Origin of the sequence: Mucilaginibacter gossypiicola, from assembly GCF_900110105.1 — a bacterium.
In the GTDB taxonomy this organism is placed as follows: Bacteria; Bacteroidota; Bacteroidia; order Sphingobacteriales; family Sphingobacteriaceae; genus Mucilaginibacter; species Mucilaginibacter gossypiicola.
Genome location: NZ_FOCL01000003.1, coordinates 748,472 through 806,142, shown reverse-complemented (window position 1 = coordinate 806,142; position 57,671 = coordinate 748,472). Strand labels below are relative to the sequence as shown.

The window sequence follows — 57,671 nt, the reverse complement described above, 5'->3', positions numbered from 1 at the left end:
GGGTAGTTGGTATCCTTTGAGTCGGCTGGTTCATACTGATCTTTTATGGCGGCAAACATTCTCACATTTTTTAACGAAGCGCTTACTTTGCTGGTGCTGGCAATGGTTGGAGCCGGTTTTGGGCGCACTGCCGAAGCTTCATATGGAATCCAAACGGTCATTTCGCTTGGCCCGCGGTTGGCCCATGCATAGTAGGGGATAGCTTTCACAATTTGGTCGGTTTGTAAAAGGCTGTCGGTTTTTAGCTGGCGTTTAGCGCTTTTGCCTTCAGTACTGATCACATCAACACCATTAAGCAGGTCGGCATGGTAGTTAGCATCGGCAATAGCATTTTTATTGATCAGGATGTTTTGCACCAGGCTATCTTTATTATCAGGCCCTTCAAGGCAATAAACAATAGGGCCGCGTTCAAAGGCAAACCTGCCACGATCGTCTTTAACCTGCTGATTGGCCAATACCTTTTCGGTTTCCATTGGTAATAAAAGCGAAACTTTGTCGCCTTTTTTCCAGGTGCGTTTTAATACAGCATAGCCTTTTTCAGTTTCAAAAGATTTTGCCTGCCCGTTGATCATCAACGTAAGCGGGAAAGACTTTTTATCCATGAAGGTATACAGATCGCCCGGTACAGGTTGTTGCTTTGCCCAGCCCGGGATACGTACCCTTAAAGTAAATTCACCGGCTTTATCCGGGTTAACCGTAATATCAACCCTGCCTTTCCATGGGTAATCGGTTTGTTGTACAATGTTCACGTTACCCTCGGTAAGTTTGATATTACTTGAGTTACTCATGAACAGGTTGATGTATAGGTCATTTTTATTTTTAGCATAAACATAACCCGGTAATGAAGGCAAAAAGCGGGTCATGTTACTGATACAGCATGCACAGCTGATCCAGGCGCTGCGCTGATGCTGAAACATAGATGCAAGCGGGTTAGGGTAAAAGAACCTGTTACCACTTAGCGATACGCCCGATAACAGGCCGTTATACAGCGTACGTTCCAGTACATCGATGTATTTTGAATCGCCATGCAGCAAAAACATCCTGTTGTTCCAGTAAACGTTGCCAATGGCCGCACAGGTTTCGGCATAGGCCGACATGTTAGGCAACTGGTAAGCATCGCCAAAAGCTTCACCGGCACCTGTTGCACCGATACCGCCTGTTATATACAGCTTTTTGGTAACAACATCGCTCCAGATATCATCAATAGCTGTTAAATATTTGGTATCTCCGGTGAGTGCCGCAATATCGGCCATGCCGGTATACATATATGCAGCACGTACAGCGTGGCCTTCGGCTTCGTGCTGATCAACTACTTTTTTATCGGCCTGGTTGTAGGCATCGCCTTTTGGCCCGCGCACATCTAAAAAGAATTTAGCCAGGTCAAGGTATTGCTTGTTGCCGGTTACACGGTACATTTTTGAAAGGCCAATTTCCACTATCTGATGGCCCGGGTATTCTTCAATTTTACCCGGCCCGAAGGTTTTAACCAGTAAGTCGGCATTTTTTATAGCGATATTTAGCAGCGTGCGCTTGCCGGTTGCCTGGAAGTGGGCAACTGCAGCTTCATATAAGTGACCGCAATTGTACAGTTCATGGCTCAATATTTCTTCATTCACCCAACGTTTGTCGCCTATCCATTCGTGCGGTTTTTTGGCGTTAACCGTTCTGAAAGTATACAGGTAACCATCCGGCTCCTGGGCTGCGCCTATAATGGTGATGAGGCTATCAATTGATTTATCAAGTTCCGGATTTTTCTTGTTCTGCATAGAATAAGAGGCCCCTTCAATGGCCTTGTATACGTCAGTATCATCAAACGGGAACTCGCTTAGTTTATCGCCATCCAGTTTCTTTGCAGCACGTAAAAAGTTATCCATACGGCCGTTTGCCTTGCATTGCGCCAGCACATACGGGATGGTAACTCTGGCGTTTACCTCCATTTTAGGCTGCCAGAAGTTGTCATTTACATGCACACTGGTAAAGGCAACCGGCTGGATAGGATAATCCTTTTGCTGCGCCAACAGAGGACTTGTAAGTGCCGCCAATGACATGGAGAGCAAACAAGCCGTTTTTCTTTTATTGATCATGATTTTAAATTTCTTTTATTGTTTAGTTTTTTACCATGCGGCTGCCGTAAACCGGGCCTGCGCTGTTCTCTTTTTGTGGCAATAGTTTTACAGTAACCTTTTGTTTGCCTTTTGTTAGTTCGATAGGCAGGGTGTAGCTGATATCGTAAAAACGGCTCTCTTTATATTGGTTCAGATCTTCAGAAGCCAGCTTAACGCCATCAATCAAAATATCAAAGCGTCTGCCGCGGTTATCCATGCCCCAGTAGCTGTTGATCAGCGTGTTTTGTGCATTGGCATCAACTTTCATTTCATATTGCAAAAAGCCTCCGTTCTCTGTCGACCGCCATTTCTTTTGGTGATCTTCGCCGGTGGTAGCGTTTTCACTTGTGAAGTTGTGATCGCGCTCGGGCTGCATTTCGCCTATACGTAAAATGTCCATGGTGCGGGCTTCAAGTTCCTGTTGTTTTTTTCTTTGCTCATCATAAGCTTTTTGCTGTACAACCCAGGCCTGTGGTGTAAATACGTCCCAATAAACAGAATAGTATTGATTTTGAGTTTGATTGAAAGGGATAAGCGTAACTTCCTCCGGTTTTGAAACATTCACCGTACGGAAACTTAGCTGTTTTTTATCAACCAATTGAAGCCATTGGTTAGGATCGGTTTCGCTGGTTACAAATACCGGTACACCTTTTAACGGATCGGGTTCTGTATTACCCAAATCGCCGGCAAGTAACACCGGGCCATAAAATACAGCGCGCCTGTTGGCATTATCTGGCATAGCCTCGGTATAAAGCTTTTCAGGAGCAGTAAACTCAATTTTATCGTTATTGCTCCATTTACGGTTTAAAACTATGTACCCCTGGTCATCAGTTGTTGCATTTTGAGTTTTTCCGTTGATGCTGATGGTAGCGTTTGCAGTCCATTTTGGTTTACGGATGCGGATAGCCATCATAAGCGGCTTCTTAGTGTTTACCGTAAACGAGATATGATCGTCATTAGGGAAGCTGCTTTGCTGTTTTACAGACAGGCCTTTTGATGCCCAGTTAAGCACCGATGGTATAAACAGGTTTACGTATAAACTGCCATCGGCACCTTTAAAATAAATGCTTTCGTTGTATTTAACATGGTTTTCCATGCCCGAACCAACACAGCAGGTAAAATCATCAAACGGAGTACTGTAGTGCTTGGTACCGCCCATACGCAACGGTACAAAGTAGCACATCATCCCATCCGCATGATTTTGGGAGGCGAGGATATGGTTATACAGCGCTTTCTCATAATAATCCATCAGTATAGCCGAAGGCGCTACCGTAAACAAATGCCGGGTTAATTTCAGCATGTTGTAGGTGTTGCAGGTTTCGGTGGTATTTTCAGTAAGCTTATCGTTTAGCTTGTCAGCATCGCTCAGGTATTCATAATTGCTGTTACCGCCAGTAGCGTAAGAATGGTGGTTAACAATGGTTTCCCAAAAGAAATCGGCTATGGCCTTGTCTTTTTTATCACCGGTAATTTCATACCTGCGTGCACTGGCTATTATCTTAGGGATTTGGGTGTTTGAATGCTTGCCCGGCAGTATATCCTGTTTTTGAGATAGTGGATCAAGGATCTTTTTATCGTAGAATTTATACGATAGGTCCAGGTATTTTTTATCACCATTGATAGCGTAAAGGTTCGCTAATGTTTCGGCCATGCCGCCGTATTCGCATAGCAGCATTTTTTGAAGCTTTTCGTCATCAAGGTTTTTGATGGTTTCGCCTGTCCAGTCGGCCATGCCTTTGCATACTTTTAAGGCTTCGGCATTATTGCAATATAAATAGGCGTCAAGCAAGCCTGCCATGATTTTATGTACAGTATACCAGGGCGACCAGCCGCCGTTAAGGTCAAAGCCGCGCGAACGGATATCGCCTTTGGCAACTTCAGCCCAAACGGTATCTTCTTTAGGGATAGCGCCAACGTATCCGGTTTTACGGGCTACCTGGCATTCATCAAGTTCTTTAACTATATAGTTTACGCGCTTTAAAAATTCAGGATCGCGAGTTGATGCGTAGTGCATTGAAATAGCCGACAGGTAATGCCCCAGCGTGTGGCCTGCCAATCCTGATGATTCCCAGCCTTCGTACATTTTACCTTTAGGCGTAAGGCCCGAGTGCGAGCGGAAGGCCGAAAGCAGCCTGTTGGGCTCTATAGATAATAAATAGGCAACATCGGCATCCATTGCTTTTTTAAAAGGGCTCTCCAGCAATTGAACATCCTTTAAATTAAATGAATAAGCTTTAACCGGAATTACCGGCTTTATCTTCACCCGGGCATCGTTCAACTCGGGTACGTAGGATTGTGCCTGGATAGTTTGTGCCCCTGCTAAGCAGGCTACGAGGCATAAGTTCAATTTAAACCACTTTTTTATTAGCATGATATGTTTGTGTAACGGTAAGAATAACTTTCAACTAAATTAGTGTGCTTTGAACAATTATTTTGAATAATATTTTGCAGTTGATAGCAGGATTTTATCCGTTTTTTTAACGCGCAGGGCATTTACAGTAAGTTTCTTAGTGATGCCAGGAATTAACCATCAATATATTAACGCTTTAACAGCTTTATACATAAATATAATATCAAATTAATGCTATTGTAACAGGAATGTTAAGATACGGGTAGTATTGGCAAATTTCATAAAAAAACAAGGGGCGGCTCGCGGATAGTTTTACGTGTCTGAAATACAGCGTGTAATATATAGTTTTTAACCCCAAAATTTAATTTATGAAGTTTAAACAATTACTAAAGAGGTTCATTTTGCCTTTACTAAGTGTGTTTGTGTTTTGTTACAGCACATACGCGCAAACAGTAACACTAAAAGGAAAGGTAACCGACGAGAAGGGCGAGCCAATAGCTGGCGCTTCCGTTAAAATAAAAAATACAAACGTCGGTTCTGTTACTAATGCCGGCGGTTTGTACAACCTTAATTATACCGGGCAAGGAACGCTGATTGTAACAGCTATAGGTTTTACCGCACAGGAAGTAAAACTTACCGGCCAGGCGCAAGTCAACATTGCATTAGTTGAGGATAACAAAGTTCTTAACGAAGTTGTTGTAACTGCACTGGGCATAAAGCGCGATAAAAGGATCCTGACTTATAGTTCTCAGGAAATAAAGAGCGAGTCGCTTGCTCAATCAAAAGAGCCTAATCTTGTAAACGCAATAGCCGGTAAAGTTGCTGGTGTGCAGGTAACAAGTTCATCAGGTACTCCGGGTAGTTCGGCCAGGATCGTGATCAGGGGAGGGTCTTCATTTTTTGGTACTAACGAACCTTTAATGGTTATTGATGGTGTGCCTGTTGACAACTCAGAAACCGGTAACCTTAATACGGGGCCCGGTACAAACAGGATAGCCGATATCGATCCATCTATTATTGCCAGTATGAACGTGTTAAAAGGTGCGGCAGCTACCGCATTATACGGTTCAAAAGGCGCTAATGGTGTTGTTATCATTACTACCAAAAACGGCGCTTTAAATAAAAAGCCGCTCATCACATTCTCTTCCGACTTTTCATTTGAAAATCCGTTATTACCTCAAATTCAAAGCAAGTATTCATTGGGTACAAATGGTATTTATTATGATGGTGTAACAAATAAAACAAGCACATCTTGGGGCGCCGAGATGGATACATTGAAAATAAACGGGCAGCCTGCAAAAGTTTATAACCAGTCCGATCTATTCTTTAAAACCGGTCATACTTACAACAATACTGTAAACATAGGCGGTGGCGGTAACAATTCTACTTACCTGGTTTCATACTCTAATTTTAACCAGCAGGGTACTGTGCCAACAACAAAATTTTTGCGCAATACATTTTTCGCAAAATATAGTGCACAGGTACTAAAAAACCTGAACACTACTTTTCAGTTAAATTATTCAAATTCGCAAAACGACAGGTTGCCGGAGGGTTACGCACTTGAAAGCCCGGTTTGGACAGTTTTTACCGCACCGGTTTCGTACAATCTGCAGCCTTATTTAAATGCCGATGGTACACAGCGTTTATATCGTTTCTCGCGTAATAACCCATATTGGGTATTGGACAATATCAAAAACCACTCAAGCGTTAACAGGTTTTTACCAACTTTTACTGCCGATTATAAACCCCTGCCATGGTTAACCATTACTGAAAGGTTTGGTGCCGATGTTTATACAGAAATGGACAGGTATCATGAATCAACTCAGTCGGTATCAAATCCTAATGGTCGTTTGGTTGATAACAACACTACCTACCGCCAGTACAATAACGATTTATTGCTGAGTGCCAATAAGCAGTTTGGCGACTTTAACGTTGACGTTATATTAGGTAATAACCTTATCTCCACATATAGCGAAAATACTTACGCCAATGGTGTTGGCTTAACTGTACCCGGTTTGTATAATATGGCTTCTGCTTCAACAGTTAACTACAGTGAGAGTTCAACATTACAACGGAAAATTGGTTTCTACCTGCAATCAAATATCGAATATAAGCGATTCCTGTTATTATCATTAACCGGCAGGTATGATGGTAATTCGGTACTATCAACCGACCATAATTTTTACCCTTATGGTTCCGCCGCGGGTAGTTTTATATTTTCAGAGTTTTTTAGTCCGGAGCTTTCAAAGGTGATGAACCTGGGTAAAGTTAGGGTTTCCTACGGTACAGTAGGTAACGACGGCAGTATCGGCGCATACAGTTTATTAACGCCTTACAATAAAGCAACCATTCGTAACCTTGCTTTCCCTTATAACCAGCAGGCTGGTTTTTTAATCAGCGATGTACTGGGCAATCCAAATCTTAAAAACGAGCGTATCAACGAGTTTGAAGCGGGCTTTGAAGCGGGTTTTTTTAATAACCGTATCAGCCTTGAAGCATCTTTCTACAGTAAAAAAACAATTGATGGTATTATACCAAATGTGGCTATTGCGGCATCAACAGGTTATGCATCAACAGGTGTAAACTCAGCGGTAATGCGCAATAGGGGTATTGAAATATTGCTTAACGCCACCCCAATTAAGGGCCGTGATTTTAACTGGGACCTTACTTTAAACTTTACCCGCAACAGAAACAAAGTGTTATCTATTTATGGCGATCAACAGGTATTGGGTAACGGTTTTACCAATATTGTGGTTGGGCAGCCTTACGGAGTAATATATGGTACCCGCTATGCACGTAATGCGGCAGGTAAGTTACTAACTGATGATACAGGCCTGCCATATGCTGATGATACACAGGGCATAGTGGGTAATATTAACCCTAACTGGCTTGGCGGCATTAACAATAACTTCAGGTACAAACAATTCAATTTCAGTTTCTTCTTTGATATCAAACGTGGTGGCGATATCCAAAATAACGTTGATGGCTACGGTTACTTTTATGGTACGCCAAAAGTTACCGAAAACCGTGGTTTACGGGTGGTTGATGGTGTAAACGCTACTACTGGCCAGCCTAATACCGTAGCTGTAAACGGTCAGGCTTATTATCAGCGTATAAACAGCGTGTTGGAGTCCGTAATTCAGGATGGCAGCTACGTTAAACTGCGTAATGTTAGTTTAGGCTATACTTTAAAACCATCATGGTTAAGCAAGAGTCCTTTCAAATCGGCAACGTTCAGTGTAACCGGCCGTAACCTTTGGATCCACGCGCCACACTTTACCGGCGGCGACCCGGAAGTTAGCTCATTTGGTTCGTCAAACGGCTCACAGGGTATCTATTCATTCTCAACCCCAACTTCAAAATCAGTTGATTTTAGCCTGAGAGTTACCCTATAATTTAAAATCATTAATAAGAGAAATTGTCATGAAAAATAAATATATCACGTTAGTAACATGCGCGTTAGTAAGCTTTACGGGCTGTAAAAAATACATTGATGTAAACCACGACCCCAACAGGCCTATAGATGTTAAAGAATCACTGATCCTGGCCCCGGTTGAAGCGGCCATATCACAGAATATTACTGCTGCGGGTGGTGCTAACCTCGCTATAGTATTACAGCAATACCTTCAGGTAATAGCTTTAAACCAGGTACCACCAAACTTTGGTACCTATCTCATGTATCATCAGGACATGGATAGCGATTGGTACAACTTTTATGTACAGGTAATGAATAATCTTGTTTTGCTTAATAAAAAAGCAGAAGCTGACGGCAATGCTAACTACGCGGGAATATCAAAGATCTTGCTTGCCTATACGCTTGGTTCTGCTACTGATGCCTGGGGCGATGTGCCTTATTCAAAAAGTTTTCAGGGTACAGATAACCTTACCCCAACATATGATAGCCAGGAAGCAATTTATACGCAGATACAAACCCTGCTTGATAACGCTATCGCAGATATCGCTAAAAATACCACTACGGTACCTACAGGTGATGATTTTTACTATGGCGGCGATATGAGTAAATGGAAAAAAGCGGCTTACACATTAAAAGCACGTTATTATATGCACTTAACCAAAGCTCCAGGGCATACAGCTGCTGCTCAGGCACAACTGGCGCTTACTGCTCTTGAAAATGGTATGGTAAGCAATGATGATGATATGAAAATGCCATTCACCGGCGGTGCTGGCGCTGAAAACCCCTGGCAACAAAACTTCCTGCCAGGCTCAACACTGGTATTAGCTTCAACGTTTGTTGATGGTTTTAAAACCAGGAAAGACCCACGTTTGTCAAAAATGGTTGCTCCTGCAATTGAAACCGGTTTATATACCGGCCGTCAGATAGGTTTGGAAGATATCGGTAGCTTGGAATCATACTCGTTGGGTGGCTCTTTTTATGCAAGTACAAGCTCAAATAACTACATTGTTACTTACTCGGAAGCATTATTCTTAAAAGCCGAAGCTACATTTGTATTATCAGGTGCTACGGCGGCGCAACCGGTTTATTTGCTGGCTGTTAAATCGCACATGTCAAAATTGGGCATTGCTGATGCCGATGTGAATACTTATTTAGCTTCAAGAGGGACTTTGACCAGTGCTAATGCCATGCAGCTTATTATGGAGGAAAAGTCTGTAGCTAATTTCCTGTCGATGGAGAACTACACCGACTGGAGACGTACCGGCTTCCCGGCGTTAACCAAGGTGAAAAATGCGCTGTCGGATATTCCGCGCAGGGTGCTTTATCCGCAGTCAGAAATGACCTCAAACCCTCAGTCGCAGCAAAGTGCTAAGCTTACTGACAGGGTTTGGTGGGATGCGCAATAGGCGTTATTTAGCAGGCACGTTGCCGGTAAGCGATATTATAGGTTAAAATACGGTTAGTGTCTGCTAAATTGTTAAATAAACAATACTTATTACTATTTTAATTTTGTGAAAAATAATATACAATGATAAATTTTGATTGGAAAGGCGTACTCCCTGCAGTAACTACTAAATTTACAGATAATGACGAACTTGATTTTGAAGCTTTTGATATAAACCTGAACGCCCAGCTTGAAGCCGGTGTTGACGGATTTATATTAGGCGGCTCATTAGGCGAAGCGAGCGTATTAAGCGATGATGAAAAATTTGCTTTGCTTGCCCACACTGTTGAGTTTGTTGAAGGAAAAGTTCCTGTTATATTGAATATTGCCGAACAAACTACCAAAGCGGCTGTTGCTTATGCTCAAAAAGCACTGGATAAAGGTGCCGATGGCCTGATGTTGTTGCCGCCTATGCGTTACAATAGCGAAGCCCGCGAAACCGTCGCTTACCTTACAACTATTGCAAAAAGTACCGAACTGCCAATCATGATCTACAATAACCCTGTTGATTATAAAATTGAGGTTACTTTAGATATGTTTGCCGAACTTGCTGCTTATGATAATATCCAGGCGGTAAAAGAATCAACCCGTGATGTATCAAACGTTACCCGTATGATCAATCGTTTTGGTGACAGGTACAAGATCTTTACCGGTGTTGATCCACTGGCTATGGAAAGCCTTGTGATGGGTGCTGACGGTTGGGTTGCAGGTTTGGTTGATGCCTTCCCTAAAGAAACCGTTGCTATTTATCGTTTGGTTAAAGCAAAAAGGTATGATGAGGCATTGGCTATCTATCGTTGGTTTTTACCTGTACTTGAGCTGGATATTCATCCTAAACTGGTACAGTACATTAAACTGGCCGAGGTTGCAACCGGTATAGGTACCGAAAATGTACGTGCGCCGCGTTTACCAATAATTGGTGCTGAGCGCGAAAAAGTTCAAAAAATTATTGATGATGCACTTGCTGCAAGGCCCGAATTGCCTGTTGGAAGCTGGGGTAAATTGACAGAAGTAGCGTTATAATTGCATATGGCAAGTAAAACTTTCTTTTGTGTTGATGCACACACCTGCGGTAATCCCGTAAGGCTGGTGGCCGGCGGCGGTCCCACACTAAAAGGCGACAACATGAGCCAGAAACGTCAACACTTTTTAAAGGAGTACGACTGGATCAGGACGGGCCTGATGTTTGAACCCCGCGGGCATGATATGATGTCGGGCAGTATCCTGTATCCACCTCATGATCCGGAAAACGACGTTGCTGTTTTGTTCATTGAAACCAGCGGTTGTTTACCCATGTGTGGTCACGGAACTATCGGCACCATCACCATAGCTATTGAGGAAGGACTGATCCAGCCTAAAACCCCGGGTATAGTACGCATGGAAGCACCTGCAGGTCTGGTATTGATCGAGTATAAACAGGAGGGCAAAAAGGTAACTTCGGTGAAACTCAGAAACGTGGCCGCATATCTTGCCGCGACTGATTTAGAAGTGGAATGCCCTGACCTTGGCACGCTTACTATCGACGTTTCGTATGGTGGTAATTACTATGCCATTGTTGATCCTCAGCCTAATTTTAAAGGTATCGAGCATTATACAGCCGGTCAGTTGATAGCCTGGAGCCAGGTGCTGCGTAAACGCATCAACGAAAAATATCAGTTCGTGCATCCGCAGGATCCTACCATAAATACCTGTACCCATATTCTTTGGGCAGGTGCTACTTTATCGGCAGATTCAACTGCACGTAACGCGGTATTTTACGGCGATAAAGCTATCGACCGGTCGCCTTGCGGAACAGGCACATCTGCGCGTATGGCGCAATGGTTTGCCAAAGGTAAATTGAAAGTAGGTGAGCCTTTTATTCACGAAAGTATCATCGGCAGTAAGTTTATTGGCAAAGTTGAGGATGTGGTGAAGATCAATGATTTTGATGCCATTATACCAAGTGTAGAAGGCTGGGCCAAAGTATATGGTTACAATACCATCAAGATTGATGATGACGATCCTTATGCACATGGTTTCCAGGTGATATAAAATAGAGTAAACGAAGGACTTTCAAAATCCCCTCTTGAGAGGGGGCGCGGAGGAAAAAGCGTTGGTAGGGGTGTGTTTCTACGATTGATTTATCATAGCAGAAACACACCCCTCCACCCCTCTCAAGAGGGGAATCGCACAGCCCGCCCTTTTAACTGTTTTAATTAATAATTTTCTAAATAAAGCTTTCGGCTTTTCGCCTTAAGCTTTCAGCTTAAAATAAAAAATGGCAAAGGTGCTGATAATAGGAGGTGGGATAGTAGGACTTAGTTCGGCTTATTATTTACAAAAGGCCGGGCATGAGGTTACTGTGCTTGATAAGGGCGACATGACCGATAGCTGCTCATATGGAAATGCCGGTATGATAGTGCCAAGTCATTTTATCCCGCTGGCAACGCCGGGTATGGTTTCGCAGGGTATCAAGTGGATGTTTAACAGCAAAAGCCCGTTCTACGTAAAACCATCCCTAAACCCCGAACTGATTTCATGGGGATTGAAATTTTTAAAGAAAGCTAATGCCGCGCACGTTGAAAAATCGGCGGTTCCGTTAACGGAGCTTTCCCTGCTCAGCAAAAGGCTTTATGAAGATTTGAGCAAGGAACCTGGTTTTGATTTCGACCTGGTTGAAAAAGGCATCCTGATGTTTTATAAAACCGAAAAGGCTGGTGAGGAAGAAGCGCACATGGCCGAAAAGGGTAGGGAACTGGGTTTGGATATGGCTGTGCTTAGTGTTGATGACTGTAAAAAGCTGCAACCAAAGCTTGAGCTTGATGTGTTGGGTGCGGTACATTACCGTTGCGATGCGCACCTGTCGCCAAACAAACTAATGGCTGCTTTGATCAAACACTTGAAAACTGTTGGTGTGAAGTTGGTTGCCAATAAAGAGGTTACCAAAATTGAGACCAAAGGCGGTAAAGTGAGCAAAGTATTGGCAGGCAACGAAGAGTTTATTGCCGATGAATATATTATTGCAGGCGGCTCATGGTCGCCGGCTATTGGCAGGTTATTGGGTTTAAAGATCCTGTTGATGCCTGGCAAAGGTTACTCCTTTACTGTAAAGGATGATACCGAAACTATGCACATCCCCGCTTTATTAGCTGAAGCCCGTGTTGCAATTACCCCAATGAATGGTGGTTTACGTTATGGTGGTACTATGGAGCTTGACAAGATCAACGACCGTATCAACATGAACCGCGTAAAAGGGATTGTTGAGTCAGTACCGAAGTATTTCCCGGGTTTAAAACCTGCTGTTCCTGAGCAAAAAGATATCTGGTTCGGTTTCCGGCCTTCATCTGCCGACGGCTTGCCTTATATTGGCAGGAGTAAACAATACAGCAACCTTACTGTAGCAACCGGACATGGTATGATGGGCTTGAGCCTTGGCGCGGCAACGGGTTTACTGGCAAACGAAATTATTTCGGGCAAACCAACCTCTATTGATATTAAAGAATTTGCTCCTGAAAGATCTTAATTTAAACAATTGATTACCCTTCCGGCTTGCCGGAAAACGGAACCGCTCATTCACCCCTGATGAGCGGTTTTTTTCGTTAACAGGGGCAGGTTTTATTACCTGCATCATAAAAAACAGGTTAAAAAACGGGTTTTCTGCGTAAAATGCATGGTTAGTGTAAAATGTACAATAGTTGTATTATATACAATTAAAAATATTTTATTCGGCCAAATATTAGCTGTGGTGACTATAATTTTGATTTTAATTGTTTATATAACATTTAATTTACTTTCTATTTATTGGATAAAGATGGGTTTTTCGGTCAATTTTGGCACCTGTATCAACCATAAATTATCAAATATTGCCCGTATTTTATCCTTTTAACTTCATTTGTTAGCAAATTAAGTTAAGTAATTGTAAATTCAACAAGTGATAATCAAGTAGCAGATGAAAGTTTTACAATTTACTATCCCGGTTCCGCACGATAAAAGTGTGATAGCAGAAAAGGTTAGCTTGCCTTACCATTACCCCTACCTGCACCGTCATAAAGAAATTCAGCTCACCTGGATACAGCAGGGTGAGGGGACTTTAATTGCAGGAAATAACATGCATGATTACTCCGCAGGCGACTTGTTTTTAATAGGTGCCAACCTGCCGCATGTGTTTAAAAGTAACCCCGAATATTTTGCGCCCAATGCCAACAAACAAATAGAAGCGCTTACTATATTTTTTAACCCGGAAGGGGCTTTGGCGCCGCTGTTTAATTTGCCCGAGCTTAAACCAAGCCTGATATTTATGCAGCAGCACCAGCAAGGCTTTAAATTGCCGCATTCTGTTGTTGATAAAGTATCGCAGATCATGATCGCTTTGCAAAAGGCATCAGGACCTGATCAGCTTATCCAGTTTTTTCATTTGCTTAAAGGGCTTACGAATATCAAGGGTAAACTTGACCCTTTATCAACTTACGGCAACCTGCCGGGCATTACCGAAAACGAAGGGATCAGGATCGGTAATATTTATAACTACATCATGCAGCACTATAGCGAACCCATCACACTTGAGGATGTAGCTAAAGTTGCTTATATGACTCCCGAGTCGTTTTGCAGATATTTCAAAAAACATACCGGTCATACTTTTATTTCGTTCCTGAACGAGATCAGGATCAATGAGGCATGTAAAAAGCTTATCGCTCATAAGTTTGAAAGTATTAATACGGTAGCTTATAAGTGCGGTTTTAAAAGCATTACCAACTTTAACCGGGTGTTCAAATGCGTAATTGGTAATTCGCCACGGGGCTATCTCGATTCATACAACAATAATCTTATCAGCCTGAACAGGGCTGCCAGCTAATACAACGGCTTTAATCTTTTTACCTCAAACCCAATATATCGTGCTTATTAATACTAAAACAACCATAAAAGGTTTGGCCCTTTATGCCCTTACTTTTGGTGCCCTTACTGCAAATGCGCAAACTGCTCCGGCCAGCAATTTGTATGAGCAAAGCAGCGAAGTAGCCGGTACCATCATCAGGTACGGGCAGGATATGAATGCCATCCGCGACTTTTATTCGCCGTACAACGTTAACGAGCACGGTGAAGATCAGTACAAACAGGATGTGCTTAACTCGCCCGAACAGCGTAAAAGGTTAATTGAGGTTGATAATGATTACCTGAAGCAACTGGAGCAAACAGACTTTAATGCCCTGAGCATATACGGCAAGGTTGATTATATTTTGCTGAAAAAGCGCATTAACTTTGATCTGAAAGACCTGAAGAAGGAAGAAGGCCTGTACAGCCAGGCTGCCAAATACATTTCATTTGCCGATGAGATCTACGCGCTTGAACAAAAACGTCGTCGCGGAACATTTGTTGATGGCGAAAAAGTAGCAGGCGATCTGAACAAGATCTTGAAAGAACTTAAAGCAGATACAACAGCGTATCATAAACTTCCATCGGTGGATATGCCGGTGGCTAAAGTAACCAAAGCTGCTTTATTGGGTTTAAAAGGTCGTTTAAAGGACTTTTTTGGTTTCTATAATAAGTACGACCCTTCGTTTACCTGGTGGGTACCTGAACCTTATAAAGCCGTTGACAATGCGTTGGAAAGGTACAGCGAGCTGGCCATAAGCAAAGGAAAGCTGAACACCAGTCAAAAAAGCGATAGCAGCGGAATCAAAGGTGTGCCTATTGGCAGAGAAGAGTTGATTAGCCAGCTTCAGGCCGAGATGATCCCATACACGCCCGAAGAACTTATTAAACTGGCCAACAAGGAGTTTGCCTGGTGCGATAAGGAAATGCTGAAAGCATCGCAGGAAATGGGTTTTGGCAACGATTGGAAAAAGGCCCTCGAAAAAGTAAAGAACAGCTATGTTCCTGTTGGCCATCAGCCTGAACTAATTGTTAAATTATATAACGATGCCCTTAGCTTTATTAAAGAGCGCGATCTGATCACGATACCTCCGCTTGCCGAAGAAACCTGGGGAATGGTGATGATGTCGCCGCAGAGACAGTTAGTTAATCCATTCTTTACCGGTGGAAAGGAGATCAGTATCTCATACCCAACCAATACCATGCAGTATGACGACAGACTGATGAGCATGCGCGGCAACAACCCTTACTTTTCGAGGGGAACTGTGCAGCATGAGCTGATCCCCGGTCATAACCTGCAATATTTCATGAACAGTCGTTATAAGGCTTATCGCCAGGATTTCGGGACGCCATTTGCTATTGAAGGTTGGGCTTTATACTGGGAGCTATTGTTATACGACAAAGGTTTTGCCAAAACTCCTGAAGAACGGGTAGGCATGCTGTTCTGGCGTATGCATCGTTGTGCCAGGATCATATTCTCGCTCAACTATCATTTAGGCAACTGGACTCCACAGCAATGTATCGACTTTTTGGTTGACCGTGTAGGTCATGAACGTGCAAATGCCGAGGGTGAAGTAAGGCGCTCATTTGAAGGGGGCTATAGTCCGCTTTACCAGGTGGCTTACCTGTTAGGTGGTTTGCAGTTGACAGAATTGAGGAAAGAACTGGTTGATAGCGGCAAAATGACCTTTAAACAATTCCATGACGCTGCCATTAAAGAAAACCTGATCCCGGTTGAAATGCTGCGGGCCACGTTAACTAACCAGGCTTTAACCAAAGATTTTACAACAAGCTGGAAATTTTACGATTTCGGAAGTAAGTAACTAAATAGACCTATTATTAAATAGCATTGAAGTAAAGCTATCAGCTTTAAGCCTTATGCTTTCTGCTTTTATATAAAAACATTTTATGGAGAACAGCACTTCTTTTAAGCCTTCGTTGCGGTTGATGGATGCCACCATGCTGGTGGCGGGCAGTATGATAGGCTCCGGTATTTTTATTGTGAGCGCCGATATTACCCGCAATGTGGGTAGCGCAGGCTGGTTGTTATTTGTTTGGCTCATTACCGGTTTTATGACCCTTACCGCCGCCCTGAGTTACGGCGAACTGAGTGCCATGTTCCCGAGGGCTGGAGGTCAGTATGTTTATCTGAAGGAAGCTTATAGTCCTTTGGTTGGGTTTTTATACGGATGGAGCTTCTTTACCGTGATCCAAACAGCTACAATAGCGGCAGTGGGAGTGGCCTTCGCCAAGTTTACCGCATACCTCATCCCGCAACTAAGTGAAAGCCTTGTTGCTGTCGACCTCGGTTTCGTGACCATATCACCGGCGCAACTGCTTTCCATTCTCGTGATCGTGTTTTTAACTTATATCAATACCCGCGGCGTTAACAGCGGCAAAATTGTGCAGACTATTTTCACCATGGCCAAACTGTTGAGTTTGCTGGGTTTAATTGTGTTCGGCCTGTTTTCTTTAAAAGCTTCGGTATGGAATGAAAACTGGAAGAATGCCTGGAGCATGCATAGCCTTAGCGCTAATGGTTCCATTGCTTCGTACACTACTATTGCAGCCTTAGGTGCAATAGCATCGGCAATGGTTGGTTCTATATTCAGCAGCGATTCGTGGAACAATGTAACTTTTATCGCAGGTGAGATCAAAAACCCGAAAAGGAATATCGGTTTAAGCCTGGCCTTGGGTACGCTGATCGTAACGGTGATTTATATTTTAACCAATGTGATGTATACAGGCGTTCTTTCCCTGCATGACATAGCCTCGGCCGATAAGGACAGGGTTGGCGTAGTTGCATCACAGCACATATTTGGCAGTTCGGGTACAGTGATCATTGCCTTGCTCATCATGGTATCCACCTTTGGTTGTAACAACGGGCTCATCATGTCGGGTGCGAGGGTTTACTATTCTATGGCTAAAGACAGGCTTTTCTTTAAAAAAGTAGGCACGCTAAATAAAAATTCGGTACCGGGCTTTGGTCTGTGGCTACAGTGTGTTTTCGCCTGCTTGTGGAGCCTGAGTGGTAAATATGGCGATCTGTTGGATATGATCTCGTTTGTGGTGGTGGTTTTTTATGTGCTTACGATCATCGGGATTTTTATCCTTCGCAAAAAAATGCCCAATGCCGAGCGTCCTTACAAAGCATTCGGTTACCCGGTGTTACCTGTTATTTATATCATTATGGGGATAGCTTTTTGCCTATTGCTCATTAAATATAAACCGGCTTATACCTATCCGGGCCTCATCATCACATTAACGGGCATCCCGGTTTATTACCTGATAGGCGGCAGCAAACAACGCAAAGCTGCTGAGCTCCCTGTTGAAAGTTTATAGACTATCAATTCATGAAAAAGATCTTATCGCTGCTATGGCTTATCACAATGGGCATAGCAGCTCATGCTCAAAACGGAAATTTTGTTAAGCTGAGCACAGCTAAGTTTTCAACCGGTAACGATGCTGCCTGGAAAGAAACCGGTTTTAACGATACAAATTGGAAAAACATTAAAGTTGGCGATGTATGGCAGGAGCAGGGCTACTCCGATTATCATGGCTTTGCCTGGTACCGCATCCACGTGGTTATTCCATCTGCATTAAAAAAGCAATCGGTTTGGGGCGATAGCCTGCGGGTATTCCTTGCCCATGTTAATGATGTTGATGAAACTTATTTTAACGGCAAGCTGATTGGTAAAACCGGGGCATTTCCCGAAGATAGGGGAGGCTATGTGAGCAAATGGCCAGCAGTACGTAATTATTGCATTGCAGCAAATGATCCGGCTATTAAATGGGACCAGGAAAATATCATTGCTATTAAAGTTTACGATGGGGGCGGTTCAGGCGGTATTTTTATGGGTGCACCCTATATCGATATGCTCGAAAAATTTGACGGCATTGTTTTCACCCAAACGGAGATCAGCTTTTTACCCAATGCTCAGTCCGTACGCAAATTGACTATAGGTAATAGTTTTAAAACCAATATCACAGGCAAATTTCATTACCGGATACTTGATGAGGTTACTCAAAAAACAATTGCCGAGAAAACTCTAAACGCAAACCTGCCGCCATTGAGGAAGGAAACTTATACGCTTGCCTTTCCGCATCGTGAGGGTATCAAGCTGTATTATGAATTTACCGAAACGGCATCAGGCAAGACCAAGACCTTTGCCGAGATAGCACCTTATTTGCTTACTCCCAAAGCATCGTTAAAACCGATGATTAACAGCGCGGGAGTTTTAGGTGTGCATCCGGGCTCACCGGTACTTTACAAGATCCCGACAAGCGGGCAGAAGCCATTAAAATATATGGTTAAAAACTTGCCGCAAGGTTTAAGCTTCGATCCTAAAACAGGCATCATAACCGGTACTGCACCAAAGGCCGGAAATTACCTGGTGTTTGTTTCGGTAAGCAATACTTTAGGGAAAGATGAAAAAATATTGACCATTAAATCGGGTAAACTTTTGGCGCTTACCCCGCCCATGGGCTGGAACAGCTGGAACTGCTGGGGATTAAATGTGAGTGACGAAAAGGTAAGGCTTTCGGCCAAAGCCATGGTTGATAAAGGTCTCACAGATTACGGTTGGAACTCCATTAACGTGGATGATGGCTGGCAGGCACCGTCAAGACAATCAAACGGAGAAATAGTACCTAATGAAAAGTTTCCGGATATGAAAGCTTTGGGAACTCATCTGCATCAGCAGGGATTAAAGTTTGGTATTTATTCGTCGCCGGGAGCAAAAACCTGCGGTGGATACCTGGGTTCGTTGGGGCATGAGGGGCAGGATGCCGGCACTTATTTTAACTGGGGTGTTGATTATTTAAAGTACGACCTGTGCAGTTATTCGGATCAAACGGCTGGTGATACCACATTGTTCGCACAGCAAAAGCCCTACATAGTAATGCGTAATGAACTGGCGAAACAACAGCGTGACATTGTTTATAGCATTTGCCAGTATGGTATAAAAGATGTTTGGAAATGGGGCGCGCAAATGAACGGCAACCTGTGGCGTACTACCGAGGATATTACCGATACCTGGGAAAGCCTGTATGGCATCGGCTTTAGTCAAACCAATAATGCGGCTTATGCCGGCCCGGGAGGCTGGAACGACCCCGATATGCTCATTTTGGGCAGGGTAGGCTGGGGCGAAAACCTTCATCAAACTAATCTAACACCCTATGAGCAATACACCCACATGAGTTTGTGGAGCCTTTTATCAGCCCCGTTATTGATTGGCTGCGATATGGATAAGCTTGATGAGTTTACCCTTAACCTGTTAAAAAACCGGGAGGTTATAGCCATTGATCAGGACGTGGCAGGTAAACAGGCTGTACGGGTGATAAACGATAAACAGATCCAGGTTTGGGTGAAACAACTGGCAGATGGCAGCAAAGCTATAGGTATTTTCAATCTTGGTGAAAAATACTCGAAGTATACGCTTGATTTTAACAAGATCCATATGGGTAAGGTTAAAATAGTGCGGGATCTCTGGCAGCAAAAAGATATTGCCAAAAATGTTGCTGCTGTGTCTTGTATCATCCCGCCGCATGGGGTAAGGTTTTATAAATTGATGTAAACAAGACGATTGGCTGTGTGTTGAATACTTAACTGCTTGACCGTTTTTTAATCTGTTTTGAAGTTGTGCTGTAGAAATAAGATAAAATCCTGCTATAACTGGTTAGGAATCTTCAGTACACATCATAAAAGGTTAAATATATTTGCTTGCGCAAAATAATGGCGTAAGCCCTCGTTTTTTACTAAAATATCTGCCATGGCTAACAATTTTAAAGAAGAAAGCACCGAAGAAATAAATATCATCATGCAGCAATCGCAAAGCGCGTTTGAGGCTTACCAAAAAACAAATGCCGAACAAAAGGCCCTGTTTTTAGAAGCTATTGCTGATGAAATAGAAGCAATAGGCGATGCCCTGCTGCAGAAAGCAGCTGAAGAAACTAATCTTCCTTTACCCCGCCTAACCGGCGAGCGTGGCCGTACAACTGGCCAACTTCGCATGTTTGCAGGGATGCTGCGCGAAGGCAGCTGGGTTGAGGCCAGCATTGATACCGCACTGCCAAACAGAACACCGTTACCTCGTCCGGATCTCCGCAAGATGCTTGTTCCGCTGGGCCCGGTAGTTGTTTTTGGTGCAAGTAACTTTCCGTTCGCATATTCAACCGCAGGTGGTGATACCGCCAGTGCTTTAGGCGCAGGTTGTTCGGTAGTAGTAAAAGCTCACCCTGCCCATGCCGAAACTTCAGAAATGGTTTACCAGGCTATCAAAAAAGCTATTGTAAGTAGCAATATGCCTGAACATGTTTTCCAGCATGTACATGGTACTTCGTTTGAAAGTGGTAAAGCGCTGGTTCAGGCAGATGATACCGCCGCAGTGGGCTTCACCGGTTCAACTGTTGGTGGTTTGGCGCTGCTGCAATATTCGTCAGAGCGTAAAAAGCCTATCCCTGTATTTTCGGAAATGGGCAGTATCAACCCGGTTATATTTTTGCCGGATACTTTGAATAAAAACGCCGCCGATCTGGCTGCGCAATATGCAGGTTCCATTACTTTAGGCGTTGGTCAGTTTTGTACTAATCCCGGCTTAATGCTGGCTGTTGAGGGTGAAGGCCTGGATAATTTCTATAAACTGTTGGGTAATGGCATTGAAGATATCAAACCCGCCAAAATGCTGCATGCCGGCATCCATGCGGCTTACGAGAAAAAGAGCCACGCGGCTTTGGAGCAGGGCGGTGTTACCAGCGTTGTAAAATCAGCAACAGAAGCCATCGACATCGAAGCTCAGCCAACTATCGCCCTGGTAAGTGCCGAAACCTTCCTTGAAAATCACCTGTTGCATGAAGAAGTGTTCGGACCATATTCATTAATGGTAGTTTGTAAAGACGAGCTGGAGCTGATCAAAGTATTAAAATCAGTATCTGGTCAGCTTACAACTACAGTAATGGGTACCGATGAGGATTTTGCAGGCCATTCAAACCTGCTTCAATTGCTGCCATCAATTGCTGGCAGGGTACTGTTTAATGGCGTACCAACAGGTGTTGAGGTTTGTGCCAGTATGGTACATGGTGGCCCGTTCCCGGCAACTACCGATAGCCGTTTTACCGCTGTAGGCATCAACGCGGCTAAAAGGTGGGTACGCCCGGTTTGCTTTCAAAACTGCCCTGATGTTTTGTTGCCACTGGCTTTACAGCAAGCTAACCCGACAAAGATCTGGCGCTTGTTTGATGGCGAATGGAAAAAATAGTAAGCCGTTAAACGTCAACAGATAATCAAATTTAAATTATACTTGCACATGCCGGTTCCTCAACAGAGCCGGCATGTTTAATTTTGTGTTATGAAACTTCAACTTTTTGATCAGCAGGTTTACGTACAGCGCCGCAATGTTTTAAAACAAAGCATGGGCGCCAATGGCATCATCGTTTTGTTAGGGAACGAGGAGAGCAGCATGAACTATAAAGACAATACTTATCTGTTCAGGCAGGATAGCAGCTTTCTATATTACTTCGGGCTTGATGTAGCGGGTTTAGCGGCTATTATTGATACCGATACCGGCGAAGAAGTAATCTTCGGTAACGATCTCACCATTGATGATATCATTTGGACAGGTACACTGCCATCGGTTGGTGAAATGGCCGCACTGGTTGGCGTTGCGCAAACCAGACCGTATGCCGAAATTAAGCATTACGTCCACAAAGCAGTTACCGGTAGTCGCCCGGTTCATATCCTGCCGCCTTATCGCCCCGAAAACAAGATCAAGCTGGCCGATTGGTTAAACACCAGTCTGGAAGATGTTGCCGGTCGCGTTTCGTTGCAACTGGTAAAAGCTGTGATAGCCCAACGGGTGATCAAAACCCCGCTGGAGGTTGCTGAAATAGAAAAGGCTGTATCCATAAGCGTCGATATGGAACTTGCCGTAATGAAATATGCCCGCTCCGGTATCAGGGAATATGAACTGGTAGCTAAAGCGCATGAAGTGGCGATTGCTAATGATTCACGCTTGGGATACCCGGCTATCATCACCAAACATGGGCAAACTTTGCATACGCATTATTACGGGAATGTTTTGGAAGAGGGCGATATGGTTTTAAGCGACATCGGCGCTGAGAATGCCATGCACTATGGTGGTGATCTGACCCGTACTTTCCCGGTGGGCAAGCAGTTCAGCACCCGCCAAAGGGAGTTATATGACGTGGTGCTTAATTCTATGGATCATGCCATCAGTATGCTTAAGCCGGGCGTCCGCTATAAAGATGTGCACATCCAAGCCTGTCAAAAACTGGCCGAGGGCCTTAAACAGGTAAACCTGATGAAAGGCGACCCTGCAGAAGCCGTTGCCGCCGGTGCTCACGCCATGTTTTTTCAATGCGGCTTAGGCCACATGCTGGGCATGGATACCCATGATATGGAGGACCTGGGCGAACAATACGTTGGCTATACCGATACGCTGAAAAAGGAAACCGTATTCGGTTTAAAATCATTAAGACTGGGCCGCGAACTGGAAGCAGGATATGTGCTTACTGTTGAGCCGGGCATTTATATCATTCCGGAACTGATTGACCGCTGGCAAGCCGAAAAGAAATTCAGCGAGTTTATTAATTACGATGTGCTGAACACCTATCGTGATTTCGGCGGCATCCGTATTGAAGATAACTTTTTAATAACCGATACAGGCAGCCAGTTATTGGGTAAATACCTGCCTAAAACCCGCCAGGAAATTGAGGCGTTAAGGGGATAGAATGAATAAAAGGTGCGGGATTGTGCGATTCCCCTCTTGAGAGGGGCGGAGGGGTGTGTTTCTGCTTTGATAAGCTAATCGCCTAACACACCCCTGCTCACGCTATTTCCACTGATAGCCCATGAAAAAGCATAAGTAAAGAGATAACCGCCGTATCGACTCACCCCGACATCGCTGCGCTTGTCACCCCTCTCTACGCAAGCGTAAAGAGGGGATTTTATCCTTATTTTTTCTTTACCCTCTTTCCGCCAAAGGCGAAGAGAGGGTGGTCCAGCGTAGCGCAGACCGGGTGAGTCAACTATGCGCCATACCAATTTGCTTTGTTTTGCTAAATGCCTGCTATGATGTGTTAATTTATGGAAACATCATTTGGCCAATGTTGGGTATTTTTACACAACACTATAACTTATGGCAAGGTATCACCAATATTTACTGTTAACTGTTTTTTTAGCAGCCGCGGGCAAATCAGCCGATGCACAACAGACAAAAGCTACTCCTTATTATCCCACCCATGCGGAAGTGCTGCAAAACTATAAAGCAGCCGATGCGCTTGATTCAGCTTTAAAAAAGGTCCCCTACGTTACCAACGTGCGACCTAACTGGCAGACCGGCAGTAACCAATTCTGGTACAGTAAAAGAATTGCCAATAATCAAACCGCTTACATAGTTGTTGAACCCGAAAAAGGAACTAAGAAAATCATCTTCGAAAGCGGACAGCTAACTGCTGAAGTAAGCAAAGCGACAGGCAAACCCGTAAAAGACGGCGGCTTCCGGATTGAAGATATGTTTCTTAGTGCCGATAAAAAGCAGGCCACTTTTAAAACAGGCAATACCTGGCTTAAGTGCGACTTAGGCACGCTTCAATGCAGTAAAACTACCGATACCGTACACCAAAGTTATGATAACGATAAACCTTTGCAGGTACGCCATTACCGCTGGGAAGGTATAACTGCCGATTCGGTATCGCCGGATAAACAATGGTCGGCTTTTGTAAAAGGCGGTAATATTATTGTTAAATCGCTTAAAGGTTCAACCGAGATCAAATTAACTACGGATGGCAATTTAGATAAGCCTTACGGCGAACTTACCTGGTCGCCGGATAGTAAGCACCTGGTGGGGTACCGCATCGATCCAAAAAAAACAAAAGAGGTTTATTACCTGCTGAGCTCGGTACCGGGTACTACGCGTGCGGTGCTGAAATCGCATGAATATGATCAGCCGGGTGATGAATTTACCTCGTATCAGCAATACATATTCAATATCGCCGATAAAAGTGCCATAAAAACGGATGCCGAAAAGATCGATTTTTTTGGTGCACCGCAATTGCACTGGCGTGATGGCAACAGCCGCTATTTTACCTATGAAAAGGCAGATCGCGGGCACCAGCGTTTCAGGGTTATTGAGGTAGATGTTACAAATGGGAAAACCCGTAATATCATCGATGAAAAAACAAATACTTTTATTTACGAGCAAAGGATCTACACTTATTACAGCGCTAAAACACACGAGATAGTTTGGGTAACTGAAAAAGACGGATGGCGTCATATTTATCTTGTTGATGAGCTAACCGGTAAAGAAAAACTGGTAACCAAAGGTGATTGGGTAGTGCGCGACGTTGATAGTGTTGATGTTAAAAAAAGGCAGATCTGGTTTAAAGGCAGCGGTAACAATGAAGGGGAAGACCCTTACTTTATGCACTATTACCGCATAGGTTTCGATGGTAAAAATCTTACCGATCTTACTCCCGAGAAAGGTAACCATAGCGTAACCTTCTCGCCCGACAGGAAATACTATATCGATACTTATTCTGAGGTTAACATCGCTCCCAAAATAGTGATTAAAAACACTGCCGATCTGAAAACGGTAATGGAGCTGGAGCACACTGATTTGACTGGTCTTTTAGCTACAGGAGCAAAACTCCCAGAAGTATTTGTCGCAAAAGCGAGGGACGGTAAAACGGATATCTGGGGTGTAGTTTACCGCCCGGCCAATATGGACCCTAATAAAAGCTACCCTGTAATTGAAAATATTTATGCTGGTCCGCAGGATTCGTTTGTACCTAAAAGCTTTTCGGTTGTTAACGAGATGCAAAGTATAGCCCAGTTGGGTTTTATCGTGGTGCAAATGGATGGCATGGGCACGGCCAACCGTTCAAAAGCATTTCATGATGTATGCTGGCACAACCTTGCCGATGCCGGTTTTGCAGATCGGATCTTATGGATGCAGGCGCTTGCCGCAAAGTATCCGCAGGTTGATATCAGCAGGATTGGTGTTTACGGCACTTCGGCCGGCGGTCAAAACTCGGCGGGTGCCTTATTGTTCCATCCTGAATTTTATAAAGCGGCGGTATCTGCCTGCGGTTGTCATGATAACCGGATAGATAAACAATGGTGGAACGAGCAATGGATGGGCTACCCCGTTGGGCCGCACTATGAGCAGCAATCAAACATTACCAATGCCGGTAAATTACAGGGCGACCTGATGCTGATTGTAGGCGAGGCCGATAACAATGTTCCGCCCGAATCGACTTTCCGTTTTGCCGATGCGCTGATCAAAAACAATAAAATGTTCGATCTGTTGGTGGTTCCCGGTATGGGCCATAGCGACGGCGGTCCGTACGGCCGTAAAAAGAAACGTGACTTTTTTGTAAAGCACCTCCTTAATGCCGAGCCGCCTGCAAGAAATACAGATGAACTGGCGCATAACTAAATCATATTAGGCAGAGTAATAAAATGCGTAAATTTCAGTTAACAGTATTTTTTTCATGGTGTTTATGCATAGCAGCATTAACCGTCTATGCGCAGCAGCAGTCGGCCACAGCTCCGGGCAATGGCAATTCCATCATCCCCGGTTACTTTGCCGATCCCACCGTGAGGAAATTTGGCGATACCTATTACATTTACGCAACTACCGATGGTAATGGCGGCGGACATGGTCCGTCACAGGTATGGACATCCAAGGATTTTGTGAATTGGACCATGCATGATATGAACTGGCCTACTTCCAATTATTACTGGGCTCCCGATGTCATTAATGGTAACGACGGTAAGTATTACATGTACTATTGCCAGCCGGTTGATATTTATGGGGCGTCGTCTACAAGCCCTACCGGGCCCTGGACTCCCTTGTTACCTGATGGCAAATCAATGATCCCTAATTATTTTATTCCCGGGGTGATCACGCTGGATGGGCAAACTTTTAAAGATGACGACGGCAAGATCTATATGTTTTGGGGTACCTGGGGCATCTATCCTGATCATGGTTGCGGGGTAGGTTTGTTAAACCCGGATATGCACACTTTTGCCAAAACAGCCAAGATTCCCAATACCATAGCCAAAGATTTTTTTGAAGCACCTTTCATGTTTAAACGAAAGGGTATTTATTATTTCACCTATTCATCTGGTCTTTGCGAAGACTCCACCTACCGGGTTCAATATGCTATCAGCAAAACCGGGCCGATGGGCCCATTTGAATTTGGCAAAAACAACCCGGTGCTGAGCACTAATAGTGACGGAACCATTCACGGACCGGGGCATGAGTCGGTAGTACAGGTTGGTGATGATTTTTACATGGTATATCACCGCCATAACAACCCGCACTCCAACGGGGGCTATCACCGGCAGGTTTGTGCAGATAAGATCGTATTTGATGCCGATGGCAATATCGAAAAGATCATCCCAACACATCTTGGAGTAGGCTTGTTAGGGAAAAGTACCATTAGCGCCCCTGATGAGGCCTATCAGAAAGAAGTTACCACTTCATCTTTTTATAATGAGAATTATAAACCATCCTTTGCGGTGGATAACAATAATGGCACGCTATGGAAACCTGCAGATAACGGTACCAACCCAGCATGGCTTACCATTGATTTGGGAGCTGTAAAAACAGTACAACAGGTATTAACCCAGTTTGAATATGCCACCTGGTATTATCAGTATTTAATTGAATCATCAGCAGATGGAAAAAACTGGCAAGTATTTTCTGACAGGCGAGGAAATACACAGCACGGTTCGCCGATGGTAGATTCCGGGAACACTAAAGGCCGATTTATCCGGTTAACCATAACAGGAACAGAATACCCCGGTTTGTATAAGGCAGTTTGGAATGTAAAAGTTTATGGTGAACATGTTGTAACCGAAACTGCCGCTGATGCAAACAAAGAAGAATTATCCAAAACTATCTCCCCCCAAATTGAAAAAGCTATTAAGGAAGGTAAAGATGGCTTATTAGTAAACCTGGATGCTGCCAACTTCCAGGCTGGCGAAGCGATAACCCAATGGACTAATAACGGCGAATTGGGCGGCAATTTTACAGCAACAGGAAAACCTCCGGTTGTTGATATCATCGCAGGTAAAAAGGCATTGGTATTTAATGGTACACAAGCGCTCGAATCATCAGTTGCTGTACCCCGGTCGCTTGCAGGTAATAACAGCTATACCGTATCATATGAAGTTTATGCTGATCAGATCAAAGATGAAGATCCGGTATTAAGCTGGACGAATGGCGAATCGGATCATCGCAGTGCTACTTTTGGTTTCGGGAGTAATCGCACTGCAGGTGCTGTACAACACTTCGGTGTTTCCGATTTTCAATATAAAACAATGCCCGCTGCCGGGAAGTGGCATCAGGTAGTTGTTACTTTTGATGGCTCGTTTGAAAAACTATTTGTTGATGGCGAGCTCAACAATACCGAAAATAAGATGCTGTTTTTGCAGCCGGCAGATAAGTTCATTATCGGCGCTAAAACAAACCGCTCAGCATATTTTTCGGGCGCTATCTCCTCCCTTAAAATTTATGACGAGCCCTTAACCGATAGCGTAATAAAACAATGGGCTTTACATCCCGCAAAATCAGATATCGCTGTTTACCTCGATGCTTCGAAATTAAACTACGGGCCACTTCAGCAATGGATCAACAACGGAGATGCAGGCGGCGCATTTCAACCGATAGATACAAAGGGCGCTGAAGTAACCGATATTGCAGGCAAGATAGCCGTTAACTTTAATGGTAAAAGCCGTCTCATATTCAATAATGATCTTGCTGGGAATAGCAAGGAAGGTTACAGTATCGCTTTAAGTGTTTATCAAAATGAGGTGACGAAAAGCGGTTCGATACTGAAATCACAATCATCGAAAGAGCCTTTGATCAATGCCGGTAAATATTTAGATGCGGGGCAATGGCACTATATTATTAAAACAGTAAGCGGAAGTACAGCTAAACAATATGTGGATGGTGTGTTAATTTCAACCTCGACAAAAGCCGGTAACCTTGCAGGTAATTTGTTGCTGGGCGATGGCTTTAAGGGCGCGATAGGTAGTCTCGTTGTTTATAAGCATTGCTTATCATCGGCAGAAATTAAACAATTAAGTCTCGGCTGGAAACAGAACTATCATCCGCCTGTAGCCGGATCGTTAACGTTTAAAACCGTACCAAAAGCCGTAACGCCTAATATGGTTGATATGCAGGCACCTGAATATGCTTCAGTACAATCAAATCTTCAATATGATTTTATCAATGAGGTAGATAGCAGCAAATCAAGCGGCTGGCAGGCTGATCCGCATTATATCAGTTATGGGCTTACGGCCGATAAAAATTATACTTACTCATTTAAAGTAAAAGATAATTACGGTAACGTAAGCTTAAAAGCAAAAGCGTTGCCTGTGGGTACATCATCAGCATTGTTTCATGTCGTTAAAGATCAGTTTACGGTTAACAGAGACTTTGCCGGTGACGGTACCGCAGGTACTACATGGGATGGAATAGTTAGCAGCCCGGATAAACAAGAGTATAAAATACTTAGCGGTAATAATAGCCTCACTCTGGAGTCGAAAGGCTCAAACTGGGATGGGAACCTGCCATACGGCCCGTTTTTGTACAGCAACGTTTCGGGCGATTTTGTGGCCGAAGTGGAGGTTGCTGATGTAAGCGGCCTTAAAGAAAAAAAGGTAGCCGGTAACAGTGATATGGGCTTGATGGTACGGAAAGCCAAACAACCAGGTACTGAAGGCAGCGAAAACCTGATCCAGAACAGCATTTTTCCGGCCTGGAATTGCGGAAACATGCTTACCAATTATAAAACCGGCGACCGGATGCAAACCAATACACAAACCGGCTGGAATTATAACCGCTACTTACAGATCCAAAAATCGGGCGATTTGTTTTACATCAGGAGCAGTAACGATGCCGTACATTGGGCTGATCTGCCCGGAAGCCCGGTGTCAAGACCTGATTTAAACGTTGGTGATTTGCAAATCGGTCTTTATCACAGCACCTACGGGCCGCACCGTTCATATGTTAAATTCTCCAATTTTAAACTCATCTCAAAGAAATAAGCGACGCAAAATAAAGGTTCATCGATAACATCGAACACTTTATCGACACATAACACTTCTTAACGGCGCCTTCATTCATATTTGATCATTGTTTAACCACACAATCAATAATCATTATATGAAATCATTCTGACTTAACTAATTCTTAATTAATTGTCGAATGAGATCGTCTGTTCCAATAACAGGATTGCTGTTGCTGATGCTCAGCGCCTGCCAGCCAAGTATTTATAATACACCCAAAACACGCGCTGTTTCTGTAAAACGGCTTATCCCACCGCTGGGAATGGTTTACATTCCGTCGGGCACGTTCATGTACAAAATGTTGAACGATGACAATGCCGAACAGCGCAAGGTTAGCGTTAGCGCTTTTTTTATTGATAAAACTGAGGTAACCAACAAGCAGTACCAGGCCTTTGTAAACTGGGTTGCCGATTCAGTAGCTGTTACCGACTATCTCCATGACGACTCCTTTTTTATGCCTGCAACAGGCGCAACCGTAGGAAGCACGGGTAAAGAGCAGCGGTTGATAGACTGGAGCAAGGTTAACAAGATTTCCCCCCTCTGGAAAAAGGCCCCGCCCGAAGTTAAAGAGAAGCTGGCTCCGATGATGACGATGATTAACGGCGTGCGGGTGCCTAATCCTGATTTGATTGTTTACCGGTTTTACTACATCAGGATGGATGGGGTTAAAAACAATGAGTACATGATGGATACGGTAAGTGTTTACCCACATGAAGCGGTATGGTCGGCAGATTTTCCTAATGCCCAGATGACGGTGATGGATGCCAATTATTTCACCAATAAAATTTACGAATACAATCCTGTAGTTGGAGTTACCTGGAAACAGGCCAGGGCCTATGCCGATTGGCGTGGCACCCAGCTCAGGCTCATGATCAAAAACAATCCTAACCTGCGCAATTTCAAATTGAGTTTTAGCTTGCCTACCGAGGCGCAATGGCAATTTGCTGCCGAAGCAAAGGCAAGTCCTAATGATACCACAGACCGTACGGTGAAAACCACAATTGATGAAGCAACCGGTAAGGAGAGGCTCTCCCTCAATTTTAAACAGGGCGAGGGCAGTTATGCCAGCGACGGATCAACATTTACGCTGCCCGTTACATCATACACGCCCAATGCCTTTGGTATTTATAATATGGCCGGCAATGTATCTGAATGGACGCTTGACGCTTACAGCCCTTCTTCATCGCAGTTGGTGAATGACCTTAACCCGGCTTTGCTGTATGATGCAACCAGCAAGGATGCCATGCTGATGCGCCGCAAGGTAGTGCGCGGGGGCTCATGGAAAGATAACGGCGAAATGCTGAACACTGATACCCGTAGTTTCGATGACCAGGAGGCCGCCCATTCCTACATAGGCTTCCGCTGTGTGATGTCTGCCTTTGAGCTTACCGGCGAGCAGGTTAAAACCAGGAAATACACTAAAAAGTAACAATCATGAACATGTTAAAGAAAGTAACTGCAGTAGTCCTACTGCTTATGGGGACCTGCATTCATAAAAATTTCGCTCAGGCTCTGCCGGATAGCGCTGTTACTGACACGCTACCCTCGTTCGACGCCTATCTGCAAAAGGCCGATCTGAGCCAGGCGAGGCCATTTCCTTATCCTAAAACCAATCCGGCAAACATCAGGATGTACGCCAGGATCTGGCGGGTTATTGACTTGGCCGATAGTGCGAACGCCATCCTGACTATACCAGGCCATTCATTGATGGAAGCCATAATGAAAGGACTAACTAAGGGGAAGCTTACACCTTATGAAAAGGATGATTTTAAAAAGAAGCTGACCGCCAAACAGGGATCTATGCGCTTTACCGATTCGGTATTGGTGCCCAAGTTTGATAAAGATGGCAACCAGATCTCGTCGAAAATGGTGCTAAACGATTTCAATCCCGACAGGATAACCCGCTTCAGGATCGAGGAAGATGTTTATTTCGACAGGCAGCGGGGCAAGGTAGATACCCGCATTATAGGCCTCGCCCCGATGATGAATATTACCGGCTCCGCCGATCTGCCTGCAAATATGTCGTCGGCACCGGCATTCTGGCTCTACTTCCCGCAGTTACGCTTCGCGTTGGTGCAGGAGGATGTGAGTGAGCCGGATAAAGGAATTTTTGATGTTACGCTTGATGATGTTTTTATGCAGCAAAAGTTTTCGGCATATCTCATCAGGCAATTTTCACCCGGTAATGCCGAGAGCGGGCAGCTTGACCCTGGCAGCCCCGAAGCGCTTAAACTTCAGCAAAAAATTGCCGATCTGAAGAAGAACATCTGGAAAAATCCCCGGGGAATTAATGATAAGAACCTGGTAAATCAAACTCAAAATAATAAGGAGGAAAAGCCATGACAACGCAGGTTAAATTATTGAAAGATTTTATGTGGTGGATGCTGTTTGTAGGCTTTTTAGGCTACTGCGGCAGGGCAAGCGCACAGGTATTGCCCGAGTATAGCGCTTTCCCCAAAAACTCAATAGGCCTGCAATTGGGTACACAGGGCATAGGGTTGCAGGGAACATCAGCTTTTGGCAGGATGTTTAATGCCCGCATAGGCTTTAACACTGTGCCCGACATTACCGTGCAATACAATGGCCGTGACCTTGGCCTTAACCGCACATCAGTTTACGGTATTGTTGACTGGCAGCCGATGTATGGCAATACCGATTGGCTTTCCCGCAAATGGTATGTTTCGGCCGGGATAAGCTACTATTTTAATAATACGTTGTACAGGGAAGGGATAGGCACAGTGCCCAATTACTATATCTACATGTCAAAGCTGCGGCCTTATATAGGTACTGGTTTGGGCAATATGCGGTTGGGCCATAATATAGGCCTTCGTACAGATTTTGGGTTTTTTATTCCCACAAGTTCGGCCACATCAACCTATGATGACAAGGCCCAAAAGGTGAGCAGCGGCCTGCGCGGGTTATTACCGGGGATGAATGCCGCTGTTACCCTTTACTACCGATTTTAATTGATTAACCTTTAAATATTTATAAAATGAAAAAGTTCAAATTCAACTGGCTGCATGTAGCCATATCATGGGGTGCCAGTATCGTAATTCTTGGCGCTATGTTTAAAATTAACCACTGGGGAGGCCAGGCAGGTACCTATATGATAGGTTTAGGGCTTACGGTGGAGGCCATGCTGTTTTTTACCCTTGGGTTTTTCCCGCCGGCGCAGGAACCCGAATGGGAAAGGGTGTACCCCGAACTGGCTGTAGATTATGAGGGAGGGCCGGTAAATAAGTCGCGCATGATGCCTGTAGCCGGTGGCCAAACCGCTGCGCTTGATAAGCTTTTAACCGATGCTGATTTAAATGAGCTAAGTATCAGCAGGCTTGGCGAAGGCCTGAAAGTGTTTGCCGAGAAGGTTGACCGTATCAATACCATTGCCGATGTTTCATTAGGCACCGATGAGTTTTCGGTAAAGCTGAAGCAGGCTGCATCTAAATTCGATTTGTTTGGGATAGCTTTTGAGCGGGCCACATCGGGCCTATCGGCTATAGCTGATAGCCGGGCCGATACCAATGCTTACCAGTTACAGGTGGCAAAGCTTACCGGCAATTTGGTACAGCTTAATGCACTTTATGAATCGGAACTGAAAGGTGCTGATGAAAACCTGAAACAGGTAAATAACTTCTATCACGGGCTAAGCAAAACCCTGCAAAACCTCAACGAATCGGCAGATGACAGCAGGCAGTTTAAGGACGAGGTTAACAAGCTGGCCAAAAATATATCGGCATTAAATGTTTTTTATGCCAATATGCTTTCGGCTATGAACCAGCCCCGCATGTAATTGCAGGGGCTTGGCATTAAATGGTTTAGTGTAAATTTTAATCAGATAAAGAAATGGCTATTGCAGGAAAGGAAACTACCAGGCAAAAGATGATCAATATCATGTACCTGGTACTGTTGGCAATGCTGGCGCTAAATGTGTCTTCCTCTATTTTAGATGCCTTTAAAACCATCAACGATAGCTTAACCGCTTCGGCGGCTAACGTTGGTAATTCGGTGCAGCAATTGTTTACGGCTTTTGAACAAACCCGGCTTAAAGAATCGCCCGAAAGAGCGGCGCCTATCTATCAAAAGGCGAAAGCCGCCCAAAGGGTAAGCGCGGAATTAAATGATCTCATCGCACAGATAAAGAATGAGTTGATTAAACAAAGTTCCGGTTATGATGAGCTTACCGGCGATTTAAAAGAGCGGGATAATTTGGATATTGGTTATAACGTGATGATCAACAAAAAACGCGCTAAGGCACTCAAAGAAAAGATCAATGATACCCGCGAAAAGTTGAAACTGCTGCTTGGTAAAGAGGATAGCAGTTCAGTATCATTTACCTTGAATGCCACTGACCCGGTTAAACACAACGGAAGCGCTAAGACATGGGAGGAGCTAAATTTTGGCGAAGGCGTACCCTTAACTGCCGATTTTACCATACTTTCAAAAATACAGGCTGATAACAAAAATGCCGAATCGGAAGTGGTGAAAAAGATCCTGGGTAAAATGGACAGGGCTATTGTTAACCTGGATAAGTTTGAAGCCGTGGCCGTGGCGCCAACTTCGTACCTCATCCAGGGGCAGCTCTACAAGGCCCAGGTTTTTTTAACCGCGTATGATTCTCGGTCGACCCCGCAAATGGAGGTTGGCGGCAGCCCGATCAGTGTTACCGATGGCCGGGGTGTGTATAACGCTTCAACCAGCAGGGAAGGTGTGTTTAGCTGGAGAGGGACCATCAAAGTAAAGCAAACCGATGGGAGTATAAAAACTTATACCACGCCCGAGCAGCAGTATATGGTTGCCAGACCATCGGCGGTGGTATCGCCTGATAAAATGAATGTATTTTATATCGGCGTGGATAATCCCGTATCGGTATCGGTTCCCGGAATCCCCTCAAAAAATATCAGGATCGGTATTTCGGCAGGTTCGTTAAGCGGTACTTCGGGCAAGTATGTGGCGAGGGTAACCAGTCCGGGTATGGTTACGGTAACGGTATCGGCTGAGATCTTTCCCGGCAAAACGGAGGTACTGAGCCGTACACAGTTCAGGGCCAAAAGGATCCCTGATCCTATCGCCAAGTTTTCGGGCAGATCTGGCGGTGGAGTGCCCACTGTGGCCTTAAAAGCACAGGATGCCATTTATGCCACGCTGGATAATTTTGATTTTGATGCCCGTTTTAAAATAACACGATTCAGTTTGATCATAGCCAACCCGCGCGAGAGCGCCTCGGTACAAGTTACATCAGGCAATGCTTTAAGCAACGAAATGCAGGCTTCGTTAAGCAGTATCAAACCTGGCTCGCATGTAATTTTTGATAACATTATTGCGGTTGGCCCTGATGGTGCACCACGGCAGCTGGCGCCGGTGGCGTTAACTGCTAATTGATTTAGGGGCTTAAAGCGAAAAGCCGAAGGCTTAAAGCTTGATTGTGTCGCCAGAAATTGTTTATAATAGATTAGCTTTTGGCTTTAAGCTTTCTGCTTTGAGCTTTCAAATTAAAGCAAGTAAGCCATGTTTAATTAAAAACATGGCTTACCAACAGCGCTATAATCAAATATGTTAGTGGATAGGCAGGGCTTTAACAAATGTACCCGACGCGTTAAAAATTATAGCGTATTTGGTACTGTTGGATGTAATGAACACAACGTAACCTTGTAGGGTGCCGTCGGAGCTTTCTGAAAATGCCTTATCAAATACATAACCGGGGTAGGTAGTGGTCAGGTAAGTGGTAATAGCAGCGGGCAGGTTGGCTTCGGTTACTGCAGCGTGTTTTAAATCGTGTTTTTCTATCTGAACACGTTTAACAAGTTTGCCTGCAGCAGTTATGGCTGTTGAGTACAGTACGCCATTTTTACTGATCAATACGTACACATTATCAGGCGTAACAGAAGCATGCAGCAACGTATCGGTTGGATAAGTGGTCGAAAAATAGCTGCTAACGGCAGTAGGAAGAGCCGATATGGCAACAGTGTCGCGGTGTTTACCGTCACGGTTGTCAAAAGGGCCGCCCAGGTGCCATCCTGGTCCTTTAAGGTCCCTGCCTTCGCGTTGCTCAAGGGTACTTACAAATGTACCCGCAGCAGTAAACTTGAGGCCGACCAAAGCACTGTTGTACTTGATCACTACTATGTAGTTAACAACTGTGCTGGCACTGTCAATGGTGTAGGCTTTTTTGAATGTATAGCCACTGTAGTTGGTTGTTAAATAGGTGCCAATGGCGGTAGGCAATGCACTAAAGGCAACGGTATCTATTTTGTCATGTTTACCGTAGCAGCCAACCATATAAACGCTGTCTGTAGTGGTACCGGATGCAAGGCTGATAGCTATGGCACCCGTTGAGCTAATTGTTGATGAAGAAACGCTGGCCGAAGCTGATTTTGAAGCGTTCTCCTTTTTGCATGATGCCAGGCCAATTATTGTGCCCAGCATCAATAGTGTAGCGTAAAAGGATTTCATTTTTTTGGTTTAATTTAAATTGATAATTAGCGCTGTCTTTTGCGGACAGGTTTAATTAAAATTAAACCTGAAAATGAGTTCATCGGATGATTGTATCGATAAATGCAGGATTTAAATCGACGTATAGAGATAATTGGAAGATGTTTGACAATCAAAATTCATTGCCGTTGACTTCAGTCAACGGAATAATGATGCGAAAACAGACGGCTTTAGCCAAAATGCCGCGTGTATAGTTGGGCTAAAGCCCGGTTGTTTGCTCTTTTAACCGTTGACTGAAGTCAACGGCAATGAATGGAGTTTACCGCGTAAGATAGATAGCTTCTCAATTACACCTTGCTAAGCCATCAGTACTTGAAGCATCGGCGGGTTTAATGATCAGCGCTTTTTCAAAAAAGGGTTTTGCTTCGGCTTTTTTGCCGGCCATAAGCATTGACCAGGCCAGCATGTGGTTGCCGTCGTAATCAAAGGGGTAAAGCGTTACTACGGCCCTGAAAAGTTTAATAGCCGGCTCGTACTGTTTGCGGTTATAATAAATTACGCCGCCCCAATAATTAGCCTGGGTATTTTGAGGGTCTATTTTCAGAATAGCAAGGTATTGTTCAAGCACCTTATCCCAGCTTTGCAAAAATGAAAGGGGCTTTACATAGCCAAATTTGGCCTCAACCGAGTTAGGTTTCAGCGTTATTGCTTTTTGGTAGTAGCTTTGCGATGCCGTATAGTTTTTATTGAGATAATTGAGCCAGCCCAGCCTGATGGTTATCTCATAATTATTTTCTGAGTAGTATGGATAAATATCGGCTATAGCAGCAACGTAGTTTTTATTTAGTTCGTTGGTGTAACTATTGTGGAAAGCTTTTTGCAGCACCGCGTTTGTTTGCGCCTGCAGCTGCACTGCAAATACAAATAAGAATAGGCCTGTAAACGTCTTCTTTAAAATTTCCATGTTATACCTAACGTGACAGAGTTTTGGTTGTACTTAACAGCGCGGTAAATGTCTGTTTTCTTTTCGTAAAAGTAATTTAAATTCAGCAAGGCATGGTTACCCAACTGGTAAAAAACGCTTTCGCCGCATTTAAATTTTGTAGGGTCGATAGAATTGTAAACATAAAGTCCGTCGGCATCCAGGTAATCGTCCTGGTTACCAAAGGTGGCGGCTGTTTCCAGCCAGGTTTTGTCCACCACCTTAAATCCTACCGACTGGCTGTAAATAAAAGTCTTTGTTCCACTCAGATTTAATATCGAGGCCCTGCTCATGCTGTATAAATTCAGGTTTCCCAATGGATAAAAATCTATTTTGGCATCATATTGTTTTAAGGTTTTATCAATCAGTTTTCCCCAATTAAAATCACCCTGCAAATCAATATAGCGGGTATCATATATTACACCAAATAAACCGAGGTTGCTTTGATTCAAATTGCTGCGGTAACTGGTATGCAGGTAATGATATGCGCCGAGCAGGCTGATGTTTTTAGTTAATGAATACTTTAGCCTGGCATAATACTCCGTTTGTTTATCGGTTTTGCCAACCTGGTTTTTATAATCGATAAATCCTGCACGAAAAATATTCTGCTTAAAAAACATGAACGACTGGTCGAGCTGTAAACGCCACGATAAACGTAGGCCGATACCGGCGCGTTCAAAAAAGCCGTTATCGCGCTCGTCATTAGCGGGTAGTTTTATGCCGCTTTCAATGGCGGCATCGGTTAAACCCAATGGCGATAGTTTGATAGCGTGGAGGGTTGCTGTATCCAAATGTGATGCATTATAAAACGCTGCGCTGTTATTGTTGATGTAGGTATTGCAGTAATAAGCATATAAACGTGAAGCGGCGTTGTGCGGGTCTTTAAGTAAAACCTGGTTAAACTGGCTGATAGCTGCTTTGTAATTGCCGGTAAGCATATAAGCGTAGCCGCACTTAAAACGCAAAGCAGGAGAATCAACACTATCGGTAACTGCACTGTTAACAAAGCTGATAAGCTGCTTCCAATCGCCTGCATTGTATAGCTGTTCTGCCGTACCATCGGCCAAAGCAAGTTTATGATCTTGCGCATGGTTTACAAGAGCAGCAAATAGCAGGGCAAAAAGAATGGTTAATTTTCTGTACTCCATTGTGCTTCAATATGCTGTCCGTTTATATTTATGACGAAGGCCTGCAGGCTGCCATGATCAACAAAAACTGTTGATTCGGCAAGTGGTATTGTTTTACCCGCAAGTTGCTGGTATTGTTTGGATACAATGTTTAACCCTGTTTTTTTAGTTTGGATGCCGCTTTTATATTTTACACTGATAAACCGGTAAAAGGGCGCAGCAAAATCCTGCAGCCAAAGCAATATCTTATTGTTGGTAAGCGGCACCGGGAATTCATCATTTGCCTGGATATAAGCCGTATCGTTAAAAATAACTTTATAGGCAGCAAGATAAAAATAGTAAAGCAGTGATGTTTTATCGCCATAATAACTGGTAAAGTAAAACATAGTACCGTTATTGATAAAATAAGCGACAGCACCGGTTGTTTTGCTGTAAATATATGATTGGTTCAAAGTGTCTTTAAAAACTTCCCAGTTTTCGGTTACACCATTTTCGGCAGTTAGTTTAGCTACAAAGCCGGGTTGCAGGTCAAATGCTTTTTTGAGCGATACATTTATCTCCGGATTACTTATTAATTCATTTTCCTGGGGAACAGCGTAGCTTTCAAGACTGCTCTTATTATCCTTTTTGTTAAAGTAATAAGCAAACGGATAGGAGAGCGTTTTTGACCCGATATAAGGTGTTGCCTGTAGTTGAAAATGCAAATGCGGCTCGGGTGACCGGCCCGAATTACCGCAGAAACCCAGCAGGTCACCTTGTTTTACAGTATCGCCGGGTTTAACTTTTACAGAGTTTTTTTTGAGGTGTGAGAGTTTGGAATAAAGCCCTTCGGTATGGCGTATCACAACGGTATTCCCCCAGTTCTCCTTTAAGTTTTCTTCACCAATATCATTGTCGTCAACGTGGTTTACCACTTGCTCCACAACACCGTCGGCGCAGGCCAGTACCGGTTTGTTGAAACAGTAAAAGTGCTCGGGCAATGTGCCTGGATATTGAAATGTTTTTTGCTCATCGTCGGTGATCACAAAATCAAGCGCCTGTCCCCATTCTCCTTTGTGGGTAATGGTTCCGTCATAGCCTTGTGATATCGTCCAGTAACCCATAAAAGGCAAACTGAGCCTGATGTATCTCAAATCGTTCAACCTGTTTTGCAGGTTTAAAACATGGTAAAGGTTTTTTTCGGGTGAGTAATACTGAACCTTGGTTAGCTGCAATTTGGCCTGAAAGCCCACCAGTATTAAAAAATAAAGCAGACTTATATTAAGTACACAAAATGGTAACGAAAAAATAGGCAGCGCATGTAAGGCCATCAGGGTTGTAAGCGCATTGATGAGTACGAAACCAATGGGAATGCAAAAAACTGCCAATAGGTATGAGCGCAAGGATGCAATGGTAAAAAAGCTCCCGATTGCCATTGCAGTCATCATTAAGTTAGCGCCCAAATGGTAATAGCTGATGCCCTCCGGATAAATATGTGTGATGCTGTTGAAGCCGCAAGCAGTTAAAAAGCTAATGATAAGCAGGCTGAACGCAATACGGGAATGAATTAGTATGCCTATAGCAATAAGCATCCCCGCTATGATATGATCCTGAAATAGCACTGCACTTAGCGAACGGAAAAACAAGCTTACCAGCCTGGGCAGCGAAGTTGCAAGATAACCCTCGGCACCGGCGAGGTTGCCGGGACCAGTGTAGATTTCCTGGAGCAATGAGCTGCTTTTTTGCAGAAGGCCTGTGTTGAAAATACTGTTAGATGCAAGCAGTACAACCCAAAATACCAGTATAAATGGTAGTGAAAGGATGGGCAAGCCCGGTTTACCCATACGTTTTGATAAAATGATCGTTGTAACAACAACCATAAAGCAGGCAACGAGGAGCCAGCTCACAAACATGAAGTTAACCTGGAAAAAAGCACCAAATGCTATCCCCAGCAATAAACTATTAAAACTATAGATCCCTGCACGATAATCTTCGCTGTTCTGTTTTAATAATTTTGTTATCAGTAATGAAAAAATAACACATCCCAATCCTGCAAAGCCGGATATTGGATTTAAAAAAGATACCAGCAGCAAAATAATCCCCAATATCCGGTTCTGCGAAAAAAACAGCACCGAATAGGAATTGAGGACCGGTTTTATAAATGCTGCAATTTGCTTCACTTGGCGTTGTTTAAATGAGCAGGTATTAACTCCGGTTCGGCAGTATATTCTAATGTTTCGTTTTGCCGGATGAGATGGGTGCGCAGCTTTTCATCTATCAATACAACGGCGGGCCTTAGGGTAATGAACTGCATCCATTGGGTCATATTATAGGCCCCAACCTTGTGCACCACCACTTGGTCGCCGGGATTAAGTTGAGGCAAGTTGATACTTTCCCTGATCACGTCAATGTTCATGCAAAGCGGACCATAAATCACCATGTTTTCGCTGTGAGCTACAAAATCCTGTGCGGGGCTTACCTGGTGTTCATACCAAAATGATGTAAACAGGATATTAACCCCGAAGTCAACAATGGTAGCGCCTTTACCGTTGGCCAGGCGTTTATTGGCAATAACGGTACCCAGCAGGTAACCGGCATCATCTATCAAAACACGGCCGCTTTCCAATATCAGCAAGGGTAAGTCATCATTAGCGAAACCAAAATTGAGCAGGGCTGAAGTTATTACTTCCGCAAAATCATCAATAGTGGGTACGATATCGTTTCCCGGCAGGTAGGCTCCCTTTAATGTATTAGTAGAGGGGAAACCGCCTCCAAGGTCAAGATATTCTACTTTATGATTTAACTGGGTTTGGCAGCGCACAGCCAGTTCGGCCAGTTTATTGGCAGCAATGCCGTAGGCATCTGTCGAGAGCATATAGGTACCAATATGGCAATGCAGGCCCGTTAGGTGTAAAATCCCGGAAGCAGTGATCTTTGAAATTGCCGACCACGCTTCGCCATTTTCGTAATTAAAGCCGAAGCGGTCCCAAAGCGGGTACACGCCGGTATCCATATTTACACGGATAGCTACCCGCGGTTTGTTAGCGAGGTTTTTACTTAATACAAGTAACTGGTTAAGCTCATCAAAATGGTCGATATGGATTAGCGAATCATGATCAATAGCCAACTGCAGATCAGCAGTTGATTTGCCCGGGCCATTGAAAATAATCTTGTTACCCGGTACGCCGTTGCCTAAGGCTTTACGGTATTCAAAGCCCGAAACAACCTCGGCCCAGCTGCCTTCCTGGTGAAAGATCTGGCAAACGGCATTGAGATAGTTGGTTTTATAACTCCAGGCAAATTGCACTTTTGGGTAGCGCGTACTAAAGGCGCGATACGCCGCCCGGTAATTTTTGCGGATCTGTTTTTCGGACAGCACAAACACGGGCGAGCCATAGTTTTCAATTAAACTTTTAACCGAAACGCCATCGATGCTTTTAACAGGCTGCACACCGGTGCGCGTGCCAAATTTATTCATGGCCCCGGCATGGAGTTTTTTGATATATGGTTTTTGATATGGCAGCTTTTCCATCGTTATAAATTATAATTCGCCCATGGCCGAGATCTGTTGAAAATCGGCAATGTCGGCAATATGGTCCCACGAGTAGCGTACAAACAACTTGCCGGCCTGGTAGTCGGTATAGGGCTCAACAACCTCACCCAATGCCATTTTTGTTAATGCCGCGGGTTGATTTTGCCCGGCGGCCGCTGTTAAATAAATCCATGCCGGAAAACGTGGGTTAACTTCCAGTATGTATAAATGTCCTTCGGCTGTACTCATGATTTCCATTTCGTAACCGCCCTTCCAATTGGTGGCAAGTGCAAAGTTGCCGGCCAGTTGGGTTAGCTTATCGTCTTTAATGGTAACACCGGCCCAGGCTTTGCCTTTATCGGTAATATAAAGTTTGCGCATGGCAACTAAACTTATGTTATCACCTTTACCGTTACCCAGGGCCGCAATATTGATCTCGTTGCCCTTGATATATTGCTGCGCAATTACGGGTACGCCCCACGTTGCATTCAGCTGATGGAAGGCTTTTAGTGCCTGGTCCATAGTGTAAACAACATAGGCTTCATAAAATTTCCCTTTTATTACCATCGGGAAACCGAAGTCAGCGGCAGCTTTTTGTAAATCATCAGCAGTGTACAGCTTATGATCGGCAGGTACATAAAAGCCGTGTTTTGTACCGAAATCTTTTAAGTGTACTTTATCCCTTAAAGCCAATTGTTGCTGGGTAGGGAGATAAGTTGCTATGCCCATTTGCTGCAATTGCGGTGCTGTCTTTATAAAATTGAACAGTTCCGAATCAAAGTTAGGGATGATGAGATCAAGGTTTTCCCGTTGGTTTATATACGTTAAACGTTCGAGTAAAGCTGCTGTTCCCTCGGTTGGGTAGGGCACCTGGTAAGTTTTATTTACATAGTCCCGCAAATAGATCCCCGGCTCCAACGACTCATACGACAGGCCGACTATGCGCAAACTATCGCCAAAATACTCTTTTAAAGAACGGATAACCGCCATCCCCGGGCCCGGATTATCATTGGCGTTGAGCCCGGTAACGGCAATACATAAATTATCGTACTTGTTTGCCATCGTCCTTAAATTTCGAGCAGGTTTGCTTCTTTTAGCTGCAGCATCCAGTTATCCCAATCCCTGTCTAACTGGTTTTCGCTTACATCATACCTGTTAAGAATATCCTGCTTAATCTCAGCTTCGGTTTTATTGCTTTTCATGGCTGAAAGCAATTGTGCCGCCATTTCATTGCCGGAAAACGAATCGCCTGTAGAGGGATTGAAGATAAATCCGTTATCGCTGGTGGCAATGTTGCTCTTGAGTTTCATTTATATTGCAGGTTTGTATAAAATAATAAAAGCTAAACTTAGCAGGTTTATATGAGTTTACAAAACCGGCTTCAGGAAGCCATCAGGTATTCTATCCTTGATGCAAGTACCTCCATGTCCAGCGGTTTTACAAACAAAGCATCACATTTATAGGAATCGGCTTTTGACTTTTTTGTTTTAAAAGCAGTTACAATGATGATAGGCACATTGCACAGTTTTTCATCATCCTTAAAATCCTGGCATACCAGTTCGCAGTCTGTATCTACCAATAAATAATCTAAAATGATCAGGTCGGGGTTTATGACCTTTGCCTTGTCATATATGGCATTGGGATCATAAGTTAAATGCACATTAAAATCACCATAATACATAATATCATCAATTACTGATAACATACTGCTGTTTTTATCGAGCACAAGGATGGTTTTTTTGCTGCCTGCTGTTTTCATGACTTTTAAGGATTAGCGTCAATTAATTATGATAAAGTTGCGGCTATTTGTGCGGCTGTAAAACAATGTGTCGTTCAATGCCCTCAATGTGCCGATGAAACGCAGAGATGCGCAATTATTTATGCCATTCCTTAATGAAATCGGTATAGTTTGTGCCCACAGGAAGCTCTATATCAGTTAGTTTTATCTTACGGTTATGGATCGATCTGATCTGGTCACGTGCTACCACAAAGCTGCGGTGAATACGGATGAATTTTGATGCCGGCAGTTTTTCAATTACGCTTTTTAATGGCATAAGCGTAAGCACTGGTTTGGCCACACCCAGCATATGGATCTTGATATAATCCTGCATGCTTTCAATATATTCAATGTCTTTGATATTGATTTTGATGAGCCTGTATTCTGAATGCACATACAAAAAGTCGCCTTCATTTGCGGTGTCGGCGTGCTTATATTGATAATAACCAATAGCTTTTTGAACCGCTGTGCCAAAGCGCAGGTTATTGATAGGTTTCAGCAGATAATCTACTGCTTCCAGTTCATAGCCTTCATATGCATAGTTTTTATAGGCTGTGGTGAAAATGATCATCGGCTTATCGGCCAATGATTTTACCAGGTCGATACCGGTGATATCGGGCATGTTAATATCTATGAACAGTACATCTACCTTGTTTAGCTTCAGGTATTCGCCGCCAGATATGGCATCTTCAAAAGTATTTACCAGTGTTAGCACGGGATATTCGGCAACATATTTTTCAATTATCTGAAGGGCCAATGGCTCATCATCAATAGCTACACATTTCAATTGCATAATAGATAGTTTTAAGCGTTAATCTCCAGTTCGACAGTGAAATTGCCATCGGCCGAGCTGATGTCGAGCCGGTGTTTGTTAGGGTAAATATGTTGCAGGCGCTGGCGGTTATTGGCAATGCCGATGCCTTTCCGCTCGGTGGCCGGTCGTTTTTCGAAAATGGTATTTTTGCAGATAAACAGCATCTGGTTGCCGTTTACCCGCAAGCAAATATTGATAACCGATGGCTGATGTTTACTTACGCCGTATTTAAATACGTTTTCAATAAAAGTCATCAATATCAGGGGCGGAATCTTTTGATTGTTTATCTCGCCCGAAACCTCAAAATCAAGTGTTGTTTTTTTGCCGAGGCGCAGGCGTTGCAGGTCGATATAATCATTGATGCAGTCAATTTCGTTTTGCAGTAAAACAAAATCTTCGGTTACTTCATCGGTTACGTAGCGCATAATGTTAGAGAGCTTCATGATACTTTCAGACGTATGCTCACTATTGGTGACCGACAGCGCATAAATATTATTCAGTGTATTGAACAGAAAGTGCGGGTTAATCTGGGCTTTAAGAAATGATAACTCTGCATGGGCTTTTTCGGCCTCGGCGCGGGTAACCATTTGTTCGGTAAGCTGCCATTTTTGAACAGTGGCAATGGCAACGCTTAAACCCATAACAATGATGAAAATAAACAAGCCTACCATATCAATATTACCCGATTGATGAATGAAAATTACGCGGTTAGTGGGTTTAAGGCTTGGGTCCTGCATGCGCAGGTCTTCATGAGGCAGTGGGCCAAAGGGCATGTTTTGTTGATTAGGCGCTGAGCTGTCAATACCGGTGGGCGTAATTTGCGGCCCTATGGGTTGCGGATTGGGCACCGCTGTTGTTGCAGGTTTATTTCCTTTAACAAGGTTGTGAAGAAGCAGGTTATCAAAAGGCTGCAAAAAGTAAACACAACCCGAAAGCAGTAACACAATAAACCCATACCAGATATATCTTTTACGAAAAACGAACTTAGGCACCAGGTACCAGGCGTTCAGGTAAAACATAAATATATAAGTGAGGCAAAATAACCAGTAGTAAGGCGAAAACAGCACGGTATAGGTACCGGCGCTGCTTTGCTGCGTGCGGTTCATGAACAATAGCGGGAACCCTAAAAATACAAGCCAGCCGGCAGCATGAATGAAAAATGTAGTTGCTTTTGAGCGGATCATTTGATTTTTAGCTTCTTTTTACTTGCTTATGCTGGCGTAGCCTGCCGGTACACATTAACAACCTGGTTTTAGTAATAAAAAAAGCACCTGTACAATGCGCACAGGTGCTTCATCTTTATGAAAAAAACCTATAATTCAGTGTCCCTGCTCCTGAATTATAAATCAAAGGTGATGATGTGCTGGTGTTTTAACAATCATGTGTCGGTGAACCGGGATATTGTATAGATGAACGGGGTGGAGGCTGCGCTACCGACAAATTGTATAGTCTTTAGCCCAGGGTCATAAGTTCTAAGAGGCTGTTTAAAAACGATAGTTTTTGAATGTAGAGACGCATAATTGCGTCTTCCGCTTGCAATTTACGACAGCAGAGACGCTTTTGAAATCGGCTTGTCCTCTGGGAGACGCAATTATGCGTCTCTACAAAAATACTTTCTCTCATTTTTAAACAGCTTCTAAGTAAGAACAGCAAAAAAGATGACTTTTGACTTCAGGCCTTGTACTGCCAATCAAACAGTAGTGGGTTTTCTTTGAGAAAGTAAAGATGGTATTAAATAAGAAAGCCCCCTTGCACTCGCTGCTTGGGGGCTATAACCTAAACCTTATCACTGATCAAATTATTATTTGATGCTGTAAAGGTAGCCGTGAGGCTTTAATCTGAAATTTTGTACCGACGAATAGCCGGATTGAATGGATGGAGCGGAAGTTTTGATTGTTTTATGAATTTAATTTCGGCGTTTTGATTAACATTGATCACAATCCAATAAATTATGAAGCTACTTCTTACATCCGCCGGAATCAGCAATATGAGTATTCAAAATGCTTTGGTCGAGCTATTAGATAAGCCAATTGTCGAGGCTAACGCCCTTTTTATACCGACAGCAATATATGGCATTCCAAATGGCGGCGACATTGTACGAAGGGTGATTTGCGGAGCGTTAGGTGATCCTTTTTGCCAATTGGATTGGAAGTCGCTGGGGTTGCTGGAGCTTACCGCCTTGCCCAGTATCAAAAAAGAGTTATGGATTGATATGCTCAGAGAAACTGATGCTTTATTGGTAGGTGGTGGCGATTGCCAGTACCTTACCTACTGGATGCAGCAATCCGGACTGGCGAATCTGCTGCCTTCACTTTTGCAAAAGCTGGTATATGTTGGTTTGAGCGCTGGTAGTATGATCATGACCCGCTTTGGGACCACCTATGGCAACCATACTTTACCGCCCGATAGCGACAAGTCGTTGAGTTTTGTTGACTTTGCTATTCACCCGCATTTGGATCATGAGTGGTTTCCGGATAATTCCCTGGCCAATATTGAAAAACTGGCTTCAACTATACCGGTGCCATCATACGCTATTGATGATCAAACCGCGATTAAAGTTGTCGATAGCGTAATCGAAGTTGTTACCGAGGGACATTGGAAATTATTTAATCCCTAATATTTGTTAGGAGTTATTAATTTAAATACCCATCTGCGGTACATATCCGATGCTGAACATATTAACAAATGACCGCGGAGTTAATACTGGAAGCATATCTACATCAGGTAGCGCTATTCCTCTTTCATAACCTGCAGGGCTCCATAAATATAACCGATCATCTTTGAGCAAATACGGCCGGTCATTGTAAACTACAAACGTGCCGTTAGGTAGTGCACTCAGCTTTTCTTCATAAGCAACTTTTGATCTATCAGCAGCAATGCGCTCGGTTTGCAATATCTCATCTATTTTGGATACGGGTGTTTTCATATCGAAATCATATTGCGGGTTGCCTTTCAACCAAAACTCTTTAAACCTTTGATGGTCTTTATACCTGCATTGAAAGCAGGGACGGTGCCCGGCCGAAAAAGCCGTGGCCTCGTCAAGAAAGAAAAGTTCCGTCCAGCGATCGGGTTGCATAATCTCCCGATGGCGGCCTCTAAACTCCAGCACACAGGTTATCCATGCTTTAATTTTAAAGGGACGTACAATTTCCTTGTCCGCATTATGGATCACGCCGCGGTTGCCGAGCCAGGCACCTCGCGCAGGTGTTTTAATAAGCTGTCCAAAAGGGGTTACACGGTTTTGCAGCATTGTTTTACGTTATTTTCCTAATAGCAATAGTTAAAGCTACATCAATTATTTAAGACAATGCATCATGAAAGATGATACCCAGGCTATGCCGTTTACCACTATGAACCGGGCTCACGCCATGCTTCATATTCACCCTGTAATAACCTTTGGCTCCTTTTACCGGTCTGAATTTAGTGGTAAATAAAACCATATCACCCATACCGGGAGTAAGCACGTTGGCCTTTGATTGGGCACGTGGGACCTGCTCGGTGATCACAAATTCGCCGCCTGTATAGTCCCTGTTATGCTGGTCGAGCATGAAAACCATTTGTATGGGGAAATATACATCACCGTAAAGGTCCTGGTGCAGGGTGTTAAACCCGCCTTCGGTGTATTGCAATATCAGGGCAGTGGGTTTGGTTTGCCCAGCCCCATGGCTTAGCTGCTTCATTTCCTCATGCGTATCAGGGAATTGTTTGTTGATCCCAAGTTCTTGCATCCATTTATTGGCGACAGGAGCTATGTGCGGGTAAACTGTTTCCCTTAAATCGGTTATTACAGATGGGAGCGGGTATTTATAATATTTATATTCGCCGTAACCAAACCTGTAGCGTTCCATGTTAACGGTTTTCCGGTATTCGTCTGCATCATAATTACTGATCAAGGTATCGCAGTCGCGTTCACTCAAAACCTGTTTAACAATTGCAAAGCCTTTATTATGTAATGTTTGGTTGATTTGGCCCCAGTTTAGGTTTTTGATGCGATCTTTAAGTGGTTGTTCTGAAGTCATTTTGTTATTTTGAAGAATGTCAAAGCTACTTTTGGAGCAACCGGCATGCAATCCGATTCTTGCGGAGTTTTAAATCTTAATAAATACATATAATGGATATCAAAATTAAACGCGTTTATGAGCCTTATGCCCAAGGTGACGGCACCCGGATCCTGGTAGATCGCCTTTGGCCCCGCGGCATTAAAAAGGAGGATGCCCATATCGACAGATGGTTTAAGGAGATTGCGCCGTCTAACGAATTAAGGAAATGGTATAACCATGACCCTGAAAAATTTGACGCCTTTTGCCAAAGATATCGGGACGAGATTGATAGCACTAAGACATTGCCTGAACTGATCGATTATATCAGGCAGCATAAAACAGTTACGCTGGTGTTTTCTTCAAAGGAGTTAGCATTAAATAATGCTGTAGTATTAAAAACTATAATTGATGACCATATCGCATAGCAACTCCGCAAGAATCGGATTGTTGAGGGCTATTTGGGGCGGTAATTTTGTGTTATAAAAGAATAAAAACACAATTGAATTTATTTAATAATAAGACATTATGAAAACCCAGCAAGAAATAGATTATACCCGCATCGCTGACGCAATAGGCTTTTTCAGGGAGAATTTTAAAGCGCAGCCCAAACTGGAAGAAGTGGCCGGGCACGTTAATTTAAGCCCCTTCCATTTTCAGCGGATGTTTAAGGATTGGGCGGGGGTAACCCCGAAACAATTTCTGCAATATTTAAGTGTGGAACATGCCAAGGAAATATTGAAGCATGAGGACGCCAATGTTTTCAATACTGCACTGGAAACCGGTCTTTCGGGGGGAGGCAGACTGCATGACTTGTTTATTAAGGTAGAAGGCATGACTCCCGGCGAATACCGCAACGGTGGTGCTTTGCTGGAAATCAATTACTCGTTTGCCGATACTCCTTTCGGTAAAGTTATCGTTGCGTCAACTGGCAAAGGGATTTGCCACATGGCTTTTGTTGATGAAGGCGAAGAAAAAGCTTTGGAGCAACTGAAGATAAGTTTCCCGAACGCTGTATATAATCAGCTGGTCGACAGGATCCAACAGAACGCCCTGTTTATTTTCACCCAGGATTGGAGCCGTCTGGATGAGATCAAGCTGCATTTAAAAGGAACCGATTTCCAGATCAAGGTATGGGAAACGCTCTTAAAAGTACCTGCCGGCGGATTAACCACTTATGCCTCACTCGCCAAAAAAGCCGGTAATGAAAATGCTTACCGAGCGGTAGGAACAGCAGTAGGGAGCAACCCCGTAGCGTTCCTGATCCCGTGCCACCGCGTAATCAAATCAACCGGCGAGATAGGCCAATATCACTGGGGGAGTACGCGCAAAAATGCCATTATAGGATGGGAGGCTGCTTTGAAGGAACGGGTTGAATAATAGGGTACCTCCGCAAGAAAAATTAATAAATCATGTCATTGCGAGGAGGAACGACGCGGCAATCGCATACCATACAGAGGGGCTATGCTTCCCCGCGATGACTTGGTTTTTATCTTTCTGCAACTTGCTCTCGTTTGTAACGAGAGCTTAATATGGTTTGGCAATTGCATTGCCAGTCGCGTTATAAACGCTGACCCAAGTTAAGCGCTCGTTACAAACGAGCGCAAGAAGAAATAAACAACCATTAATGCCCCACACTCACCACCCTTGTTACTTTCCACTGGCCATCCTTGTATTGCCAAACATGTACAAACTTCATTACACCTACAATTTGCTTCCCATTTTCAGTATGGGTAAAACGGTGTGTACCCATTTCAATTGCACCAAAGCCGGGCATGGGGTACACTTCAAGCGTTTCTTTTAGCAGGTCACGGCGCAAGTCGGCGGCTTGCTTGTTTTCAAAGATGCCTTTAAAACCGGCTATGGTTGCGTCATAGCCGGTTATACCCTTGCCATCGTTGTAAAATTCAACATCGGGGGTAAACAGTGTTTTCATCACATCCAGGTTGCGGCTGTTAAACGCGTTAAACATTACGCTATCCATGTGTGCTATGGTGTTATATAGTTGCTGATCTTTCGGCTTAAAAGCAGGGGTTTGAGCATTTACAACGGTGGCAAACAGTATTGCTGCAATGCCAGTAATAAGTATAGCATAGGTTGATTTTTTCATGTTATTAAATGTATTAAAATATATCATGATGACGCACCACTATGCCGTTTAGTGACAGAAATATTAGCCATTTACACAGCCAAAAAAGCTATAAGGAACTCCTTCAGTTCATAATTAAGTCAAAAAGATCCCGATTAACATATTTTAACGGTTTATGCTTAGCTCTGGTGTAATATTTGGGCACCATTTTACGTAACTTTACTTATCAAATTAAGCGCGATGAAAAAGAATATCTTCATTATAGCCTTGATGCTTTTAGGCGGTTTGTTTAGCGGCACCGTAAAAGCCCAGCAAACAGCCTCGTTAGTAGCCGATCAAAACCCGCGTTACATGGAAAGCCAGGCAAAATATATCAGGGTTGCCGATACTATAAACAGTTTACATGGCACAACCATACAAAATACCTATAAAGCTTATGACTGGTACGAAGCCAAATTGGAACGCCGCCGTCAAAACCGCGAATGGCGCCATGAAGAACGCATGAACGGATATTACGATTATTCACCGTCATGGGGTTTATACGGCGGTTACTCTTACTCACCATTCTTAAACTATGGCTGGGGTAACCGTTGGGGTGGTTACTATGGTGGCCGCTGGGGAGGCCGTGCAAGTATTGGTATCGGTTTTGGCTGGTAACAAATTAGGCCGCATTCAATCTAACATATCATAATTTATAATATACACTACAGATGAAGTTCAACAGGATTTTAACAGTTGCTGCGATAGCAGTTTCAGGAATTTTTATAGCCTCATGTTCAAGGCAGGTTACACGCGTTAGCACCGATCAAACTATTGATGTTAGCGGCAACTGGAATAACAGTGACGCACGTATGGCTGCCGATGAACTTACCGGCAAAATTTTAGGGGCTAACTGGATCGATACACACCTTAACGAACACCAGGGCAAGCGTCCGGTAGTTATAGTTGGCTTTGTACAGAACAAAAGCCACGAGCATATTGATGCCGAAACCTTCCTGACCGATATTGAAAGTTCATTTATTCAATCACAAAAAGTACGTTTGGTACAGGGCGGCAAAAAACGCGATGAGTTACGTGCCGAAAAAGCTGATCAGCAAACAAACGCCTCAGTATCGAGCATGAAAAAATTTGGTCTGGAAAACGGTGCCGATTACATACTGCAAGGCTCAATTAACTCAATTGTTGATGCGCACAAACGCCAAAAGGTTGTTTACTACCAGGTAAACCTTGAGCTTACCAACATTCAAACCAACGAAGTAGTTTGGATAGGCGAAAAGAAAATTGCCAAATACGTTAAAAACTAAAGCCCCTATACATTATTGCCCTGAACATGGTATGCCCGTGTTTGGGGCAGTTTGCATTTAATAATGGTCAACTTACGTACGCATATTCTCCGGATATTTTCTTTTATCGGGCTGATGCTTTTTTTATCGGCATGTTCAACCTATAATCAAAGTGTCGCCCCTTATTATAAAAATGTATCTGCCGGTAACTATCCCCAGGCCGAGAAAGAGCTTGATAAAAACAGCCTGATCCAGGCACCCCGGAATAAACTCCTGTACCTGATGGAGAAGGGTAGAATTTGTCATTTAAAAGGCGAATATGAAAACAGTAACAATTACTTTAATCGGGCCGATCAACGGCTTGACGAGGGGTTGACCAGTGCTTCAGATGCTGCTGTTGGTGTTTTGCTTAACTCTGCATCGCAAAAATATAAGGGCGAGGATTTTGAAAAGTTCATGATCCATTATTACAAGGCGCTTAACTATCTGTACCTGAATAAAACTGAGGATGCCATTGTGGAAGCCCGCCGTATCACTTTGCAGGCCCAGGAACAGGGAGATAAGTATAATAATAAAGATAACCGTTACTCAAATGACGCTTTTGCGCTGACCTTACAGGGTATGTTGTATGAAAGCAACAACGATGTAAACAACGCCTTTATCTCATACCGTAACGCAGCCGAAATCTACCTTAAAAGTCCTGATAAAACTTACTATGGTACTACAATGCCGCTTGAGCTGGAAGAGGATGTGATCCGCACGGCAAAGCTGAACGGTTTTACAACCGAGGCTGATCAGTTTGAAACAACTTTTGGGATTAAATACGAACCTGTAACACCATCAGAGGGGGGGGAATTAATCTTCTTTTGGGAAAACGGTCTTGCGCCCGTAAAAACGCAGGTCGACTTGTTTTTTAGCCTGATCCGTAATAGTAACGGCGATTTGTTTTTCACCGATGCAGCAGGGGGCATAGTGGTTCCGTTCAATTATGATGGCGACAGGAACAGGGTAAATACTAAATCGGTTGAAAGCCTTCGTGTTGCATTCCCCAAGTATGTTGCACAAACCCCTTACTATTCAAGCGCGAGTATCTCTGTAAATAACCAGGATATGCCGCTTGTAAAAGCCGAAGATATTAATGAGCTGGCATTTAAAACTTTGCAACAACGTGCATTGAAAGAAATGAGCGGCATCCTGTCGCGCCTGGCAGTGAAAAAAATAGCCGAATATTCGTTACGCGCGGCTGCTAAAAGTGATGGTAAAACCAACGGACTATTGGAAGGACTCGGTTATGGTATCCAGTTGTACAGCTTACTATCCGAAAAGGCCGATACCCGTAACTGGCAAAGTTTGCCGGCTTATATCTCTTACACCCGTATTCCTTTACAAAAAGGGGATAACCAGGTGCGTATTACCCTGAAAAATGCTCAGGGCGTATCTGAAACTAAAACTATCACTGTACAAGGCAACGGAAGGCTACAGTTTTATAATTATGCTACTTTACGGTAGCCGGTATCATTTAAGCAGATATATAAATGAAAAAAGCCATTTGCTGTTCAGGGCAAATGGCTAAGTTATATGATAGGGTTTAGGTGAGGTATTTCCCTTAAAAAATTTCTTTATTGCTTTTTTTGTAAAAATAGACTTAAAATTTCCGCCCGGAAATACCCCTTTCTGGGTATATTTTATCGTCGCATTTCCATCTATTTCTGATATCCGGCTAAGAAAATGCTAATAATTAAAACAGAGTTTTGTGCGGCTGCATGGAAAGTAGCAGCGGGTTTTTAAAAAAATGGGTTATGAGATCTAATTTTCCATACTTGAAAAGCACGTTTAAGCCAGTTGCTTTTCTGTTATAGAGATTAGGCTTACCAGTTGGTTCCCTGCATGTTCAACAGTGCCATTGTTTTGTATTTCTATACAGTTTTCGAGGTTGGTATTGAGCTCGGCAGTGCGGGCTATGCGTTTGCCTATTTCTTCCGCATCTTCCCGCCCGCGCACCGCCAGGCGACTGGCGATAATTTCTGGGCTTGCGGTTATTAAAACTACTTTCAAATCTGGATAAAGCCGCTGTGCAATGAGCAGGTATTCGCGCGAGCCGTTAACCACTACATTAAAGCCTTTATTAAGCCAGTTGTTTATTTCCTGGCCTATACCATAGTATTTATCATGGCTGCCCCAGCTTAAAGCAAACATTCCGGCTTTGCTCCGCAATGCAAATTCCTCATTAGTTAAGCTAATGTGGTTCTCGTTACCCGAAAACGGCGGGCGAGTGATATACCTGTGTGCAAATACTACATTTTCCGATCCGTTGATCTGCTTGCGGGCATAGTTCATCAGGGTGTCTTTTCCGGCTCCGGAAGCGCCAATAATATAAAATAGCTTACTCATGATTGGGTACAAAAACTTTATTGTGAAAGTATCAGGTTGTGTTAACTGTTTTATTGATAACGTAGGTTAGGGGATTAAAAGTGTAGTGGTTATGCCAAAATGATCGCTCGGGTAAAGACCGGTAGCTTCATCAGGTACATTTAATACAACTGCCGAATCAATAAATTGTGGATATTTATTAGTGCCCGGCAATTGCAAAGTAAAGATATGATCAATACATACCTGTTTGTTGGCCTTATAATAGGCATCAGTCAGGCTATAATGCGGCTCGGTACCGTTACCTGCAGTATAACAATCTACAGCTTTCGCCAGTTCGCGGAAAGCCATTACTGCTTCCGAATCGGGCGTGGCATTAAAATCGCCACAAATGATATGGTACGGATCGGGGGCTTCTTCAATAACAAAACTGGCAAGTGCTTCGGCCTGGGCTTTTCTCAAACCTTTTTGCTGGCCCAAATGTGTAAGATGAGTGGTAGTTACAGTTAGTGTTTTTCCTGAAGGTAGGTTTACGTTTACCCGGAAGGCCTTGCGGTCATTATCCTCGGCCACTACAGGCAAGTCAAAACTGATGTTTTCGTTAAGCGGATAAACAGATAATATGCCCAGGCCCGATGTACTTTTAACCATCCTGCCTTCAAACATGCGTTTTTTTGATCGGCCGGGCAAAAAAACGTAGTTCATATTTAATTCGTTAGCCAAAAATTTCAGGGTGTCGGCGTTGCCTTCTTCGCTGTAAAAGCATTCCTGGCAGGCTACAACATGGGGGTTTAATTGTTCAAGTTGTTTGGCAAGTAAGCCCATGCGCACACGGTATTCACCATCACATTTCCATGTATTTATAGTGATAATTTTAACATTTTCCACATCAGCAATATCAGCAATCTAAATTGCACAATCAACATTCGTTAATGATTAGCTGATGGTTAGTTTTTAATTAATAATTGATATGCGTTAAACGAAGTAATGATATTTCATCTTGAACAGTTAACTATTGAGACGTTTTGCTGCTTTTTGTTTAACAATAAGCTTACAATGGTTTTCGGTAAATAGTGTTTAATTTTATCACAACCCAAATAAACATTATGGATACTTCACTTTTTGAATCGGTTGATCAGTATATAGGTAACCTGCTGGGCGATGAGGATGCGGTGCTGAAAGGTACCTTGAAGTCAATGAAGGATGCAGGTATCCCTGGCATCAATGTAACAGCCAACCAGGGAAAGTTTTTGCAGGTGCTGGCCCGTTTATGCGGCGCCAAAAAGATCCTGGAAATAGGTACGCTTGGCGGTTACAGTACCATTTGGCTTGCCCGCGCGCTGTCTGCTGATGGTCAGCTGATTACCCTTGAACTGGAGCAGGCTTATGCCGATGTTGCCCGTCAGAACATTATTAAAGCAGGTTTAGACCCGCTTGTTGATATTAAAGTAGGTAAGGCCATGGATAGCCTTGCAAGCCTCGATGCCGAAGATGAAGGTCCGTTTGATATGATCTTTATTGATGCCGATAAGCCACCTTATACGGAATATTTTGAATGGGCGCTTAAGCTTTCAAGACCGGGCACCCTTATTGTTGCCGACAATGTGATTCGCGAAGGCAAAGTACTTGATGATAACTGCGATGATGAGCGGGTTAGTGGAGTGCAACGTTTTAACAAAGCCCTTGCTGATAATAAGCAGGTAACAGCCACCATTATTCAAACGGTGGGCTCCAAAGAGCATGATGGTATGGCTATAGTGGTTGTGAAATAGTAAAGTGTGGTTTAAAGAGGCTCTTGTTCAATAAAAATATATTGTCATACGAACGAACCAGGGCGGGGTTGTGGGAAGAGTGAGGAGAAACCTTATACTTCCTGCATATAATCTATACATGACGGCTTGGGCTGACGTGTAAGATTTCTCTTTCGCCCGGCGCTCAATCCTCCCCTGTGCTCTATCGAAATGACTTTTTTTTGAGATGTCGGATAACAAAAGATATAAGTTAAAGTAAGCGACGCGAATAAAAGCTTTTTTGGAGTGATGTATCTTATAGTTGAATTTAATTGCATAGTTATCAGTGCGATAATGGGTACTTATATCCTGTAGAACTTATTTTTCTTATGTTTACTATCCGATATTTAACCGGATTGTTAATTTTAGGATCATAAGCAGGGGACGAAATGAATTTTGGCGGAGTTACTATAAAGGATATTGCTAAAGAATTGGGGATCTCACCTTCAGCGGTTTCCAAGGCGCTTAAAGACAGTCACGAAATTGGGGAAAAAACCAAGGCGCTTGTATTGGAGTGCGCGAAAAGACTTAACTACCAGCCTAACCTTAACGCCCAAAGCCTTAAACGGGGAAATAGTAAATCTCTCGGAATTGTAGTTTCAACCATTGATAACCAGTTTTTTTCGCAGGTGATCAATGGTATCGAATCGGTTGCGCACAGCAAAGGGTATAACGTTTTTATTACGCAAACTCATGAATCGTACGATCTGGAAATGCAGAATGTGCGTCACCTGACTTTTCGTTCTATCGATGGTTTACTGATCTCCCTTTCAACCGAAACCAACAATATCGATCACCTTAAGGAGCTTCATAAAAAAGGATTGCCAATAGTTTTCTTTGATAGGGTAAGCGATGAAATTGATACCCACAAAGTAGTAGCTGATAATTTTGCCGGTGCCTACGATGCCACAAGCCAGTTAATTGATGCTGGATACCGCAAAATAGCACATATTACCAGTTCGGTAAATGTATCCATTACTGCAGAACGGTTAAAAGGATATAAAAAAGCACTTGAACAACATGGCATAGTACCTGATGAAAAACTGATCAAATACTGCCCGCATGGCGGTAAAGACCTCGCGGAGATCGAGAACGCGCTAAGCGAACTGTTTTCTGACAGTAAACCCGATGCTATTTTTACCGCATCTGACAGGATCACCACCACCACCTTGTCGCTTCTGCATAAATTAGGGTACCGCATTCCTGCCGATATCGCTTTGCTTGGCTTCACCAACACCCAATTGGCCGAAGTATTGAACCCTCCATTAAGTGCTGTTTATCAGCCAGGTTTTGAAATGGGAAAAAAGGCAACCGAAATGCTTATCAGTATTATCGAAAGCAAACGACCTGTTACCGAATTTGAAACCGCAGTATTACCTACCCAGGTTTTTATTCGCAGTTCTTCCCAACCGGTAAAAGCTGAGCCTAAATCATAGAGTCCTGATAATAAATGTAATTTTAACATTTGTTGTTTTTGTAAAATCTTTTGCAGACTTTTAGCGCATTATAAACCAAGCTAAAACCTTTCAGCCTCATGAAAAGATTGTTCAATACCTTTTTGCTGTTACTTATGTTTTGCGGTGTCGCTATCGCGCAAAACACCGGCGATAAAACCTTTACCAACCCATTGTTACCGTCAGGCGCCGATCCCTGGGTGATCTATAAAGATGGGTTTTATTATTACACCAATTCTACCGGAGGCAATATTGTTATCTGGAAAACAAAAGATGTTACCAAACTAAGTAATGCACCTAAAAAAGCTGTGTGGGCTCCACCGGCAGGTACAGCTTATTCAAGAGACCTTTGGGCGCCTGAGCTGCATTTCATAAAAGGCAAATGGTATGTGTATTTTGCTGCCGATAACGGCGAAAACAATAATCACCGCATTTATGTGCTGGAGAATTCATCGGCCGATCCTATAGCGGGTACGTGGGAGTTTAAAGGAAAAATTGCCGACAGTACCGATAAATGGGCTATCGACGCATCGGTATTTGAAAATAACGGAAGCTGGTATATGATCTGGTCGGGCTGGGAGGGAGACCATAACGGTCAGCAAAATATTTACATTGCCAAAATGAAAGATGCCTTGACCATTGGCAGCGAACGTGTAAAAATATCAAGTCCCGCTTATCAATGGGAAACCAATGGCGACTTACATGATGCCGGCAACCCGGCACACGTGAGTGTAAACGAAGGCCCGGAA

Annotated in this window: 44 protein-coding genes (2 of these 44 running past the window's edge); 27 read left to right on the top strand and 17 right to left on the bottom strand. The window is 43.6% G+C overall.

Translation table 11 applies throughout. The annotated features are described in order from the left end of the window. Together BMX50_RS13255 and BMX50_RS13250 are read right to left on the bottom strand one after the other, a co-directional pair. Nucleotides 1-2,084 carry the 5' portion of a glycoside hydrolase family 127 protein gene (locus BMX50_RS13255; RefSeq protein WP_091210991.1) on the bottom strand. Its footprint begins 319 nt before the window's first position, so only the first 2,084 of its 2,403 coding nucleotides appear in the window; the start codon lies at nucleotides 2,082-2,084; its stop codon lies beyond the left edge, outside the window. 22 nt (nucleotides 2,085-2,106) lie between these two features. Beyond that, nucleotides 2,107-4,476: a glycoside hydrolase family 127 protein gene (locus tag BMX50_RS13250; RefSeq protein ID WP_167667902.1), complete on the bottom strand. Its 2,370-nt coding sequence runs from the start codon at nucleotides 4,474-4,476 to the stop codon at nucleotides 2,107-2,109. Nucleotides 4,477-4,823: 347 nt separating this feature from the next. Between BMX50_RS13250 and BMX50_RS13245 the strand changes: the two genes are divergently transcribed. The 18 genes from BMX50_RS13245 (at nucleotide 4,824) to porM (ending at nucleotide 34,641) form a co-directional block, all read left to right on the top strand. Then, complete coding sequence (locus BMX50_RS13245; RefSeq protein WP_091210990.1) at nucleotides 4,824-7,850, top strand: SusC/RagA family TonB-linked outer membrane protein; 3,027 nt, start codon at nucleotides 4,824-4,826, stop codon at nucleotides 7,848-7,850. Between the two features lie 28 nt (nucleotides 7,851-7,878). After that, nucleotides 7,879-9,276, top strand: coding sequence for a SusD/RagB family nutrient-binding outer membrane lipoprotein (locus BMX50_RS13240; RefSeq protein WP_091210989.1), 1,398 nt, complete (start codon nucleotides 7,879-7,881; stop codon nucleotides 9,274-9,276). A gap of 122 nt (nucleotides 9,277-9,398) precedes the next feature. After that, on the top strand, nucleotides 9,399-10,337 hold the full coding sequence (locus tag BMX50_RS13235) for a dihydrodipicolinate synthase family protein (RefSeq protein WP_091210988.1): 939 nt from the start codon (nucleotides 9,399-9,401) through the stop codon (nucleotides 10,335-10,337). A gap of 6 nt (nucleotides 10,338-10,343) precedes the next feature. Further along, entirely contained in the window at nucleotides 10,344-11,345 is a 1,002-nt protein-coding gene (locus BMX50_RS13230) for a 4-hydroxyproline epimerase (protein WP_091210987.1), read from the top strand. 226 nt (nucleotides 11,346-11,571) lie between these two features. Then, nucleotides 11,572-12,816, top strand: coding sequence for an NAD(P)/FAD-dependent oxidoreductase (locus BMX50_RS13225; RefSeq protein WP_091210986.1), 1,245 nt, complete (start codon nucleotides 11,572-11,574; stop codon nucleotides 12,814-12,816). 426 nt (nucleotides 12,817-13,242) lie between these two features. Next, nucleotides 13,243-14,145: an AraC family transcriptional regulator gene (locus BMX50_RS13215; protein WP_091210984.1), complete on the top strand. Its 903-nt coding sequence runs from the start codon at nucleotides 13,243-13,245 to the stop codon at nucleotides 14,143-14,145. A gap of 40 nt (nucleotides 14,146-14,185) precedes the next feature. Beyond that, complete coding sequence (locus BMX50_RS13210) at nucleotides 14,186-15,985, top strand: DUF885 family protein (protein ID WP_244280963.1); 1,800 nt, start codon at nucleotides 14,186-14,188, stop codon at nucleotides 15,983-15,985. Between the two features lie 85 nt (nucleotides 15,986-16,070). Further along, nucleotides 16,071-17,504, top strand: a complete 1,434-nt coding sequence (locus BMX50_RS13205) for an APC family permease (protein ID WP_091210983.1) — start codon at nucleotides 16,071-16,073, stop codon at nucleotides 17,502-17,504. An 11-nt stretch (nucleotides 17,505-17,515) separates the two neighbouring features. Then, nucleotides 17,516-19,738, top strand: a complete 2,223-nt coding sequence (locus tag BMX50_RS13200) for a putative Ig domain-containing protein (protein WP_091210982.1) — start codon at nucleotides 17,516-17,518, stop codon at nucleotides 19,736-19,738. A 195-nt stretch (nucleotides 19,739-19,933) separates the two neighbouring features. Continuing rightward, nucleotides 19,934-21,418 (top strand): aldehyde dehydrogenase (NADP(+)), encoded by a 1,485-nt coding sequence (locus tag BMX50_RS13195; protein WP_091210981.1) that lies wholly within the window; start codon nucleotides 19,934-19,936, stop codon nucleotides 21,416-21,418. A gap of 90 nt (nucleotides 21,419-21,508) precedes the next feature. Then, nucleotides 21,509-22,909, top strand: coding sequence for an aminopeptidase P family protein (locus tag BMX50_RS13190; RefSeq protein WP_091210980.1), 1,401 nt, complete (start codon nucleotides 21,509-21,511; stop codon nucleotides 22,907-22,909). Between the two features lie 408 nt (nucleotides 22,910-23,317). Continuing rightward, complete coding sequence (locus BMX50_RS13185; RefSeq protein ID WP_091210979.1) at nucleotides 23,318-25,618, top strand: S9 family peptidase; 2,301 nt, start codon at nucleotides 23,318-23,320, stop codon at nucleotides 25,616-25,618. A 23-nt stretch (nucleotides 25,619-25,641) separates the two neighbouring features. After that, on the top strand, nucleotides 25,642-29,241 hold the full coding sequence (locus tag BMX50_RS13180; protein WP_091210978.1) for a family 43 glycosylhydrolase: 3,600 nt from the start codon (nucleotides 25,642-25,644) through the stop codon (nucleotides 29,239-29,241). A 160-nt stretch (nucleotides 29,242-29,401) separates the two neighbouring features. Further along, nucleotides 29,402-30,691 carry a T9SS ring complex lipoprotein PorK/GldK gene (gene porK / locus BMX50_RS13175; RefSeq protein WP_091210977.1) on the top strand — a complete coding sequence of 430 codons (1,290 nt, stop codon included), beginning with the start codon at nucleotides 29,402-29,404 and terminating at the stop codon, nucleotides 30,689-30,691. A gap of 5 nt (nucleotides 30,692-30,696) precedes the next feature. After that, complete coding sequence (locus tag BMX50_RS13170) at nucleotides 30,697-31,605, top strand: hypothetical protein (RefSeq protein ID WP_143065171.1); 909 nt, start codon at nucleotides 30,697-30,699, stop codon at nucleotides 31,603-31,605. Continuing rightward, nucleotides 31,602-32,228, top strand: coding sequence for a hypothetical protein (locus tag BMX50_RS13165; RefSeq protein ID WP_091210975.1), 627 nt, complete (start codon nucleotides 31,602-31,604; stop codon nucleotides 32,226-32,228). The genes BMX50_RS13170 and BMX50_RS13165 overlap by 4 nt, the downstream gene beginning before the upstream one ends. A gap of 26 nt (nucleotides 32,229-32,254) precedes the next feature. Further along, complete coding sequence (porL, locus tag BMX50_RS13160; RefSeq protein WP_091210974.1) at nucleotides 32,255-33,052, top strand: type IX secretion system motor protein PorL/GldL; 798 nt, start codon at nucleotides 32,255-32,257, stop codon at nucleotides 33,050-33,052. Between the two features lie 53 nt (nucleotides 33,053-33,105). After that, nucleotides 33,106-34,641, top strand: a complete 1,536-nt coding sequence (porM, locus tag BMX50_RS13155; RefSeq protein ID WP_208864696.1) for a type IX secretion system motor protein PorM/GldM — start codon at nucleotides 33,106-33,108, stop codon at nucleotides 34,639-34,641. A gap of 174 nt (nucleotides 34,642-34,815) precedes the next feature. Here the strand turns inward: porM and BMX50_RS13150 are convergent, their stop codons facing one another. The 10 genes from BMX50_RS13150 to BMX50_RS13105 form a co-directional block, all read right to left on the bottom strand. Further along, entirely contained in the window at nucleotides 34,816-35,712 is an 897-nt protein-coding gene (locus tag BMX50_RS13150; RefSeq protein ID WP_143065170.1) for a PepSY-like domain-containing protein, read from the bottom strand. A 322-nt stretch (nucleotides 35,713-36,034) separates the two neighbouring features. After that, on the bottom strand, nucleotides 36,035-36,655 hold the full coding sequence (locus tag BMX50_RS13145) for a tetratricopeptide repeat protein (protein ID WP_091210972.1): 621 nt from the start codon (nucleotides 36,653-36,655) through the stop codon (nucleotides 36,035-36,037). Further along, nucleotides 36,643-37,821 carry a tetratricopeptide repeat protein gene (locus BMX50_RS13140; protein WP_091210971.1) on the bottom strand — a complete coding sequence of 393 codons (1,179 nt, stop codon included), beginning with the start codon at nucleotides 37,819-37,821 and terminating at the stop codon, nucleotides 36,643-36,645. Before BMX50_RS13140 ends, BMX50_RS13145 begins: the two co-directional genes overlap by 13 nt. After that, nucleotides 37,803-39,959 carry an urea transporter gene (locus BMX50_RS13135; RefSeq protein ID WP_091210970.1) on the bottom strand — a complete coding sequence of 719 codons (2,157 nt, stop codon included), beginning with the start codon at nucleotides 39,957-39,959 and terminating at the stop codon, nucleotides 37,803-37,805. The genes BMX50_RS13140 and BMX50_RS13135 overlap by 19 nt, the downstream gene beginning before the upstream one ends. Beyond that, a complete protein-coding gene (locus BMX50_RS13130) occupies nucleotides 39,956-41,311 on the bottom strand; it encodes a type III PLP-dependent enzyme domain-containing protein (RefSeq protein WP_091210969.1) in 1,356 nt (451 codons plus the stop codon). Before BMX50_RS13130 ends, BMX50_RS13135 begins: the two co-directional genes overlap by 4 nt. 9 nt (nucleotides 41,312-41,320) lie before the next feature. Next, nucleotides 41,321-42,373 carry an ATP-grasp domain-containing protein gene (locus tag BMX50_RS13125; protein WP_091210968.1) on the bottom strand — a complete coding sequence of 351 codons (1,053 nt, stop codon included), beginning with the start codon at nucleotides 42,371-42,373 and terminating at the stop codon, nucleotides 41,321-41,323. A gap of 5 nt (nucleotides 42,374-42,378) precedes the next feature. Further along, nucleotides 42,379-42,621: a PqqD family protein gene (locus BMX50_RS13120; protein WP_091210967.1), complete on the bottom strand. Its 243-nt coding sequence runs from the start codon at nucleotides 42,619-42,621 to the stop codon at nucleotides 42,379-42,381. Nucleotides 42,622-42,692: 71 nt separating this feature from the next. Then, nucleotides 42,693-43,070 carry a response regulator gene (locus BMX50_RS13115; RefSeq protein WP_091210966.1) on the bottom strand — a complete coding sequence of 126 codons (378 nt, stop codon included), beginning with the start codon at nucleotides 43,068-43,070 and terminating at the stop codon, nucleotides 42,693-42,695. A 115-nt stretch (nucleotides 43,071-43,185) separates the two neighbouring features. After that, a complete protein-coding gene (locus BMX50_RS13110) occupies nucleotides 43,186-43,881 on the bottom strand; it encodes a LytR/AlgR family response regulator transcription factor (protein WP_091210965.1) in 696 nt (231 codons plus the stop codon). Between the two features lie 11 nt (nucleotides 43,882-43,892). After that, complete coding sequence (locus tag BMX50_RS13105) at nucleotides 43,893-45,086, bottom strand: sensor histidine kinase (protein WP_091210964.1); 1,194 nt, start codon at nucleotides 45,084-45,086, stop codon at nucleotides 43,893-43,895. 767 nt (nucleotides 45,087-45,853) lie between these two features. On the opposite strand from BMX50_RS13105, the gene BMX50_RS13100 reads away from it, so the two are divergent. After that, nucleotides 45,854-46,519, top strand: a complete 666-nt coding sequence (locus BMX50_RS13100; RefSeq protein WP_091210963.1) for a Type 1 glutamine amidotransferase-like domain-containing protein — start codon at nucleotides 45,854-45,856, stop codon at nucleotides 46,517-46,519. Nucleotides 46,520-46,540: 21 nt separating this feature from the next. Here BMX50_RS13100 and BMX50_RS13095 read toward each other — a convergent pair whose 3' ends face one another. Next, on the bottom strand, nucleotides 46,541-47,152 hold the full coding sequence (locus tag BMX50_RS13095; RefSeq protein WP_091210962.1) for a hypothetical protein: 612 nt from the start codon (nucleotides 47,150-47,152) through the stop codon (nucleotides 46,541-46,543). A 49-nt stretch (nucleotides 47,153-47,201) separates the two neighbouring features. Continuing rightward, nucleotides 47,202-47,921: a 2OG-Fe(II) oxygenase gene (locus tag BMX50_RS13090; RefSeq protein WP_091210961.1), complete on the bottom strand. Its 720-nt coding sequence runs from the start codon at nucleotides 47,919-47,921 to the stop codon at nucleotides 47,202-47,204. A 92-nt stretch (nucleotides 47,922-48,013) separates the two neighbouring features. On the opposite strand from BMX50_RS13090, the gene BMX50_RS13085 reads away from it, so the two are divergent. Both BMX50_RS13085 and BMX50_RS13080 read left to right on the top strand, forming a co-directional pair. Then, on the top strand, nucleotides 48,014-48,367 hold the full coding sequence (locus BMX50_RS13085; protein ID WP_208864695.1) for a DUF488 domain-containing protein: 354 nt from the start codon (nucleotides 48,014-48,016) through the stop codon (nucleotides 48,365-48,367). Between the two features lie 100 nt (nucleotides 48,368-48,467). Then, complete coding sequence (locus tag BMX50_RS13080; RefSeq protein WP_091210960.1) at nucleotides 48,468-49,319, top strand: methylated-DNA--[protein]-cysteine S-methyltransferase; 852 nt, start codon at nucleotides 48,468-48,470, stop codon at nucleotides 49,317-49,319. 244 nt (nucleotides 49,320-49,563) lie between these two features. Here BMX50_RS13080 and BMX50_RS13075 read toward each other — a convergent pair whose 3' ends face one another. Further along, entirely contained in the window at nucleotides 49,564-50,049 is a 486-nt protein-coding gene (locus tag BMX50_RS13075) for a nuclear transport factor 2 family protein (protein ID WP_167667900.1), read from the bottom strand. Nucleotides 50,050-50,268: 219 nt separating this feature from the next. On the opposite strand from BMX50_RS13075, the gene BMX50_RS13070 reads away from it, so the two are divergent. The 3 genes from BMX50_RS13070 (at nucleotide 50,269) to BMX50_RS13060 (ending at nucleotide 52,820) form a co-directional block, all read left to right on the top strand. Further along, the gene (locus tag BMX50_RS13070; protein ID WP_091210958.1) at nucleotides 50,269-50,685 is read left to right on the top strand and encodes a hypothetical protein; all 417 of its coding nucleotides are present in this window, start codon (nucleotides 50,269-50,271) and stop codon (nucleotides 50,683-50,685) included. A gap of 53 nt (nucleotides 50,686-50,738) precedes the next feature. Continuing rightward, nucleotides 50,739-51,332 carry a penicillin-binding protein activator LpoB gene (locus BMX50_RS13065; protein ID WP_091210957.1) on the top strand — a complete coding sequence of 198 codons (594 nt, stop codon included), beginning with the start codon at nucleotides 50,739-50,741 and terminating at the stop codon, nucleotides 51,330-51,332. Nucleotides 51,333-51,446: 114 nt separating this feature from the next. Then, a complete protein-coding gene (locus BMX50_RS13060; protein WP_244280961.1) occupies nucleotides 51,447-52,820 on the top strand; it encodes a COG3014 family protein in 1,374 nt (457 codons plus the stop codon). Nucleotides 52,821-53,144: 324 nt separating this feature from the next. On the opposite strand, the gene phnN is transcribed toward BMX50_RS13060, so the two are convergent. Together phnN and BMX50_RS13050 are read right to left on the bottom strand one after the other, a co-directional pair. Continuing rightward, entirely contained in the window at nucleotides 53,145-53,702 is a 558-nt protein-coding gene (gene phnN, locus BMX50_RS13055; protein ID WP_091210955.1) for a phosphonate metabolism protein/1,5-bisphosphokinase (PRPP-forming) PhnN, read from the bottom strand. A 66-nt stretch (nucleotides 53,703-53,768) separates the two neighbouring features. Beyond that, complete coding sequence (locus tag BMX50_RS13050; RefSeq protein WP_091210954.1) at nucleotides 53,769-54,566, bottom strand: endonuclease/exonuclease/phosphatase family protein; 798 nt, start codon at nucleotides 54,564-54,566, stop codon at nucleotides 53,769-53,771. A gap of 218 nt (nucleotides 54,567-54,784) precedes the next feature. Here BMX50_RS13050 and BMX50_RS13045 point away from each other — a divergent pair, with 218 nt between their 5' ends. From BMX50_RS13045 to BMX50_RS13035, 3 genes are all read left to right on the top strand, one after another. Next, complete coding sequence (locus BMX50_RS13045) at nucleotides 54,785-55,450, top strand: O-methyltransferase (protein WP_091210953.1); 666 nt, start codon at nucleotides 54,785-54,787, stop codon at nucleotides 55,448-55,450. A 407-nt stretch (nucleotides 55,451-55,857) separates the two neighbouring features. Next, on the top strand, nucleotides 55,858-56,904 hold the full coding sequence (locus tag BMX50_RS13040; RefSeq protein ID WP_091210952.1) for a LacI family DNA-binding transcriptional regulator: 1,047 nt from the start codon (nucleotides 55,858-55,860) through the stop codon (nucleotides 56,902-56,904). 98 nt (nucleotides 56,905-57,002) lie between these two features. Then, a protein-coding gene (locus tag BMX50_RS13035; protein WP_091210951.1) for a glycoside hydrolase family 43 protein crosses the window boundary here: on the top strand, nucleotides 57,003-57,671 show its 5' portion. Its footprint extends 381 nt past the window's final position; the window shows 669 of its 1,050 coding nt (coding positions 1-669); its start codon is at nucleotides 57,003-57,005; its stop codon lies off the right edge, out of view.

What these genes read in the sequence shown, in the direction of transcription:
- BMX50_RS13190 (WP_091210980.1), top strand. Translation starts at nt 21,509, where the DNA reads ATGAAACTTCAACTTTTTGATCAGCAGGTTTACGTACAGCGCCGCAAT.
- porK (WP_091210977.1), top strand. Translation starts at nt 29,402, where the DNA reads ATGAGATCGTCTGTTCCAATAACAGGATTGCTGTTGCTGATGCTCAGC.
- BMX50_RS13250 (WP_167667902.1), bottom strand. Translation starts at nt 4,476, where the DNA reads ATGCTAATAAAAAAGTGGTTTAAATTGAACTTATGCCTCGTAGCCTGC.
- BMX50_RS13125 (WP_091210968.1), bottom strand. Translation starts at nt 42,373, where the DNA reads ATGGCAAACAAGTACGATAATTTATGTATTGCCGTTACCGGGCTCAAC.
- BMX50_RS13130 (WP_091210969.1), bottom strand. Translation starts at nt 41,311, where the DNA reads ATGGAAAAGCTGCCATATCAAAAACCATATATCAAAAAACTCCATGCC.
- BMX50_RS13080 (WP_091210960.1), top strand. Translation starts at nt 48,468, where the DNA reads ATGAAAACCCAGCAAGAAATAGATTATACCCGCATCGCTGACGCAATA.
- phnN (WP_091210955.1), bottom strand. Translation starts at nt 53,702, where the DNA reads ATGAGTAAGCTATTTTATATTATTGGCGCTTCCGGAGCCGGAAAAGAC.
- BMX50_RS13145 (WP_091210972.1), bottom strand. Translation starts at nt 36,655, where the DNA reads ATGGAAATTTTAAAGAAGACGTTTACAGGCCTATTCTTATTTGTATTT.
- BMX50_RS13215 (WP_091210984.1), top strand. Translation starts at nt 13,243, where the DNA reads ATGAAAGTTTTACAATTTACTATCCCGGTTCCGCACGATAAAAGTGTG.
- BMX50_RS13200 (WP_091210982.1), top strand. Translation starts at nt 17,516, where the DNA reads ATGAAAAAGATCTTATCGCTGCTATGGCTTATCACAATGGGCATAGCA.
- BMX50_RS13195 (WP_091210981.1), top strand. Translation starts at nt 19,934, where the DNA reads ATGGCTAACAATTTTAAAGAAGAAAGCACCGAAGAAATAAATATCATC.
- BMX50_RS13170 (WP_143065171.1), top strand. Translation starts at nt 30,697, where the DNA reads ATGAACATGTTAAAGAAAGTAACTGCAGTAGTCCTACTGCTTATGGGG.
- BMX50_RS13070 (WP_091210958.1), top strand. Translation starts at nt 50,269, where the DNA reads ATGAAAAAGAATATCTTCATTATAGCCTTGATGCTTTTAGGCGGTTTG.
- BMX50_RS13150 (WP_143065170.1), bottom strand. Translation starts at nt 35,712, where the DNA reads ATGAAATCCTTTTACGCTACACTATTGATGCTGGGCACAATAATTGGC.
- BMX50_RS13140 (WP_091210971.1), bottom strand. Translation starts at nt 37,821, where the DNA reads ATGGAGTACAGAAAATTAACCATTCTTTTTGCCCTGCTATTTGCTGCT.
- BMX50_RS13240 (WP_091210989.1), top strand. Translation starts at nt 7,879, where the DNA reads ATGAAAAATAAATATATCACGTTAGTAACATGCGCGTTAGTAAGCTTT.
- BMX50_RS13120 (WP_091210967.1), bottom strand. Translation starts at nt 42,621, where the DNA reads ATGAAACTCAAGAGCAACATTGCCACCAGCGATAACGGATTTATCTTC.
- BMX50_RS13100 (WP_091210963.1), top strand. Translation starts at nt 45,854, where the DNA reads ATGAAGCTACTTCTTACATCCGCCGGAATCAGCAATATGAGTATTCAA.
- BMX50_RS13185 (WP_091210979.1), top strand. Translation starts at nt 23,318, where the DNA reads ATGGCAAGGTATCACCAATATTTACTGTTAACTGTTTTTTTAGCAGCC.
- BMX50_RS13060 (WP_244280961.1), top strand. Translation starts at nt 51,447, where the DNA reads ATGCTTTTTTTATCGGCATGTTCAACCTATAATCAAAGTGTCGCCCCT.
- BMX50_RS13245 (WP_091210990.1), top strand. Translation starts at nt 4,824, where the DNA reads ATGAAGTTTAAACAATTACTAAAGAGGTTCATTTTGCCTTTACTAAGT.
- BMX50_RS13235 (WP_091210988.1), top strand. Translation starts at nt 9,399, where the DNA reads ATGATAAATTTTGATTGGAAAGGCGTACTCCCTGCAGTAACTACTAAA.
- BMX50_RS13105 (WP_091210964.1), bottom strand. Translation starts at nt 45,086, where the DNA reads ATGATCCGCTCAAAAGCAACTACATTTTTCATTCATGCTGCCGGCTGG.
- BMX50_RS13095 (WP_091210962.1), bottom strand. Translation starts at nt 47,152, where the DNA reads ATGCTGCAAAACCGTGTAACCCCTTTTGGACAGCTTATTAAAACACCT.
- BMX50_RS13225 (WP_091210986.1), top strand. Translation starts at nt 11,572, where the DNA reads ATGGCAAAGGTGCTGATAATAGGAGGTGGGATAGTAGGACTTAGTTCG.
- porL (WP_091210974.1), top strand. Translation starts at nt 32,255, where the DNA reads ATGAAAAAGTTCAAATTCAACTGGCTGCATGTAGCCATATCATGGGGT.
- BMX50_RS13110 (WP_091210965.1), bottom strand. Translation starts at nt 43,881, where the DNA reads ATGCAATTGAAATGTGTAGCTATTGATGATGAGCCATTGGCCCTTCAG.
- BMX50_RS13205 (WP_091210983.1), top strand. Translation starts at nt 16,071, where the DNA reads ATGGAGAACAGCACTTCTTTTAAGCCTTCGTTGCGGTTGATGGATGCC.
- BMX50_RS13045 (WP_091210953.1), top strand. Translation starts at nt 54,785, where the DNA reads ATGGATACTTCACTTTTTGAATCGGTTGATCAGTATATAGGTAACCTG.
- BMX50_RS13115 (WP_091210966.1), bottom strand. Translation starts at nt 43,070, where the DNA reads ATGAAAACAGCAGGCAGCAAAAAAACCATCCTTGTGCTCGATAAAAAC.
- BMX50_RS13075 (WP_167667900.1), bottom strand. Translation starts at nt 50,049, where the DNA reads ATGAAAAAATCAACCTATGCTATACTTATTACTGGCATTGCAGCAATA.
- BMX50_RS13230 (WP_091210987.1), top strand. Translation starts at nt 10,344, where the DNA reads ATGGCAAGTAAAACTTTCTTTTGTGTTGATGCACACACCTGCGGTAAT.
- BMX50_RS13165 (WP_091210975.1), top strand. Translation starts at nt 31,602, where the DNA reads ATGACAACGCAGGTTAAATTATTGAAAGATTTTATGTGGTGGATGCTG.
- BMX50_RS13090 (WP_091210961.1), bottom strand. Translation starts at nt 47,921, where the DNA reads ATGACTTCAGAACAACCACTTAAAGATCGCATCAAAAACCTAAACTGG.
- porM (WP_208864696.1), top strand. Translation starts at nt 33,106, where the DNA reads ATGGCTATTGCAGGAAAGGAAACTACCAGGCAAAAGATGATCAATATC.
- BMX50_RS13040 (WP_091210952.1), top strand. Translation starts at nt 55,858, where the DNA reads ATGAATTTTGGCGGAGTTACTATAAAGGATATTGCTAAAGAATTGGGG.
- BMX50_RS13180 (WP_091210978.1), top strand. Translation starts at nt 25,642, where the DNA reads ATGCGTAAATTTCAGTTAACAGTATTTTTTTCATGGTGTTTATGCATA.
- BMX50_RS13085 (WP_208864695.1), top strand. Translation starts at nt 48,014, where the DNA reads ATGGATATCAAAATTAAACGCGTTTATGAGCCTTATGCCCAAGGTGAC.
- BMX50_RS13065 (WP_091210957.1), top strand. Translation starts at nt 50,739, where the DNA reads ATGAAGTTCAACAGGATTTTAACAGTTGCTGCGATAGCAGTTTCAGGA.